At 60.4% G+C, this 56,871-nt stretch carries 56 protein-coding genes (2 of these 56 only partly in view); 29 read left to right on the top strand and 27 right to left on the bottom strand.

All coding sequences use genetic code 11. The features are described 5' to 3' along the window. Positions 1-1,246, bottom strand: partial view of a putative bifunctional diguanylate cyclase/phosphodiesterase gene (locus tag IB241_RS05420; protein ID WP_192297350.1) — the 5' portion only. It extends 629 nt beyond the left edge of the window; only the first 1,246 of its 1,875 coding nucleotides appear in the window; the start codon lies at positions 1,244-1,246; its stop codon lies beyond the left edge, outside the window. A 255-nt stretch (positions 1,247-1,501) separates the two neighbouring features. Between IB241_RS05420 and IB241_RS05415 the strand changes: the two genes are divergently transcribed. The 4 genes from IB241_RS05415 to IB241_RS05400 all read left to right on the top strand — a co-directional run bounded on the left by IB241_RS05415 (position 1,502) and on the right by IB241_RS05400 (position 4,508). Beyond that, complete coding sequence (locus IB241_RS05415) at positions 1,502-2,818, top strand: HD domain-containing phosphohydrolase (RefSeq protein ID WP_192297348.1); 1,317 nt, start codon at positions 1,502-1,504, stop codon at positions 2,816-2,818. Between the two features lie 110 nt (positions 2,819-2,928). Then, positions 2,929-3,342: an NUDIX hydrolase gene (locus tag IB241_RS05410; RefSeq protein WP_192297346.1), complete on the top strand. Its 414-nt coding sequence runs from the start codon at positions 2,929-2,931 to the stop codon at positions 3,340-3,342. A gap of 24 nt (positions 3,343-3,366) precedes the next feature. After that, positions 3,367-4,005, top strand: a complete 639-nt coding sequence (locus IB241_RS05405) for a LysE family translocator (RefSeq protein ID WP_192297344.1) — start codon at positions 3,367-3,369, stop codon at positions 4,003-4,005. Beyond that, entirely contained in the window at positions 4,002-4,508 is a 507-nt protein-coding gene (locus tag IB241_RS05400) for a GNAT family N-acetyltransferase (protein WP_192297342.1), read from the top strand. Before IB241_RS05405 ends, IB241_RS05400 begins: the two co-directional genes overlap by 4 nt. A gap of 139 nt (positions 4,509-4,647) precedes the next feature. Here IB241_RS05400 and metR read toward each other — a convergent pair whose 3' ends face one another. Then, positions 4,648-5,565, bottom strand: a complete 918-nt coding sequence (gene metR / locus IB241_RS05395; RefSeq protein ID WP_192297340.1) for a transcriptional regulator MetR — start codon at positions 5,563-5,565, stop codon at positions 4,648-4,650. 182 nt (positions 5,566-5,747) lie between these two features. Here metR and IB241_RS05390 point away from each other — a divergent pair, with 182 nt between their 5' ends. The 5 genes from IB241_RS05390 (at position 5,748) to IB241_RS05370 (ending at position 9,337) form a co-directional block, all read left to right on the top strand. Then, positions 5,748-6,767, top strand: a complete 1,020-nt coding sequence (locus IB241_RS05390; RefSeq protein WP_192297338.1) for an alpha/beta fold hydrolase — start codon at positions 5,748-5,750, stop codon at positions 6,765-6,767. A 55-nt stretch (positions 6,768-6,822) separates the two neighbouring features. Next, positions 6,823-7,476 carry a DsbA family oxidoreductase gene (locus IB241_RS05385; protein ID WP_192297337.1) on the top strand — a complete coding sequence of 218 codons (654 nt, stop codon included), beginning with the start codon at positions 6,823-6,825 and terminating at the stop codon, positions 7,474-7,476. Between the two features lie 174 nt (positions 7,477-7,650). Then, the gene (locus tag IB241_RS05380) at positions 7,651-8,571 is read left to right on the top strand and encodes an arginase family protein (protein WP_192297336.1); all 921 of its coding nucleotides are present in this window, start codon (positions 7,651-7,653) and stop codon (positions 8,569-8,571) included. Next, positions 8,568-8,948: a transporter gene (locus tag IB241_RS05375; protein WP_192297335.1), complete on the top strand. Its 381-nt coding sequence runs from the start codon at positions 8,568-8,570 to the stop codon at positions 8,946-8,948. Before IB241_RS05380 ends, IB241_RS05375 begins: the two co-directional genes overlap by 4 nt. Continuing rightward, entirely contained in the window at positions 8,945-9,337 is a 393-nt protein-coding gene (locus IB241_RS05370; RefSeq protein ID WP_192297334.1) for an EamA family transporter, read from the top strand. Before IB241_RS05375 ends, IB241_RS05370 begins: the two co-directional genes overlap by 4 nt. A gap of 70 nt (positions 9,338-9,407) precedes the next feature. Here the strand turns inward: IB241_RS05370 and IB241_RS05365 are convergent, their stop codons facing one another. Continuing rightward, positions 9,408-10,178, bottom strand: coding sequence for a MipA/OmpV family protein (locus IB241_RS05365; protein WP_192297333.1), 771 nt, complete (start codon positions 10,176-10,178; stop codon positions 9,408-9,410). 227 nt (positions 10,179-10,405) lie between these two features. Between IB241_RS05365 and IB241_RS05360 the strand changes: the two genes are divergently transcribed. The 6 genes from IB241_RS05360 (at position 10,406) to IB241_RS05335 (ending at position 17,812) form a co-directional block, all read left to right on the top strand. After that, positions 10,406-11,107, top strand: a complete 702-nt coding sequence (locus IB241_RS05360) for an MtnX-like HAD-IB family phosphatase (RefSeq protein ID WP_192297332.1) — start codon at positions 10,406-10,408, stop codon at positions 11,105-11,107. Continuing rightward, positions 11,100-12,494: an aspartate aminotransferase family protein gene (locus IB241_RS05355; protein WP_192297331.1), complete on the top strand. Its 1,395-nt coding sequence runs from the start codon at positions 11,100-11,102 to the stop codon at positions 12,492-12,494. Before IB241_RS05360 ends, IB241_RS05355 begins: the two co-directional genes overlap by 8 nt. Beyond that, positions 12,491-13,366 carry an alpha/beta hydrolase gene (locus IB241_RS05350; protein WP_192297329.1) on the top strand — a complete coding sequence of 292 codons (876 nt, stop codon included), beginning with the start codon at positions 12,491-12,493 and terminating at the stop codon, positions 13,364-13,366. The genes IB241_RS05355 and IB241_RS05350 overlap by 4 nt, the downstream gene beginning before the upstream one ends. A gap of 162 nt (positions 13,367-13,528) precedes the next feature. Beyond that, a complete protein-coding gene (locus IB241_RS05345) occupies positions 13,529-14,653 on the top strand; it encodes a GNAT family N-acetyltransferase (RefSeq protein ID WP_192297327.1) in 1,125 nt (374 codons plus the stop codon). Continuing rightward, positions 14,653-16,425: a sensor histidine kinase gene (locus IB241_RS05340; protein WP_192297325.1), complete on the top strand. Its 1,773-nt coding sequence runs from the start codon at positions 14,653-14,655 to the stop codon at positions 16,423-16,425. The genes IB241_RS05345 and IB241_RS05340 overlap by 1 nt, the downstream gene beginning before the upstream one ends. Continuing rightward, positions 16,415-17,812, top strand: coding sequence for a sigma-54-dependent transcriptional regulator (locus IB241_RS05335; RefSeq protein ID WP_192297323.1), 1,398 nt, complete (start codon positions 16,415-16,417; stop codon positions 17,810-17,812). Before IB241_RS05340 ends, IB241_RS05335 begins: the two co-directional genes overlap by 11 nt. A 131-nt stretch (positions 17,813-17,943) precedes the next feature. Here IB241_RS05335 and IB241_RS05330 read toward each other — a convergent pair whose 3' ends face one another. From IB241_RS05330 to IB241_RS05280, 11 genes are all read right to left on the bottom strand, one after another. After that, positions 17,944-18,282, bottom strand: a complete 339-nt coding sequence (locus IB241_RS05330) for a GlpM family protein (RefSeq protein WP_192297322.1) — start codon at positions 18,280-18,282, stop codon at positions 17,944-17,946. After that, positions 18,282-19,619: a sigma-54-dependent transcriptional regulator gene (locus IB241_RS05325; protein ID WP_192297321.1), complete on the bottom strand. Its 1,338-nt coding sequence runs from the start codon at positions 19,617-19,619 to the stop codon at positions 18,282-18,284. Before IB241_RS05325 ends, IB241_RS05330 begins: the two co-directional genes overlap by 1 nt. Continuing rightward, positions 19,616-21,517, bottom strand: a complete 1,902-nt coding sequence (locus IB241_RS05320; protein ID WP_192297320.1) for a sensor histidine kinase — start codon at positions 21,515-21,517, stop codon at positions 19,616-19,618. The genes IB241_RS05325 and IB241_RS05320 overlap by 4 nt, the downstream gene beginning before the upstream one ends. A gap of 200 nt (positions 21,518-21,717) precedes the next feature. Further along, positions 21,718-22,452: an amino acid ABC transporter ATP-binding protein gene (locus tag IB241_RS05315; RefSeq protein ID WP_192297319.1), complete on the bottom strand. Its 735-nt coding sequence runs from the start codon at positions 22,450-22,452 to the stop codon at positions 21,718-21,720. Then, positions 22,449-23,120, bottom strand: a complete 672-nt coding sequence (locus IB241_RS05310; protein ID WP_192297318.1) for an ABC transporter permease subunit — start codon at positions 23,118-23,120, stop codon at positions 22,449-22,451. Before IB241_RS05310 ends, IB241_RS05315 begins: the two co-directional genes overlap by 4 nt. Further along, a complete protein-coding gene (locus IB241_RS05305; protein WP_192297317.1) occupies positions 23,120-23,866 on the bottom strand; it encodes an amino acid ABC transporter permease in 747 nt (248 codons plus the stop codon). Before IB241_RS05305 ends, IB241_RS05310 begins: the two co-directional genes overlap by 1 nt. A 194-nt stretch (positions 23,867-24,060) precedes the next feature. Then, a complete protein-coding gene (locus IB241_RS05300) occupies positions 24,061-24,987 on the bottom strand; it encodes a glutamate/aspartate ABC transporter substrate-binding protein (protein ID WP_192297316.1) in 927 nt (308 codons plus the stop codon). 315 nt (positions 24,988-25,302) lie between these two features. Continuing rightward, positions 25,303-26,841 carry a glycerol-3-phosphate dehydrogenase gene (gene glpD, locus IB241_RS05295; RefSeq protein ID WP_192297315.1) on the bottom strand — a complete coding sequence of 513 codons (1,539 nt, stop codon included), beginning with the start codon at positions 26,839-26,841 and terminating at the stop codon, positions 25,303-25,305. A 302-nt stretch (positions 26,842-27,143) separates the two neighbouring features. Continuing rightward, positions 27,144-27,899, bottom strand: a complete 756-nt coding sequence (locus IB241_RS05290) for a DeoR/GlpR family transcriptional regulator (RefSeq protein WP_192297314.1) — start codon at positions 27,897-27,899, stop codon at positions 27,144-27,146. 83 nt (positions 27,900-27,982) lie between these two features. Then, on the bottom strand, positions 27,983-29,488 hold the full coding sequence (glpK, locus tag IB241_RS05285; RefSeq protein WP_192297313.1) for a glycerol kinase GlpK: 1,506 nt from the start codon (positions 29,486-29,488) through the stop codon (positions 27,983-27,985). Positions 29,489-29,566: 78 nt separating this feature from the next. Beyond that, positions 29,567-30,424, bottom strand: a complete 858-nt coding sequence (locus IB241_RS05280) for an MIP/aquaporin family protein (RefSeq protein WP_192297312.1) — start codon at positions 30,422-30,424, stop codon at positions 29,567-29,569. Between the two features lie 326 nt (positions 30,425-30,750). On the opposite strand from IB241_RS05280, the gene ybaK reads away from it, so the two are divergent. Next, positions 30,751-31,221 carry a Cys-tRNA(Pro) deacylase gene (gene ybaK / locus IB241_RS05275; RefSeq protein ID WP_192297311.1) on the top strand — a complete coding sequence of 157 codons (471 nt, stop codon included), beginning with the start codon at positions 30,751-30,753 and terminating at the stop codon, positions 31,219-31,221. Positions 31,222-31,357: 136 nt separating this feature from the next. Here the strand turns inward: ybaK and IB241_RS05270 are convergent, their stop codons facing one another. Together IB241_RS05270 and argF are read right to left on the bottom strand one after the other, a co-directional pair. After that, positions 31,358-32,467 (bottom strand): ABC transporter ATP-binding protein, encoded by a 1,110-nt coding sequence (locus IB241_RS05270; protein ID WP_192297310.1) that lies wholly within the window; start codon positions 32,465-32,467, stop codon positions 31,358-31,360. Next, positions 32,464-33,384, bottom strand: a complete 921-nt coding sequence (argF, locus tag IB241_RS05265; RefSeq protein WP_192297309.1) for an ornithine carbamoyltransferase — start codon at positions 33,382-33,384, stop codon at positions 32,464-32,466. The genes IB241_RS05270 and argF overlap by 4 nt, the downstream gene beginning before the upstream one ends. A gap of 433 nt (positions 33,385-33,817) precedes the next feature. On the opposite strand from argF, the gene IB241_RS05260 reads away from it, so the two are divergent. Both IB241_RS05260 and grxD read left to right on the top strand, forming a co-directional pair. Then, positions 33,818-35,926, top strand: coding sequence for a molybdopterin oxidoreductase family protein (locus IB241_RS05260; protein WP_192297308.1), 2,109 nt, complete (start codon positions 33,818-33,820; stop codon positions 35,924-35,926). 77 nt (positions 35,927-36,003) lie between these two features. After that, a complete protein-coding gene (gene grxD, locus IB241_RS05255) occupies positions 36,004-36,342 on the top strand; it encodes a Grx4 family monothiol glutaredoxin (protein WP_065906770.1) in 339 nt (112 codons plus the stop codon). A 69-nt stretch (positions 36,343-36,411) separates the two neighbouring features. On the opposite strand, the gene bfr is transcribed toward grxD, so the two are convergent. Next, a complete protein-coding gene (gene bfr, locus IB241_RS05250; RefSeq protein WP_192297307.1) occupies positions 36,412-36,882 on the bottom strand; it encodes a bacterioferritin in 471 nt (156 codons plus the stop codon). A gap of 201 nt (positions 36,883-37,083) precedes the next feature. Next, complete coding sequence (locus IB241_RS05245; protein ID WP_010564137.1) at positions 37,084-37,302, bottom strand: bacterioferritin-associated ferredoxin; 219 nt, start codon at positions 37,300-37,302, stop codon at positions 37,084-37,086. A gap of 242 nt (positions 37,303-37,544) precedes the next feature. Here IB241_RS05245 and IB241_RS05240 point away from each other — a divergent pair, with 242 nt between their 5' ends. After that, complete coding sequence (locus tag IB241_RS05240) at positions 37,545-38,147, top strand: peroxiredoxin (protein ID WP_003172097.1); 603 nt, start codon at positions 37,545-37,547, stop codon at positions 38,145-38,147. 206 nt (positions 38,148-38,353) lie between these two features. Here IB241_RS05240 and rnt read toward each other — a convergent pair whose 3' ends face one another. Continuing rightward, on the bottom strand, positions 38,354-39,025 hold the full coding sequence (gene rnt, locus IB241_RS05235) for a ribonuclease T (RefSeq protein ID WP_083359903.1): 672 nt from the start codon (positions 39,023-39,025) through the stop codon (positions 38,354-38,356). Next, a complete protein-coding gene (gene pyrC, locus IB241_RS05230; protein WP_192297306.1) occupies positions 39,022-40,068 on the bottom strand; it encodes a dihydroorotase in 1,047 nt (348 codons plus the stop codon). Before pyrC ends, rnt begins: the two co-directional genes overlap by 4 nt. A 156-nt stretch (positions 40,069-40,224) precedes the next feature. Here pyrC and IB241_RS05225 point away from each other — a divergent pair, with 156 nt between their 5' ends. The 3 genes from IB241_RS05225 (at position 40,225) to IB241_RS05215 (ending at position 43,744) form a co-directional block, all read left to right on the top strand. Continuing rightward, the gene (locus tag IB241_RS05225; RefSeq protein WP_192297305.1) at positions 40,225-41,133 is read left to right on the top strand and encodes a flagellar protein MotY; all 909 of its coding nucleotides are present in this window, start codon (positions 40,225-40,227) and stop codon (positions 41,131-41,133) included. Positions 41,134-41,262: 129 nt separating this feature from the next. Beyond that, on the top strand, positions 41,263-42,480 hold the full coding sequence (locus tag IB241_RS05220; RefSeq protein WP_029295244.1) for an argininosuccinate synthase: 1,218 nt from the start codon (positions 41,263-41,265) through the stop codon (positions 42,478-42,480). Positions 42,481-43,111: 631 nt separating this feature from the next. Next, the gene (locus IB241_RS05215; protein ID WP_122719714.1) at positions 43,112-43,744 is read left to right on the top strand and encodes a response regulator transcription factor; all 633 of its coding nucleotides are present in this window, start codon (positions 43,112-43,114) and stop codon (positions 43,742-43,744) included. A 94-nt stretch (positions 43,745-43,838) separates the two neighbouring features. Here the strand turns inward: IB241_RS05215 and IB241_RS05210 are convergent, their stop codons facing one another. From IB241_RS05210 to metG, 4 genes are all read right to left on the bottom strand, one after another. Next, on the bottom strand, positions 43,839-44,021 hold the full coding sequence (locus IB241_RS05210; RefSeq protein ID WP_192297304.1) for a PA3496 family putative envelope integrity protein: 183 nt from the start codon (positions 44,019-44,021) through the stop codon (positions 43,839-43,841). Positions 44,022-44,128: 107 nt separating this feature from the next. Beyond that, a complete protein-coding gene (nth, locus tag IB241_RS05205; RefSeq protein WP_192297303.1) occupies positions 44,129-44,767 on the bottom strand; it encodes an endonuclease III in 639 nt (212 codons plus the stop codon). Positions 44,768-44,952: 185 nt separating this feature from the next. Then, positions 44,953-45,915 (bottom strand): electron transport complex subunit RsxB, encoded by a 963-nt coding sequence (gene rsxB, locus IB241_RS05200; RefSeq protein ID WP_192297302.1) that lies wholly within the window; start codon positions 45,913-45,915, stop codon positions 44,953-44,955. A 117-nt stretch (positions 45,916-46,032) separates the two neighbouring features. Further along, positions 46,033-48,084, bottom strand: a complete 2,052-nt coding sequence (gene metG / locus IB241_RS05195; RefSeq protein ID WP_192297301.1) for a methionine--tRNA ligase — start codon at positions 48,082-48,084, stop codon at positions 46,033-46,035. A gap of 171 nt (positions 48,085-48,255) precedes the next feature. Here metG and apbC point away from each other — a divergent pair, with 171 nt between their 5' ends. Next, positions 48,256-49,350 carry an iron-sulfur cluster carrier protein ApbC gene (apbC, locus tag IB241_RS05190; protein WP_192297300.1) on the top strand — a complete coding sequence of 365 codons (1,095 nt, stop codon included), beginning with the start codon at positions 48,256-48,258 and terminating at the stop codon, positions 49,348-49,350. A 495-nt stretch (positions 49,351-49,845) separates the two neighbouring features. Here the strand turns inward: apbC and fdxA are convergent, their stop codons facing one another. The 3 genes from fdxA to IB241_RS05175 form a co-directional block, all read right to left on the bottom strand. After that, positions 49,846-50,169 carry a ferredoxin FdxA gene (gene fdxA, locus IB241_RS05185; RefSeq protein WP_192297299.1) on the bottom strand — a complete coding sequence of 108 codons (324 nt, stop codon included), beginning with the start codon at positions 50,167-50,169 and terminating at the stop codon, positions 49,846-49,848. Positions 50,170-50,311: 142 nt separating this feature from the next. Then, positions 50,312-52,903, bottom strand: coding sequence for a DNA mismatch repair protein MutS (gene mutS, locus IB241_RS05180; protein WP_192297298.1), 2,592 nt, complete (start codon positions 52,901-52,903; stop codon positions 50,312-50,314). Positions 52,904-53,089: 186 nt separating this feature from the next. After that, positions 53,090-53,278: a hypothetical protein gene (locus IB241_RS05175; protein ID WP_192297846.1), complete on the bottom strand. Its 189-nt coding sequence runs from the start codon at positions 53,276-53,278 to the stop codon at positions 53,090-53,092. Positions 53,279-53,464: 186 nt separating this feature from the next. Here IB241_RS05175 and IB241_RS05170 point away from each other — a divergent pair, with 186 nt between their 5' ends. The 6 genes from IB241_RS05170 to IB241_RS05145 all read left to right on the top strand — a co-directional run. Then, the gene (locus IB241_RS05170; RefSeq protein WP_192297297.1) at positions 53,465-54,199 is read left to right on the top strand and encodes a helix-turn-helix transcriptional regulator; all 735 of its coding nucleotides are present in this window, start codon (positions 53,465-53,467) and stop codon (positions 54,197-54,199) included. A 595-nt stretch (positions 54,200-54,794) separates the two neighbouring features. Continuing rightward, positions 54,795-55,139, top strand: coding sequence for a phage holin family protein (locus tag IB241_RS05165; protein ID WP_192297296.1), 345 nt, complete (start codon positions 54,795-54,797; stop codon positions 55,137-55,139). Between the two features lie 20 nt (positions 55,140-55,159). After that, a complete protein-coding gene (locus IB241_RS05160; protein WP_192297295.1) occupies positions 55,160-55,675 on the top strand; it encodes a hypothetical protein in 516 nt (171 codons plus the stop codon). A 3-nt stretch (positions 55,676-55,678) separates the two neighbouring features. Beyond that, complete coding sequence (locus IB241_RS05155) at positions 55,679-56,290, top strand: phage baseplate assembly protein V (RefSeq protein ID WP_192297294.1); 612 nt, start codon at positions 55,679-55,681, stop codon at positions 56,288-56,290. A gap of 9 nt (positions 56,291-56,299) precedes the next feature. Beyond that, on the top strand, positions 56,300-56,632 hold the full coding sequence (locus IB241_RS05150) for a phage baseplate protein (protein WP_192297293.1): 333 nt from the start codon (positions 56,300-56,302) through the stop codon (positions 56,630-56,632). Further along, a protein-coding gene (locus IB241_RS05145) for a baseplate J/gp47 family protein (RefSeq protein WP_192297292.1) crosses the window boundary here: on the top strand, positions 56,629-56,871 show its 5' end (the start). Its footprint extends 753 nt past the window's final position; only the first 243 of its 996 coding nucleotides appear in the window; the start codon lies at positions 56,629-56,631; the stop codon falls past the right edge of the window. The genes IB241_RS05150 and IB241_RS05145 overlap by 4 nt, the downstream gene beginning before the upstream one ends.

Genomic DNA, 56,871 nt, shown 5'->3' with positions numbered 1-56,871 from the left:
ACTCGGCCGGGTTGACCCAGCCCGAGCGCGGTTGATACCAGCGGATCAGCGCCTCCGCCCCGACGATCTGCCCGGACTTGAGGTCCAGCTTGGGCTGGTAATGCAGCACGAGCTCATCGCGGTCCAGCGCCTGGCGAATCGCGCTTTCCATGTTCTGCTGGCGCTGGGCGCGCAGGTTCATGTCCTCGGTATAGAAGCTGAAGTCGTTGGGGCCACGCTCCTTGCTGGTGTGCATGGCGGTTTCAGCGTGCTTGATCAACTCCACGGCATTGCCGCTGTCGTTGGGGTAAATGCTGATGCCCAGGCTGGCGGTGACGCTCAGGTCGTGCCCGGCGACATGGCGGGTGGCGCCGATGGCCTTGAGGATCTTATGTGCCACATGCTGGGTTTGCTGGGGGTGCTGGATGTCGTTGAGGACGATGACGAACTCGTCGGAGCCGTAGCGGAACACCGAGTCCGAATCGCGCACCGTCGCCACCAGTCCCTGGCTGACCTGCTGGAGTACCTCGTCGCCGACTGGGTAGCCCAACGCGTTATTGATGCGTTTGAAGCGGTCGAGCCCGACAAACATCACCGCCAACTGCTTGTCATGCCGCCGGCTCAGGGCAATGGACTGGGTCAGGCGGTCACCCAGCAGCGTGCTGTTGGGCAACTCGGTGAGCGCGTCGTATTGCAGCAGGTGCGAGACTTTCAGCAGTTCCTGCACACGTTCTTCAATGGTGCGTTCCAGGCCGATGACCTTGAGCGCGACATCTTGGGCGAGCTGCCATTTCCAGGTCAGGGCGCTGGCCATCTGGCGGATTTCCAGGTGGTCGAAGGGTTTTTTCAGGATCAGTAGCTGGTCGTTGTACTTCAACCGCGCCTCGATGGCTTCGAAGGAATAGTCGGAGTACGCGGTGCACAGTGCGATCTGCAAGTTGGGGTCGACATTCCACAGCTGTTCGATGGTTTGCAGGCCATCCCAGCCTGGCGGCATGCGCATGTCGATAAACACCATGGCATAAGGGGCGTTCGCCGCGAGGGCCTTGTTCACCAGGGCCAGGGCCTCTTGCCCCTGGTAGGCGGAGTCGAGCTCAAACGCCTGGCGCACCGGGGCGACCGTGCCGAACAGCGCCTCTTCGAGGCCGTCCAGGGTCGGTTCATCATCGGGATGGGCACAGAGGATCTTGCGAAAGTCCTGGTGGATCGATGCGGTGTCATCGACGATCAGAATGCGACGGTTGGCCCGTCCTGAGCCCGGATTCATGATGCGCTCCGCAACTGCGTAAGGTACGACAACATAACGATTCCTTCCCTGATTCCACTGCTGAGCGAAGCGCACACCGGCTCTGACAGCGTAGTCGAGTTCCCTTGAAATCGACGGCCAGTTGGCGTCAAATCAACCCCGGTTCTCACCCTGAGGCATCCGGCGTTTATAGGCCAGGCTTTTCTACGACGCAGTACCTCCGGGCTCAATGGTTCAATTTAGATCAATTCTGTTTAATTTGAAGGCGCAGTATCCATGGATGATCAACTCGCTGTGAACCCTACGATCTTGCTGGTCGACGACGAAGAGTCGATCCTCAATAGCCTGCGTCGCCTGTTGCGGGGCCAGCCCTATGACGTGGTGCTCGCCGGCAGCGGAGCCCAGGCGCTGGAGATCATGGCGGCGCAACCCATCGACCTGGTGATGAGCGATGCGCGCATGCCGAACATGGACGGCGCCACGCTGCTGGCCAAGGTACACGAGCTTTACCCGGCCACCAGCCGTATCCTGCTGACCGGCTACGCCGACCTGCCGACGATCATCAAGGCGATCAACGAAGGGCAGATCCACCGTTATATCGGCAAACCCTGGAATGACGACGAGCTCAAGCTGATCCTGCAGCAGGCCCTGGAGCATCAGCGCCTGGAGCGCCTGACCCTGGAGCAGAACGATCAGCTCAAGACGCTCAACGCCACCCTGGAAAAACGCGTGGCCGCGCGTACCAGCGAGTTGCAGCAAACCGCCGACATGCTCGACCTGGCCTACGACGAACTCAAGCGCAGCTATGTGACCGGCACCGAAGTGTTCTCGCTGCTGGCCAACCTGCGCCTGCCCAAGGACAAGCAGACCAACCGCCCGTTGATCGAACTGGTGCGCGTGTACTGCGCGTCCCAATGCATGGACGAAGCCAGCACCCGCGACCTGACCATGGCCGCCGCGCTCTACAACATCGGCAAGCTGAGCTGGAACGACAACATGCTGGTCGCCCCGTCCGACAAACTGCACAGCACCGACCGCGAACAGTACCGTGCCTATCCGACCCAGAGTGAATCGCTGTTGATGACCCTGGAACCGATGAAGGACGCGGCGCGGATCATTCGCCACCACCAGGAGCGCTGGGATGGCAGCGGGTTTCCCGACCACCTCAAGGGCGAGGCGATCCCGTTCGGCTCGCGCCTGTTGAAACTGGCGGTGGACTTCATCGAGTTGCAGAAGGGCCTGATCCTTGAACGGCAGATGAACAGTGGCGAGGCGCTGTTGTACATCCAGAAATACACCGGGCGACTCTATGACCCGGAGCTGGTGGAAGCGTTCTCCCAGGCCTGCGCCAAGTTCCTCAGCGATGTGACCCTCGGTGATCCGTCGATCAAAGTGCTGACCACCCGCGAACTGGCCGACGGCATGGTGCTGGCGCGCAACCTCAACGCCGACAACGGCATGCTGCTGCTCAACGCCGGCAAGGTGCTGAATCTGCCGCTGGTGGACAAGCTGATTGCGTTCGAGGCGATGGAAGGCGCCAAGTACAGCGTCTTCATCAAGGAAGATCCAGGCGCTTCAGGCGCACTCCAGTAAAAAATCCGCGAGGGGCCTGGTCGAGTCGTCGCACCGCCCCTCCCACATTGATTGCTGTGTTCCATGCGCACATGTGATTCTTGCACCCTTTGCCCCAAGGAAACCCTCCCATGCCGTCCACCATCCGCATCGCCGCCGCCCTCCTGATCGGCAGCGACGGCCAAACCCTGCTGGTGCGCAAGCGCGGTACTCAGGCGTTCATGCAACCGGGCGGCAAGATCGACGCCGGTGAGCAACCTGCCGAAGCCCTGGCCCGTGAACTGCACGAAGAACTCAACCTGCGTATCGACCCCAACGCCGCCGTGTACCTCGGGCACTTTTCGGCACCCGCCGCCAATGAGCCTGGTTATACCGTCGAGGCGCAGTTGTACAAGGTTTGCATCGACGTGCCGGTGAACCCCGCCGCCGAAATTGAAGAAGTGCGTTGGATCGACCCGGCCGGCGATGGCGGCCTGGTTTTGGCACCCTTGACACGTGACCTGATCCTGCCGTTTTATCGCGCATCGCTGACCACCACCGCCTGACACACAGGCTCAAAGGACTGAACCGTGATCCCACTCAACGAGTTGCTGATTTTCGCCGCTGCCTGCCTGCTGATGGTGTTGACCCCTGGTCCGAACATGATCTACCTGATCTCCCGTTCGATCTGCCAGGGGCGCAAGGCGGGCCTGGTGTCGTTGTTGGGTGTGGTCGCGGGTTTCTTTGTGCACCTGTTCGCCGCGGCGGCGGGTTTGACCGCGGTGTTTCTCGCCGTGCCAATGGCCTATGAAGTGCTCAAATGGGCCGGCGCGCTGTACCTGCTGTGGTTGGCCTGGCAGGCGGTCAAGCCCGGCGCGCGCTCGCCCTTCGAAGCCCAGCAACTGCCGGCGGACTCCCCGCGCAAGTTGGTGACCATGGGCTTTCTCACCAGCGCGTTGAACCCGAAGATCGCGGTGTTCTACCTTTCGGTGTTTCCGCAATTCATCACCCCGGAACACGGTTCGGTGTTCACCCAGAGCCTGATGCTCGGTTTCACCCAGATCAGCGTGAGTTTTATGGTCAATGCGCTGATCGCGATTTTTGCCGCGAGTATTGCCAGTTGGTTTATCAACAACCCGACCTGGCTGGCGGTGCAGCGCTACTTCATGGGCTTCGTGCTGGCGGCCCTGGCCGTGCGCCTGATGCTTGAGCAGCGCCGCAGCGCATGATCATCCGCACGCTGGCCGCCCGTGACGCGCAGGCGTATCGGGCATTGATGCTGGAGGCGTATGGCGTCTATCCCCAGGCCTTCACCTCCAGCGTGGCCGAGCGTGCGGCGATGCCGTTGAGCTGGTGGGAGAAGCGTCTGGACAGCCCGTTGGATCGATTGCTCGGTGCTTTTGAAGGGGATGAACTGGTCGGTATTGTCGGCCTGGCGTTCGAGCCTCGGGAGAAGGCGTGGCACAAGGTGACGTTGTTTGGCATGTATGTGAATGCCCGCCATCAGCACCAGGGTGTGGGCCGTCAACTGGTCGAGGCGGCACTGGATGAGGCGCGCAGGCAGCCGCGCCTGAAGGTGATCCAACTGACCGTAACCGCCGGCAATGCCGCGGCGTTTGCGCTGTACCAGCGTTGCGGTTTCATCCAATACGGCCTGGAACCGTTGGCGGTGAGGGTGGGCGTCGAATACTTCGACAAAATCCACATGTGGCGCGAACTGAAGACCGACTGAAATCCAACTGTGGAAACCCTATCCAATGTGGGAGCGGGCTTGCTCGCGAAAGCGGTGTGTCAGGTACAGATAATTCGACTGAACCACCGCATTCGCGAGCAAGCCCGCTCCCACATTTTGATCATCAGAGTTTTCAGTATCAGCGGACGGCGCTGACCCCATCCAATGTCGAAAACGACGTGTCCTTGGCCGTCAGCAGGAAATCGCGCATATACGGCGCATCCAACATGTCCGCACGAATCCCCGCATACAGCGTCGCAAACAAGCCTTTCTCGCCCAGGCGCTTGGCTTTCACATACCCGCGCGAGCTGTATTCATGCAGCGCCCAATGGGGCATGCCGCACACACCACGGCCGCTGGCCACCAGTTGCATCATCATCACCGTCAGCTCCGAGGTGCGCACCTGGGCCGGTTCGACGTCGGCGGGTTCGAGGAAGCGGGTGAAGATGTCCAGGCGGTCGCGCTCCACCGGATAGGTGATCAGGGTTTCGGTCAGCAGGTCTTCGGGGACGATATAGGATTTGCTTGCCAACGCATGCTGGTTCGCCACCGCCAGCATGGCTTCGTAGGTGAACAACGGTACATAGGTGATGCCTGGCAGTTCCAGCGGGTCGGACGTCACTACCAGATCCAGGTCGCCACGGGCCAAGGCCGGCAGTGGTGCGAAGGCAAAGCCGGAGGCCAGGTCCAGCTCGACCTCCGGCCACGCGTCGCGGAACTGGTCGATGGTCGGCATCAGCCACTGGAAGCAGCTGTGGCATTCGATCGCCATGTGCAAGCGTCCGGCGGTGCCACCGGCCAAACGTGCAATATCACGCTCGGCGCCGCGCAGCAGCGGCAGGGTGGCGTCGGCCAATTGCAGTAGGCGCAGGCCGGCGCTGGTGAAGCGCAGCGGCTTGGTCTTGCGCACGAACAGCGGCATGCCCAGACGTTCTTCCAGCTCCTTGAACTGATGGGACAGCGCCGATTGCGTCAGATGCAGACGTTCGGCGGCTTCCACCAGGCTGTCGGCTTCGCGCAGGGCGTGCAGGGTCTTGAGGTGGCGGATTTCGAGCACGGGCTCTCCATGAAGATAATTTGTGACGAATCGGAATGCCGTGAGTTTGTCTCATGTTGTAAGGCCTGTCGACTATGACCGCTGGGCACTCTTCATCAAACTGTCACGCAACTGTGGCAGCGCGCTTGAACAAACTTCATCAGACTCGCGCTCTACTGGGGTTCTGCGTTTCGGTGTTTTTCATGCGCGTGTTGCTTTTACTGGCCGCTTTCTTGTTCGGCCTGCCGTCTTTTGCGGCTTCTCGATGTGACGTCAATGTCCCGACCCAAACGGTCGACCTGGCTCAGGTAAGCATCGCCTACCAGAGCATCGGTCGTGCCTCCGACCCGGCCTTGTTGCTGGTGATGGGCCTGGGCGGGCAGTTGATCCACTGGCCGGATGAAGTGGTCGTCGCCCTGTGCCAACAGGGTTTTCGGGTGATCCGCTACGACAACCGTGACGTCGGCCTGTCCTCCTGGCGCCAGGCCCCGGCCAGCGCCAACCTGACCTTCGAAGTGCTGCGCTACAAACTCGGCCTGCCGGTGGCGGCGCCTTACACACTGACCGATATGGCCGATGACGCCATCGGCCTGATGGACGCGTTGCAGATCCAGCAATTCCACGTGCTGGGCGCGAGCATGGGCGGCATGATCGCCCAGCACCTGGCGGCCATGGCGCCGCAGCGAGTCGAAAGCCTCACGCTGATCATGACCAGCTCCGGCGCCGAAGGCCTGCCGGCGCCGAATGCGGCGTTGGTGCAATTGTTGTCGCGACGCAGCGCGCCCAACCGTGAGGTGGCGCTAGAGCAACAGGCCGACTTGCTCGCCGCACTGGGCAGCCCGAATGTGAAGGATGATCGCCAGGCGCTGTTGCACCAGGCGGCGCTGTCCTACGACCGCGCGTTCAACCCCGATGGCGTGAAGCGCCAGATCATGGCGATCCTGGCCGAACCGAGCCGCGTGCCGCTACTCAACCAACTGCGCGTGCCGACCCTGGTCGTCCACGGAACCGCCGACCCGCTGTTGCCGGTGATGCACGGCGTGCACTTGGCGGCGCATATCCAGGGCAGCGAATTGAGGTTGATTCCCGGCATGGCCCACCGTTTCCAGGAAGCGTTCAAGGCGCCGCTGCTGACGGCGGTGTTGCCGTACCTGCAAGCCCATCGCCAAGACGCGGCGCACCTGGCGCGGATTGACCTGGGCGAGCCTTCGAAGGTGTTGTGACATTGGTGTATCGTGCAACCTTTCTGGCGCGTTTTTGCCTACGAGGTTGCCCACCATGAGTACTCCCCTGAAAATCGATTTCGTCAGCGACGTGTCCTGCCCCTGGTGCATCATCGGCCTGCGCGGCCTGACCGAAGCCCTCGACCAGCTCGGCGCCGACGTGCAGGCCGAGATCCATTTCCAGCCGTTCGAACTGAACCCCAACATGCCCGCCGAAGGGCAAAACATCGTCGAGCACATCAGCGAAAAATACGGCTCCACTGCCGAGCAATCCCAGGCCAACCGCGAGCGCATCCGCGACATGGGTGCCGCGCTGGGCTTTGCCTTTCGCACCGACGGCCAGAGCCGCATCTACAACACCTTTGATGCTCACCGCCTGCTGCATTGGGCTGGCCTCGAAGGTTTGCAGTACAACCTCAAGGAAGCGCTGTTCAAGGCGTACTTCAGCGACGGCCAGGACCCTTCCGACCACGCGACCCTGGCGATCATCGCCGAAAGCGTCGGGCTGGACCTGAAGCGCGCGGCTGAGATTCTGGCGTCTGACGAATATGCCGCCGAGGTGCGTGAGCAAGAGGAACTGTGGGTGTCGCGTGGCGTGACGTCGGTGCCGACCATTGTGTTCAACGACCAGTACGCGGTGAGCGGTGGGCAACCGGCTGAAGCGTTTGTCGGCGCGATTCGCCAGATCATCAACGAATCCCGCAACTAAAAATGTGGGAGCGGGCTTGCTCGCGAAAGCGGAGTGCCAGTCACTAAACCTGTTGCTGATCCACCGCGTTCGCGAGCAAGCCCGCTCCCACATGGGTTACTCATTGTTCACAAAAGACCCGCTGGCCCGGCCCTTGCATTGACCCCCTGAAGCCATAAAGGGGGCACCTCTGCCTTGAATATTCTCGACCTCGATCACAGCCTCACCAGCCAACCGCCGATTGCCCGGCGCCTGGCCAGCGGTCAGGCCACGCGCATCGACCTGCTGGACCTGGGCCCCAAGCTGCGCCTGTGGTCCACCGAAAAAACCTGGAAGTCTTTCGCCCAACGCCTGGCCCAGCGGCCCCGGCCGGTGGATGCGCGGCCGGACATCCTGTTTGTCGGCTCCGGCGACTATCACCACCTCACACCGGCGTTTCTCGCCGACTTGAAAGAGCCCGTCAGCCTGATCCACTTCGACAACCACCCCGACTGGGTGCGCTTTGCGCCCAAGCGCCACTGTGGCTCGTGGGTCAATCGCGCGCTGAAAATGCCGGCGATCAAACGCATCGTCACCCTCGGCCCCTGCAGCGACGACCTGCATAACCCGCAACTGCGCGGTGGCAACCTCGGGGCGCTCAAGCGCGGGCAATTGCAGCTGTTTCCCTGGCAGCATCCACCCTCGAAAGTCTGGGGCCGGGTCGGCGATGGCGCCGGGCACCGGCAGCAGGAAAACCACCTGCACTGGCGCAATTTGGCCGAGCTGGACTGGGCTGAGTTTCTCGACCAGATGATCGACAGCCTGCCCACCGAGGCGATCTGGATCACCATCGACAAAGACGTGCTCGCCAGCGAAGACGCCGCCACCAATTGGGATCAGGGCGGCATGCGCCTGAGCCACTTGCTCCAGGCCCTGCGTGCCTTGGCGGCGCGCAAGCGGATCATTGGCATCGACGTGTGCGGCGAGTTCGCCCAGCCTGCATTCAGCAACGCGTTCAAGCGCTGGGAAGCCAAGTCCGACCAGCCGCCACCCGAGCGCTGGAGCCCCGAGGATCTGCAACGCAATGCGGCCACCAATGCGGTCCTGATCGATCTGTTTGAGGAGTTGTTCCCGTGACGTTGACCGTGGTGTTGCTGGTGGCGTTTTCCATCGTGCTGGATGTGATCGGCCAGTTGTGTTTCAAGCTCGGCCTGGACCGTTTGCCCGAGTTGGAAGGCGGCTTTCGCCTGAACGCGTTCTGGGGCCAGGTATTCAATGCGCCGTTGTTGTGGGCGGGGATCGGCGCCTATGCGATTGAGTTTTTTGTCTGGCTCGAAGCCTTGTCCCGTGCGCCCTTGAGCCTGCTGTTCCCCGCCGCCGCGCTGGCGTATTGCGGGGTGGTGCTGGTGGGCAAAGTGGTGCTGGGTGAGACCGTCAGCCGTCGCCGTTGGGCGGGGACATGGGTGATCACCTTGGGCGTGATGTTGGTGGCGATTGGAGGAGGGCAGGTATGAGTACGCACGCGTGGCTACACGGGCGCTTTGGCACGGTGGTGTTGTGGGCGTTGCTGATCTGCACCGAGAGCGCCGGACAGTTGTTTACCAAGGTGGCCGGCGACCAGCTGGGGCAGATGGACTTCAACTGGCTGTGGCTGGGCGAAGTGGCGCGCAACCCCGCAATCCTGGCGGCGATTGCCTGCTACATCGGCGCGTTTTTCGTGTGGATGCTGATCCTGCGGCGCAGCAGCCTGTCCCTGGCGTTTCCGCTGAGTTCACTGGTGTTTGTGGTGGTATTGCTCGGTTCGTGGCTGGGGCTGGGGGAGCATATCAGCGCGCTGCACTGGGTGGGCGTGGCGGTGATTATCGGCGGGATCGCCTTGTTGGCCGAAGGCGAAGAAAACTGAACAACCTGCTATGAAATGCAGGCCCATGTGGGAGCAGGCAAGCCAGCTCCCACAGGTTGTTCCAGTTGAATCAGTTGAATTTGTAGCTGATCGCCGTCTGCACCTGGCCTTGGTTCACATCCCCGGCTTCCTTGACGATGCTGCTGTCTGCCGCCGAACCCACCAGGTGCACCCAGCTGGCACTGGTCAGCAAGGACCAGTTGGGCGCCAGCGGAAACTCGAAGCTCTGGCTCAGCGTCACATTCTGGAAGCCGCCGCTGGCGTTGTACGGGCGAAAGCCCGAGGCCGCAGATTCATTGGCGTCGACGCCGAAAAAGGTCTGGGTCTGGCGCGCGTCGGCAAAGTGCGCCATCAGGCTGCTGCTGCCGATAATGCCGCCGCCCAGCGGGTAGCCCAGTTCGCCGCCGACTTTACCCAGCACGCCGCTTTGGTCGTGCCCGCCGCCAACGGCCCGGCCCAGTTGGGCGTATACGCGCCAGAAATCGGCCGGTGCGTATTGGATGAAACCGCCTGCTTCAGCCATGTCCGAGACGTTGCGCAAGCCTTGCAGCTCGCCGTTCGAGGTGCGCCCCTGCAAGTAATTGATGTACGGGCCGGCGGTGATCCCGTGGGTCTTCAGCGCGCTCCAGCTCAAGCCGTCTTCGGTGCTCAGGCTGACATTGCCCCAGTCCAGGTCCAGGTAGGGCACGGGACGGGTTTCGTAGCGGCTGCCGGTCGGGTCGTGGGGTTGATAGGTAAGACCCGCGCCGACTTCGCCGGTGATGGGCTCGGCCTGGGCCGCGTTGCAAAAGCCCCACAGCCCCAATAAACCGGCGACTACAGCAGAACTGACCTTGTGCATGAAAGCGTTTCCTTCTGGGGATATGCGCGCATGAACGCGCGAAGCGCCGCCCTGGCGCAAGCACTGATCTTGTTTGTAGCAAGCTACAAAAATTGTAGCTCGGCTGACACAAATGCCATCACGCAGTGAGCAAAGCCCCAGCCCCGCTGGGCTTTGTGCGGTTGGCACAGTCCCTGCTCTAGCCCTGGTGCAAGCGCATACAGCGCGCTCTTCCAAGGTAAACACAGATGATCGACTGGCATATCGTGTGCGACTTCGATGGGACCATCACCCCCACCGATGTTATCGACAACGTCCTCCAACGCTTCGCCGGGCCCGAGTGGGAAACCATCGAACAGCAATGGCTGGACGGGCATATCGGGTCACGCGAATGCCTGAGCCGCCAACTGGCGTTGATCAAGGCCACCCCGACGGAACTGCTGGCGTACTTCGACAGCGTTGAGATCGACCCGGACTTCCCCGACTTCGTCGATCAGGTCATCGGCCTGGGCGCGTCCATCGAAGTGGTCAGTGACGGCATCGAGCAAGGCATCGCGCGCATCCTGTCGCGCAACTACGTGACCTTGTTGCCGATCCTCGCCAACCGCCTGCGCCAGGTCGACCAGAACAGCTGGCGCATCGACTTCCCGTATTCCAGCGACGCCTGCCGCGCCGCCTCCGGCAACTGCAAGTGCAAATCCACGCCGCGCAACAAGCGCGTGCTGGTGATCGGCGACGGCAAGTCCGACATGTGCGTGGCCTCCACCGCCGACTTCGTCTTTGCCAAGGGCAGCCTCGCCGACTACTGCGTCACCCACAACATTCCCCACGCGCGCTTCGACACCTTCGCCGAAGTCAGCGCCTTGCTGGCTCGACTGCCCCAGGGCAACGCCGCCAACGCCACCTCCTTTACTGCTGCCGACAACCAGGAACTCTTCCACCATGTCTGATATCCGCATCGCTACCGCCGAAGACCAGATCCTTCTGGATAAAGAAGCCAAGTATTGCTCCTACGGCGACACCGTCCACTACATCGAGCCGCCGCGTATTTTCAGCCGTTGCGAAGGCTCCTACGTGTGGGACACCGAAGACCAGGCCTACCTCGACCTGCAAATGTGGTACTCGGCGGTCAACTTCGGCTACGCCAACCCGCGCCTGAACAACGCGCTGAAACAGCAGATCGACACCCTGCCGCAAATCGCCAGCCAGTACCTGCACAAGGGCAAGATCGAGCTGTCGGAAATGATCGCGGTCGACGCCAAGAAGAAATTCGGCCTCGACGGTCGTGTGCACTTCAACGTCGGCGGTTCGCAGTCCATCGAAGATTCGTTGAAAGTGGTGCGTAACGCCACCAACGGCAAGAGCCTGATGTTCGCCTTCGAAGGCGGCTACCACGGGCGTACCCTCGGCGCCTCGTCGATCACCTCCAGCTACCGCTACCGTCGCCGCTACGGCCACTTTGGCGAGCGTGCGCAGTTCATTCCGTTCCCGTATCACTTCCGTGGCCCTAAAGGCATGACCAAGGAAGAATACGGCAGCCATTGCGTGCAGCAATTCGCGCGCCTGTTCGAGACTGAATACAACGGCGTGTGGGACCCGAAAGTCGGTTCCAGCGAATACGCCGCGTTTTACGTCGAGCCGATCCAGGGCACCGGCGGCTACGTGATCCCGCCGATGAACTTCTACCGTGAGTTGAAGCACGTGCTGGACCAGCACGGCATCCTGATGGTCTCCGACGAGATTCAGATGGGCTTCTATCGCACCGGCAAACTGTGGTCGATCGAACACTTCGACGTGCAACCGGACGTGATCGTGTTCGGCAAGGCGCTGACCAACGGCCTCAACCCACTGGGCGGTATCTGGGCCCGTGAAGAGTTGATCAACCCGAAGATCTTCCCGCCAGGTTCGACCCACTCCACCTTCGCCTCCAACCCGTTGGGCACGGCGGTAGGCCTGGAAATGTTCAAGATGACCAACGAAGTCGACTACGGCGCGATGGTCATGGCCAAGGGCAAATACTTCCTCGAAGGCCTGCAGGACTTGCAGAAACGCTTCCCGATCATCGGCGACGTCGACGGCCTGGGCCTGGCCCTGCGCTGCGAAATCTGCGGCCCGGATGGTTTCACGCCGGACAAGGCAACCCTGGACTACATGGTCGAAGAAGGCATGAAAGGCGACATGATCGTGGACGGCCAGAAACTCGGGCTGATCCTCGATGTGGGCGGTTACTACAAAAACGTGATCACCCTGGCGCCGTCCCTGGAAATCAGCTACCCGGAAATCGACCTGGGCCTGAAGCTGCTGGAGCAACTGCTGGTGCGAGCGACCAAACGGTGAATACGCCTGAGATCGACCTCGGTGAAGGTACTGCCGGTTTCGTTCTCGGTGCAGGTCCGGTCGGGATCTTGTTGATCCACGGCCTGACCGGCACGCCGACGGAATTGCGCCAGGTCGCCAAGGGCCTGGCCAAGGCGGGCAATTGCACGGTGTACGTGCCCACCCTGGCCGGGCATTGCGGCGATAACAGCGACTTGCAGGCCACCGGCTGGCTGGACTGGTACGACGGCGTGCGCAAGACCTTCGCCCAGGTCAAGCAACGCCACGCCCAGGTGTTCGTCGGTGGCTTGTCCATGGGCGCGGTGATGTCGATGTACGTGGCCGCCGAGCATCCGGGGCAAGTGAGCGGGTTGCTGATGTATTCGACCACCTTGAAGTACGACGGCTGGAGCATCAACAAACTGGCGTTCCTTACCCCGTTGCTGATGAAAATCCCGTTCGGCGTGCACATCTGCCGCTTCGAAGAGAAGCCGCCATATGGCATCAAGAACGAACGCCTGCGGGCCATCGTTGAACGGCAGATGAAGGAGGGCGAGAGCAGCGAGGCGGGCTTGTTGACCATGGAGGGCATCACCGTGCGCGAGTTGCACCGGATGAACGCAGTGGTCAAGAAACGCATGCCCGAGGTCAACGTGCCGGCGCTGGTGTTGCATTCCATCGAGGACGACATCACCAGCCGCTGGAACGCGGATTATGTCGAGCGCCATCTGGGCGGGCCGGTGACCAAGATCCTGCTGGACAACTGCTACCACATGATCACCGTCGACCTGCAATACCGCCGGGTGATCGAGCTGAGTGCCGAGTTCGTTGACCAGCACACCGCCTTCAAACCAGCGCAGTTCGATGTTGGTTTGCATGCAATGGCGGTCTGACAGCCAACCGAAATTGTCCGCCGACCTCAGCTTGAATGTGGGAGCGGGCTTGCTCGCGAATGCGGTGGTTCAGCCAATAAATGTGTTGACTGATACACCGCATTCGCGAGCAAGCCCGCTCCCACATTTGAGCGGCGATCGTCATAGAAGGACGGGAAATACGTGATTACGACGCAAGCCTTCCCGAGCATCCGGGCCCTCCAGCGCAGTGCCTGGAATGACTGCTTTCCCGCTGCCCTGGAAGACTGGGACTATTACGTCGCCGTGGAAAGCGCCGCCATCGCGGATTTCCAATGGCGATACCTCGCGGTGTACGAAGATGGAACGCTGGTGGCCGTGGCCGCCGCGTTCATCACCCATTACCGCCTCGACACCACGGTGTCGGGCGCCGGCAAGCGTTTGACCGAACGCCTGGACCGACTGTGGCCGGGTCTTTTGCAGTTGGGCTTGTATGCCCTCGGTTCCCCGGTAGCCGAGCGCTGCGACGTCGGCTTCGCCAGCAGCGTGCCTGAATCGCGCCGCCCGCTGTTGCTCAAGCATCTGCTCGCTGCCGCACGCCAGGACGCCGATGAGTTCGGCATCGGCCTCGTAGCGGTCAAGGACGCGCCAAGCAAAGATCCGCACTGGTCCGACAGCTGCCGCGCCGCCGGCTTCCAAAGCATGCCGAGCTTGCCCACGGGCGTGTTGCCGCTGCCCTATGGCTCGGTGGACGCCTACCTCGGTTCCCTGGGTAAATCCACGCGCAAGGACCTGCGCCGCAAACTGCGTGCACCGGGGCCGCGGGTCGAGTGGCGGCGCAATATCGACGATGTGCTCCCCGAGATCATGCGCCTGTACGACGCTACGCTCACCCGCGCCGACTTGCAGTTCGAGCGCCTGCCCGCCGGCTACTTCACCGGTGTGCTGGAACGCCTCGGGGAGCGCGCGGTGTGTGTTCTTTACTGGGTGGATGACCACCTGGTGGCGTTCAACCTGATCCTGCTGGACGAGCACCGCCTGGTGGACAAGTTCTTCGGGCATGACGTTGAATTCAGCCGTGACTACAACCTGTACTTCCGCAGTTGGCTGACCAATGTCGACTACTGTATTGAACACAAGATTGCCGTCTACGAGTGCGGACAGGCCGGGTATGCCAGTAAGCTGCGCCTGGGCTGCGAGTTCCAGGGCAACAGCGTGTTTTTCCGGCACCGCAACCGGCTGGTCAACGGCCTGCTCAAGCTAGTAAAACTGTTTATTCGACCGGATCGTTCCGACCCTGCCATGGCTGCTGCGATAAGCGAAACCTGATGATCACCAAGACCCGCCAGAAAGCCCGCCCCTTTGCCATTTCACGCTGGAGCGTCCAGCGCAAGCTGGTGTTGGCGTTTTGGCTGGTCAGCGTGATCCCCACCATGATCGCGGCGGAGTTGGCCGCCACCACCTTGTCGCAGATTTTCGACAGCAACGTGCGGATCTGGCTGCAAGAGTCGACCCGTATCGTCAAGGACGAGATCGGCGACATCGTTCATGACAACGCGCGCATGGCCAAACTGTTCCTGCGCTACGCCAGTCCGCCGTCGGGCAAGCAAGCCGCCAAACACGACCGGCTGACCGCGGATATTGCCGACGCAACGGACATCGACGTGGTGGCGCTGATTCGCGTCAGCGACCACAAAATCATGTTCAGCACCGCGCCCGATGACATCGTCAAACAGATCAACCTGACCGGCAATGCGGTGCTGCAAACCGTGAGTGTGTCGGGCGTCGATACCGGCATCGTGGTCTCGACGTTCGAGACCAACAAGGACGGCGTCGATTACCTGCTGCTGGTGGCCACCTATCTGGACAGCAGTTTCCTCACCAGCGTGGCCGAAGTGCATTCCCTCGACCTGCGCTTGTACCTGGCCAACCCCAAGGGCTTTTCGGAGATTTTCTCGACCCAGCGTTTCCAGGATCATCCCTCGCGCATCCCCAGGGACGTCGAAGCGGCGATGCGCAGCACGCGCCAGCCCAGCGAGCAGTTCACCAACAACTACAGTGGTTTGTACTGGCCGATCTTCAATGATGCCGGTGAGCTGCAAGGCGTTATCTTCAGCGGCCTGCTGCGCCACACCAGCCTGGTGGGGCTGGTGAACCAGAGCAATCTGTTCGTGCTGATCTTCCTGGTCAGTTCGGCGTTGTCCCTGGGCGCCGGGGTGTTGGTGTCACGGCGCCTGACCCAGCCGTTGCGTGACCTGTCCGAGGGGGTGAGTGCGGTGATCTGCGGTAACTACCAACACCGCGTGGCGGTCAGCGGTGGCGACGAACTGGCCCAGTTGAGCAGCACCTTCAACCACATGACCGAGCGCCTGGGCGAGTTGCATCACCTGGAAGCGCAACTGCGCCGGCGTGATCGCCTGCATGCCCTGGGTGAAGTCGCCATGGGCCTGGCCCACGAAATCCGCAACCCGTTGGGCATTATCAAGACGGCGACCCAACTGCTGCACCGGCGCGCTGACCTGGCGGAAACGGACAAGCGTCATCTGGAATATGTGGTCAGCGAAGTCAGCCGGATCAACGAACTGATCACCGAGTTTCTCGACTTCGCCAAACCCAACCCGCCGCTGCGCGTGTTGCAGGCGGCCCGCCCGCTGGTGGATGAAATCCTCGGCTTTTGCGCGCCGGAACTGGCCAATCACAAGATCGATGTGCAGCTCGATGATCAGGCGCCGGGCGCGACGATTTATGCCGATGCCAAGCAGCTCAAGCAGGCCTGCCTCAACCTGATCCTCAATGCCATCGACGCGATGCCCGAAGGGGGGCGGTTGACCGTCGGTATTCGCACGCTTGGCGACGGCACCACTCAAATCAGCATCGCCGACAGCGGCCAAGGCATTGCGCCCGAGATGATCGAACGCATTTTCACGCCGTTCGTCACCACCAAGGCGTCGGGCACGGGCCTGGGGCTGGCCAAGGTCTACTCAATCATGGAAAGCCACGACGGCAGCATCGAATGCGTCAGCGAGGTCGATGCCGGCGCCACCTTCAGCCTGTATATTCCAGCGATTGACCAAGACGACGAGGACAACCATGACGCATAGCATTCTGGTGGTCGACGACGAACCCAAACTCTGCGATCTGCTGGCATCGGCCCTGGGCCAGAACGACATCCAGGTCTTCATTGCCGGTAACGGCCTGCACGCGCTCAAGGTGCTGGAGCAGGAAGACATCGACCTGGTGATCAGCGACTGGCGCATGCCCGGCATGGACGGCCCGGCGCTGCTGGCCGAGATCAAGGTGCGTTATCCCCAGGTGCCGGTGATCGTGATGACGGCCTACAGCACCGTGAAAAACGCCGTGCAATCGATGCGCAACGGCGCCTACGACTACATCGCCAAGCCCTTCGATATTGATGAGCTGGACATCACGGTGGCCAAGGCCTTGCAGTTTCGCGACATCCTGCGTGACAACGCGCGCCTGCGCGCCGAGCTGGATGAACACGCCCAGTTCGACAGCCTGGTCGGCGACAGCCCGGCGTTTCGTAGCGTGTTGCAGGCGGTGGACGCGGTGCGTGACAGCGCCGCGACGATCCTGCTCACCGGCGAGAGCGGCACCGGCAAGGAAATGGTCGCGCGGGCTATCCACAAGCATGGCAGTCGCGCCGACAAGCCGTTCGTGGCGGTCAACTGCGCGGCGATCCCCGAGGGGCTGCTGGAAAGCGAAATGTTCGGCCATCGCAAAGGCGCGTTTACCGGCGCGGTGTCGGACCGGATCGGACGCTTTCAGCAGGCCGACAAGGGCACGCTGTTTCTTGATGAAGTGGGCGACATGCCGCTGGCGTTGCAGGCCAAGATCCTGCGCGCGTTGCAGGAGCGGGTGATCGAGCCGGTAGGCGACCCCCGAGAGCGCAAGGTAGACGTGCGGGTAATCGCCGCCACCAACAAGAACCTGCTGGAGGCGGTGGCCAACAAGGAGTTTCGCGAAGACTTGTACTACCGCCTCAACGTGTTCCCGATTCCCCTGCCGGCCTTGCGCGAACGCGTGGAAGACATCGCGCCCCTGGCCCGGCACTTTGCCCACACCCTGAGTGCCACGGCCGGCAAGCGCATCACCGGCTTCAGCCCGGAGGCGTTGCAGGCGATGGCGGCGTATCACTGGCCGGGCAATATCCGTGAACTGCAAAACTGCGTGGAGCGCGCGACGATTGTGGCGGCCACGCCGGTGATCGAAGACATCGACCTGCCGGGGTATCTGTTTGCGTCGAAGCCAAGTGAAGCTGGCGTTGCTGCGATCCTCAGTGACGGGCCGGGGATTCCCCAGGACCTCGACGCTGCGCTGGCTGAGGTAGAGAAGGCGTACATTCTGGCGGCATTGCAGGAGAGCAATGGGGTGCAGGCGGCTGCGGCGGCGAAGATCGGGATTTCGGAGAGGAGCTTCTGGTATCGCCTGAAAAAGCTGGGCATCCAGGTAGACAAGATCGTGCGCTGATCTTTCTGTCAGTCACTGATCCAAATGTGGGAGCGGGCTTGCTCGCGAATGCGGTGGTTCAGTTGGAATATCTTTGACTGACACACCGCTTTCGCGAGCAAGCCCGCTCCCACATTTTTAACCGAGTTGTGTCAGGTGTGCAGGTGTACCCAGACAGTGACCAGCACAGTCGCGGCCATCAGCCAGGCAACTGCCGCGACGGCCAACGAGGCTTCAAGCCGCAACCGATCCACCACCACATACAACGTCGCCAAATACACAAAGTACGGAATGATCGACCACATCCCGAACAGGATCGTGGTCTTCAAATCTTCCACCGAGCGGCCTTTGCCGACGATGTAGTGGGCGATCAGCGCAAAGGTCGGGAACAGCGGCACCAGGCCGGCGATGTAGTAGTTCCTGGTCTTGGCCAGCGCGGCCAGGATCAACACGACTGCCGCGCCAAGGGCGGCTTTGAGGAACAGGTCCATCAGTGGCTCAACCCGTATTTTTTGACCTTGTCGAACAGGGTGGTCTTGGCCATCCCCAGTTCCTGGCTGGCTTGCGTCAGGTTGCCGCCACTGCGTTGCAGGGCGTCGCTGAGCAGGTTGCGTTCGAAGGCTTCCACCGCTTCGGTAAAGGCCAGGCCCTGGCCGCTGCCGGCCGCGCCGCTTTTCTTGAAGGCGGGCAGGCCGAGGGCAAAGCGTTCGGCGACGTTGCGCAGTTCGCGCACGTTGCCCGGCCAGTCGTGGCTCATCAGGCTCGACAGGGTCTGGTTGTCCAGTTCCGGCACCGCGCGATCGAAGCGCAGGGACGACTGCTGCAGGAAGTGTTCGAACAATTGCAGGATGTCTTCGCGACGTTCGCGCAGGGGCGGCAGTTCCAGGGTGACCACGTTGAGGCGGTAGTACAGGTCGCTGCGGAACTGGCTGGCGCGGCTCAGTTCATCGAGGTCGGACTTGGTCGCGGCGATCACCCGGCAATCCACTGCCACGCTCTGGTTTGAACCCAGGCGTTCGAGGGTGCGTTCCTGCAACACCCGCAGCAGTTTGATTTGCAGGTTGATCGGCATGCTTTCCACTTCATCGAGGAACAGCGTGCCCTGGTGGGCGTGTTCGATCTTGCCGATACGGCGCTTGCCGGCGCCGGTAAACGCGTTGGCCTCGTGGCCGAAAATCTCGCTTTCGAACAGGTTCTCCGGCAGGCCGCCGCAGTTGAGGGCGACGAACTGGTGATCGTGACGGCGGCTGAAATCATGCAGGCAGCGGGCGACCAGTTCCTTGCCGGTGCCGGTCTCGCCTTCGATCAGCACGTTGGCCGAGGTGTCGGCAACGTTGGCGATCAGCTCGCGCAGGTTCTGCATGGCCGGCGAGCGGCCGATGATGCGGCCTTCGAGGGAGTCGCGCTCGGCCAACTGGCGGCGCAGCGCCCAGACTTCCCGCGCCAGCCCGCGTTGCTCCAGGGCTCGGCGGGCGACGTCGACCAGGCGTTCCGGGGAGAAGGGTTTCTCCATGAAGTCGTAGGCACCGTTGCGCATCGCACCGACCGCCATGGAGATGTCGCCATGCCCGGTGATCAGCACCACCGGCAGGCTTTTATCCAGGGCCTTGAGGCGCGTGAGCAACTCCAGGCCGTCGATGCCCGGCAGGCGAATGTCGCTGATGACGATACCCGCAAAGTTCTCGTCGATGCGCTTGAGCGCTTCTTCGGCACTGCCCACGCCGATGCTGGGAATATCTTCCAGCGACAGGGCCTGCTGGCAGCCGAGCAGTACATGGGGATCGTCTTCGACAATCAGGACGGTGAGGTCTGCGGGGTTGGTATTCATGTCGACTCAGCTGTTTGAGCACCCACCAGCGGCAGGCACAGGACAAAGGCAGTACCACCACCCACCGGATGCTCCACGGCAAGATTGCCGCCGGTGGCCGCGGCGAGGCTGGCGGACAGGGTCAAGCCCAGGCCCAGGCCTTGCTCGCCGGGTTTGGTGGTGAAGAACGGTTCGAACAGATGCTTGCGGGCCTCGGGGTCGATGCCGTGGCCGTTGTCACGCACATGCAGGCGGTATTTGCCCTCGCTGCTGCTGCCTTCCAGCCACAGTTCGGGGGCCGGCTGGGCTTGCATGGCGTCGACGGCGTTACCGATCAGGTTGACCAGGATCTGCTCCAGGCGTGTCTGGTCGATCTGCAATTGGGCGTGGGCAAAATCGCGGTGCACGGTCAGCGGCAGGCTGTCCATGCGTGGGCCGAGCACCTGGAACGCGGCGTCCACCGCCTTGTTCAGGCTGGCTTCGCCCTGATCGTCGCCGCGTCGGGCAAACGAGCGCAGGCTGGCGGTGATGCGGCCCATGCGGTCGATCAGTTCGTTGATGGTTTGCAGGTTGGCGCTGGCGGTGTCCAGGGCGCCGCGTTCGAGGAAGCGCACGGTGTTGCCGGACAAGGTGCGCAGCGCGGCCAGCGGTTGGTTCAGTTCGTGGGCGATGCTGGTGGACATCTGGCCGATGGCCGCCAGTTTGCCGGCCTGCACCAGTTCATCCTGGGCGCGGCGCAAGGTCTCTTCGGCCTGGCGTCGTTCGCGGATCTGGCCTTTGAGGCGTTCGTTGCTGGCGCGCAGGTCGGCGGTGCGTTCGGCGATCCTTCGCTCCAGCTGGCTGTTGGCTTCCTGCAAGGCTTCGCGGGCGGCGAGGCGGGTGGCGATGACCTTGCGCCGCTCGTTCCAGGCAATCAGCAGGAATGCCACCAGGCCAAAGGCGACGGCCACCAGGATGCCCTGGTTGATCGCGGCGCGGCGCAGGTCGTTGAGCGGGGTGAGCAGGGTGAAGTTCCACGGGGTGTCGTTGAGCGGGCGGGTTTGCGCCAGGTAGCTGACTTCCTGCTCGTCGTTGACCACTTCACTGTTGGCCGGGAAGGTGAGCTTCTCGGCGCTTTCGTTCAGGCGCTCGCGGGCCAGGGGTTCCAGCTCGTTGAGCGTGGCCCAGTAATATTGCAGGCTGTGGGCCAGTCGGTCCTTGGTGTCATCGCTCAATGGACGCACGGCCTTGAGGCGGCGGGCCGGGTCGCTGGAGAGAATGATGATGCCGTTCTCGTCGCTCACGAAGGCTTCGAGCCGCGCGCGTTGCCAGCGTTCTTCGAGGGCTTCGAGGCGCACCTTGACCACGGCCACGCCGATGATCTTGCCGTGCTCTTCCAGGCCGTGGGCCAGGTAGTAGCCGGGTTCGCCGTTGGTGCTGCCGATGCCGTAGAAGCGCCCGGGCTGGCCACGCACGGCGTTCTGGAAATAGGCGCGGAAGGACAGGTCTTCACCCTGGTAGCTGTCGGCATCGCGCCAGTTACTGGTGGCCAGCACGCGGCCGGTGGTGTCCATCACGTAGATGGCCCGGCTGCGACTGCGTCGGTTCAGGCCTTCGAGGTAATCGTTGACGGTCTTGCGGGTTTCCTGGTTCGGGTCGGCCAGCAGCTTGGAGACGCTGGACTCCAGCTCCAGGAGGCTGGGCAGGTAGGTGTATTTGCTCAGTTCGCTTTCGACGGTACGGGCATGCAGCTCCAACTGGCGCTCGCCGGTGTCGCTGAGGGTGCGGATGCCGTAGTAGTCACTGACCCAGAAGCCGATATAACCCAGGCCGACCATCAGGATGATGATCAGTGGCGGCAGGAACAGTTGGCGAATCAGACGAGGCTTCACGGCAAGTGATGGCGGCGCGGCGCGATATTGATTGGGGTCGCATTTCATCACAGATGCCTTGGGTCAACCAGAGCTGGGTCCGGTGTTTGTGTGGGCGCCTGGGCTTGTGTGGGAGCTGGCTTGCCTGCGATCGGAGCGCCTCGGTGTCACTGCTGCACCGAGGTGTCTGCATCGCAGGCAAGCCAGCTCCCACACAAGAGCCAGTGCCTGCACACGCCCGGTTCCCGCAGGGAGAACGGGGCTGCTTTTTAGTGTTGCAGGATTTTCTCAAGGAAGTGCTGCGCGCGTTCGGAGCGGGCGCGGATGTCGCCGAAGAACTCTTCTTTCTGGCAGTCTTCGATGATCTTGCCGGCGTCCATGAAGATCACGCGGTCGGCCACCTTGCGGGCAAAGCCCATTTCGTGGGTCACGCACATCATGGTCATGCCTTCCTGGGCCAGTTGCACCATCACGTCGAGTACTTCGTTGACCATTTCCGGGTCGAGGGCCGAGGTCGGTTCGTCGAACAGCATGACGATCGGGTCCATGGCCAGCGCGCGGGCAATCGCCACACGTTGCTGCTGGCCGCCGGAGAGTTGGCCAGGGTGCTTGTGGGCGTGTGCCGACAGGCCGACGCGCTCAAGCAGCTGCAGGCCTTTCTTGGTGGCTTCTTCCTTGCTGCGGCCCAGCACCTTGATCTGCGCGATGGTCAGGTTTTCGGTGATGGTCAGGTGCGGGAACAGCTCGAAGTGCTGGAACACCATGCCCACCCGCGAACGCAGCTTCGGCAGGTTGGTCTTCGGGTCGGCGATGGAGGTGCCGTCCACGATGATGTCGCCCTTCTGGAACGGTTCCAGCGCGTTGACGCACTTGATCAGGGTGGATTTGCCCGAGCCGGATGGCCCGCACACCACGATCACTTCGCCTTTTTTAACCTCGGTGCTGCAATCGGTCAGCACCTGGAAGTCGCCATACCACTTGTTGATGTTCTTGATAGAGATCATACGGCAAACCTTTTTTGCAGACGCTTGACCAGCAGCGAGGCGGAAAAGCTGATGATGAAGTAGACGACACCGGCGAAGATCAGGAACTCATTGGAGCGGCCGATGATGTCGCCGTTGGAGCGGGCGGAGTTGAGGAAGTCCACCAGGCCCACGGTGTAGACCAGCGAAGTGTCCTGGAACAGGATGATCGACTGTTGCAGCAGCAACGGGGTCATCTTGCGGAACGCCTGGGGCAGGATGATCAGGCGCATGGTCTGACCATAGGTCATGCCCATCGCTTGCGCCGCACCCATCTGGCCCTTGGGGATCGACTGCACGCCGGCCCGCACGATTTCACAGAAGTACGCGGCTTCGAACATCATGAAGGCCACGACGCAGGAGGTGAACGCGCCGATCGGGGTGTCTTCGCCGGTGATCCAGCGCAGCACGAACGGCACCGCCAGGTAGAACCAGGTGATCACCAACAGCAACGGGATCGAACGGAAGTAGTTCACATAAGCGCCGGCCAGGCGCGACAGCAGCTTGCTGGACGACAGGCGCATCAACGCCAGGACCGTACCAAGGGCGATGCCGCCGACCACGCCCATGACCATCAACTTCAAGGTCATGACCATGCCGTTCCACAGGCCTGGGATGGCGGGGATGATGCCGCTGAAATCGAGTTCCATTATTTACCCCCCACGGAGATCAGGCCGGGCACCGCGACTTTCTTCTCGACCATGCGCATGAGCAACATCAGGCTCATGTTCAGGGTGAAGTAGATCAGCGTAGCCAGGGTGAAGGCTTCAAACAGGTTGGCCGAGAACTCGGCGGTCTGCTTGGTTTGCGCCAGCAGTTCCATCAGGCCGATCAAGGACGCCACGGAGGAGTTCTTGAAGACGTTGAGGAATTCCGAGGTGAGCGGCGGAATGATGATCCGGTAGGCCTGGGGCAGCAGCACGTTCCAGTAGATCTGCGGCAGCTTGAAGCCCATGGCGCGCGCGGCGGATTCCTGGCCGCGTGGCAGCGCCTGGATACCGGTCCGCACTTGCTCGCACACCCGCGCTGCGGTGAACAGGCCCAGGCACACCACGACGCTCAGGTAGGCCGAGGTGGTCGGGTTGAGGTCTTGCTTGTACCAGTCCTGCAGGTTTTGCGGCAGCAGGTCGGGGATCAGGAAGTACCAGATGAACAGCTGCACCAGCAGCGGCACGTTACGAAACAGTTCCACGTAGCAGGTCGCGATGCCCGATACGATGCGGTTTGGCACGGTGCGCATGACCCCCAGAATGGAGCCCAGCAGCAAGGCGATAATCCATGCCACGACAGCGATGGCGATGGTCCAGCCCAAGCCGGCGATGTACCAGTCGAGATAGGTCTCGCCGCCCACGCCGGTGGACTTGAAGAACACGCCCCAGTCCCAGTTGTAATTCATTAGGGTCTCCCCTCGAAGTCGATCGATGTACAAGCACCCGCTTGGGGAAAATCCATTCCCGCCCGGCGGTGAACGCCAGGCACACAAGATCGGCTCGAAAACCGCCAGGTCGAGTGTTCCAAATAAAAGCCAGCAGGTAGTAACAGACGCCTGAGGGAGGGTTGGCTCCCTCAGGAGATAAGGTTAGTCAGGTTTTAGATCTTTACTTCCGGAGCCGGCTTGTCGGTCGGGTTCTTGATCAGTTCCTTGACCTTGTCGCTCATCGGGAAGTTGAGGTTCAGGCCTTTTGGTGGGATCGGGCTTTCGAACCACTTGGCGTAGATCTTGTTGATTTCGCCGGACTTGTACAGGCCGACGATGGCGTCATCCACGGCCTTTTTGAAGGCTGGGTCGTCTTTACGCACCATGCACGCGTAGGCTTCGAAAGACTGCGGAGTACCGGTGATGACCCAGTCGTCCGGCTTCTTGGCCTTGGCTTCTTCACCGGCCAGCAGTGCGTCGTCCATCATGAACGCTACGGCACGGCCGCTTTCCAGCATCTGGAAGGATTCGCCGTGGTCTTTGGCGGAGATGATGTTCATGCCCATCTGCTTGTCGGCGTTCATCGCCTTGATGATGCGCTCGGACGTGGTGCCGGCGGTGGTCACGACGTTCTTGCCTTTCAGGTCGGCAAAGTCGCTGTAGGACGGTTTGCCGTCCTTGTCTTTCTTGACCAGCAGGCGGGTGCCGATTTCAAACATGTTGATGGTGAAGTCAACTTGCTGGGCGCGTTCGGCGTTGTTGGTGGTGGAACCGCACTCGATATCGACGGTGCCGTTCTGAACCAATGGAATACGGGTCTGCGATGTGACCAGGTTGTATTTGGCCTGCAGATCGGGTTTGTTGAGGTCTTTCTTCAGGGCTTCGACGATGGCCAACTGAATGTCGTGGGAGTAGCCCACTGGCTTGCCCGAACCATCCGCGATGTAGGAAAACGGAATGGAACTGTCGCGGTGCCCGAGGGTGATGGTGCCGGAGTCGTTGATTTTTTTCAGCGTGCCGGTGAGTTCGGCGGCGAATACTGGAGTGCTGATCAGAGCAGCAGCGATAGCTGCGCCCAGGATATGGGGAACGATGCGCATCAATACTTCCTCGACATTTGTTTTTTTTATGAAGCCGGCTAGACGGCTCTCTTGTACAGCGAATGCCCGTAACGGCTCCTGAGGCGTCTCAGGCAATCGTCATGGAGTGTAGAGCATGAGTCGTGCCAGACCAGTACTTAAAGGTTAAGCAGTTGATTTATATGGTGATTAAGTTTGGTTGGTAGCGAATTTTCTTAGGTTTGGTCCGGCAAACCGAATAGCCGTGGGGTTGGCGTTCGGAAAACCGAATGGCAAGGCAGGCATAAAAAAGCCCCTGGACCTCACGGCACAGGGGCTTTTTGCAAGACTGAGCGGTCAGGCCGCTTCGATCTTGCCGCGATTGTGCTCAACCTTGGACAGGTAACGCTGCACGTTGGCGTGTTCTTCCGGTGTGGTGAACAGGCCAAGCTTGGTGCGACGCCACAATACGTCCTGGGATTGGGTCGCCCATTCTTCGGTGCACAGGTAGTCGACTTCGCGGGTGTACAGGCCACCACCCAGGTGTTCGCCCAGGTCGGCCAGCGACTGTACGCCTTCCAGCAGGCGCCAGGTGCGGCTGCCGTAGGTGGTGGACCAGCGGCGTGCGATTTCGCTCGGTACCCATTCGAACTTCTGGCGAATCGCTTCGGCCAGCGCTTCTGGCGTGGTCATGTCTTCGCCGCCGGGCAGGCTGGCCTTGGCGGTCCAGCTCGGACGCATCTGGGTGAAGTACGGGGCCAGTTGCGCCATCGCCGATTCGGCGAGCTTGCGGTAGGTGGTCAGCTTGCCACCGAACACCGACAGGATCGGCGCCTCGCCCGTGCCGCCGGACAACGCCAGGGTGTAGTCGCGGGTGATGGCCGACGGGTTGTCCGACTCATCGTTGCACAGCGGGCGCACACCGGAGTAGGTGTGGACGATGTCATCGCGGCTCAGCTGTTGCTTGAAGTGGGCGTTGACCACCTTGAGCATGTAGTCGGTTTCACCTTCGGTGATCGCAACTGCAGCCGGGTCGCCGGTGTATTCGCGGTCGGTGGTGCCGATGATGGTCAGGTGGTTGAGGTACGGAATGGTGAAGACGATGCGCTGGTCTTCGTTCTGCAGGATGTGCGCGTGGGCGCCTTCGTAGAGTTTCGGCACGATCAGGTGGCTGCCCTGGATCAGGCGGATGCCGTAGGGCGAATCCAGCTTCAGGTCATCCTTGATGAACTTGGCGACCCATGGGCCGGCCGCGTTCACCAGTGCACGGGCACGGATCGAGAACAGGCTGCCATCGGCGCGTTCCATGTTCATTTCCCACATGCCGTTGCTGCGGTGTGCGCTGATGCAACGGGTCTGGGTGTGGATGTGCGCGCCTTTTTCGCGGGCGGCCATGGCGTTCAGGACTACGAGGCGGGCGTCATCGACCCAGCAGTCGGAGTATTCGAAGCCTTTGGTGATTTCGCTTTTCAGCGGGCTGTCCGGGCCGAACTTGAGGCTTTTCGAACCTGCCAGCTTTTCACGCTTGCCCAGGTGATCGTAGAGGAACAGGCCCGCGCGAATCATCCAGGCCGGACGCAGGTGTGGGCGGTGCGGTAGCACGAAGCGCATTTGCTTGACGATGTGCGGCGCCTTGGCCAGCAGCACTTCACGTTCGGCGAGGGCTTCGCGCACCAGACGGAATTCGTAATGTTCGAGGTAGCGCAGGCCGCCGTGGATCAGCTTGCTGCTGGCGGAAGAGGTGTGGCTGGCCAGGTCGTCCTTTTCGCAAAGGAATACCGACAAACCGCGCCCGGCTGCGTCTGCTGCAATACCGACGCCATTGATCCCGCCGCCGATAACGGCCACGTCATAGACTTCGGCAAGCGGTGGGGCAGGCAAGGTGGAAGGGTTCATCGGCTGGCCTCGCGATTTTTATCTTGGAATTCGAACATTAATGTTCATTTGCGAAAATGGTAGCTGATAAACGCGGGCACAGCCAGTCAACTTCGATTGAAAAAACTCATCGAAGGACAGGCAAAGGAAAATTTGTGAACATGTATGGGTGAGTGGAGATACTTGTGTAGTGAGCGGGCTTGCCCCGCGCTGGGGGGCGAAGCCGCCCTAAACCCAGGCACCTCGGTGTATCAGTAAGACCGCGGCGGTTGGATTTGGGGCGGCTTCGCCCCCCCAGCGCGGGGCAAGCCCGCTCACTACAGTCAGACGACTTCCAGGCGGACTTTGTGTTGATTCAAAAGCTGCACCAACGCTGGCACCGGCTGCTGATCGGTGACCAAACAATCCACCAGGCTGATCGGCCCCAGGCGAATCATGGCATTGCGCCCGAATTTGCTGGAGTCCGCCGCCAGGATCACCTGACGGGCATTGGCGATGATCGCCTGGGAAACCCGTACTTCCTGATAGTCAAAGTCCAGCAGGCTGCCGTCTTCATCGATGCCGCTGATGCCCACCAAGGCGAAATCCACCTTGAACTGGTTGATGAAATCCACACTGGCCTGACCCACCACGCCACCGTCACGCCGCACATTACCGCCGGTCAGCAGCACATCGAAGTCGTCCTTCGCGCTGAGCATGCTGGCGACGTTGAGGTTGTTGGTGATGATTTTCAGGTGGCTGTGGTTGAGCAGCGCACGGGCGATGGATTCGGTGGTGGTGCCGATATTGATGAACAACGAGGCGTGATCGGGGATCTGCGCGGCGATGGCTTCGCCGATGCGCTGTTTCTCGTCGCGCATCTGGTCGGCCCGCATGGCGTATGCGGTGTTTTCGACACTGGAGTCATAGGCCGCGCCGCCGTGGTAGCGGCGCAGCAGATTGGCGTCCGCCAGCTGGTTGATATCGCGGCGGATGGTTTGCGGGGTGACGACGAATAGCTGCGCCATTTCCTCGATGCTGACGTAGCCGCGTTCGCGGACCAGTTCGAGGATTTGTTGTTGGCGGGGAGGCAGATTCATTGGGCGTCCTTTGGGCTGCCATACAAAAGTGGCCCATGATGACGCAGGAATCTGCTCCCTGCCAGTTACAACCGGATGTTGGCTTATTCAGCGCCTTCGTGGGGCTCCCAGTCACGGGTGCGGCTGACCGCTTTTTGCCAGCCGGCGTAGAGCTTTTCTTTTTCCTTTTCTTCCAATTGCGGTTCGAATTCGCGCTCGATCACCGCCTTGCCGCGCAACTCGTCCAGGCTGCCCCAGAAACCACACGCCAAGCCAGCCAGGTAGGCCGCGCCGAGTGCGGTGGTCTCGCGCATTTGCGGGCGCTCGACCTGGGTGCCGAGGATGTCGGCCTGGAATTGCATCAGGAAGTTGTTGGCCACCGCGCCGCCGTCCACGCGCAGGGCCTTGAGGCGTTCGCCCGAGTCCTGTTGCATGGCGTCGAGCACGTCACGGGTCTGGTAGGCAATCGACTCCAGGGCCGCACGAATGATGTGATCCACGCGTACGCCACGGGTCAGGCCGAATAGCGCGCCACGGGCATAGGGGTCCCAGTAGGGCGCGCCCAGGCCGGTGAACGCAGGCACCAGATACACGCCGTTGCTGTCCTTGACCTTGCCGGCGAAGTATTCGGTGTCGTGGGCGTCATTGATGATTTTCAGCTCATCACGCAGCCACTGCACGGTGGAACCGCCGTTGAAGACTGCGCCTTCGAGGGCGTAGGCCACTTCGCCACGCGGACCGCAAGCGATGGTGGTGAGCATGCCGTGCTTGGATTTGACCGCCTTGTCGCCGGTGTTCATCAGCAGGAAGCAACCCGTGCCGTAGGTGTTCTTGGCCTGGCCGGCTTCGACGCACATCTGGCCGAACAGCGCGGCTTGCTGGTCACCGGCGATACCGCCGATGGCGATGCCGCTTTTGGTGCGGCCGTAGATTTCCGACGACGACTTAACTTCCGGCAGCATTTCCCGCGGAATGTCGAGGATCTCCAGCATCTTCGCATCCCACTCCAGGGTGTGGATGTTGAAGAGCATGGTGCGCGAGGCGTTGGTGTAGTCGGTGACGTGGGTCTTGCCGCCGGTAAATTTCCAGATCAGCCAGCTGTCGATGGTACCGAACAACAGTTCGCCGTTGCGCGCGCGCTCGCGGCTGCCTTCGACGTTGTCGAGGATCCACTTGAGCTTGGTGCCGGAGAAGTACGGGTCGGTGACCAGGCCGGTGGTGTCGCTGATGTACTGCTCGTGGCCGTCGCGCTTGAGTTGTTGGCAGATCTCGGTGCTGCGGCGGCATTGCCAGACGATCGCGTTGTAGATCGGGCGGCCGGTCACCTTGTCCCACACCACGGTGGTTTCACGCTGGTTGGTGATGCCGATCGCGGCGACCTGATCATGATGCAGGCCAGCCTGGGCCAGGGCTTCGACCATCACCGCGCTCTGGGTGGCGAAGATTTCCATCGGGTCATGCTCGACCCAGCCCGCTTGCGGGTAGTGCTGGGCGAATTCGCGCTGGGCGGTGCAGACCACGTTGGCGTCACGATCGAAGATGATCGCCCGCGAACTGGTGGTGCCTTGGTCAAGGGCGATGATGTAGTTCTTATTCTGAATGTCGGTCATGTCGAATGCCTTGGAAAATAAGAAGATCGGTAATCAGCCTGGGCCGCAAAAAGGGCAGGTGGGTCCAGGCTGGCGCTATCAGGAAATACGGGTCTTGCCGTTGACAGCCGTGTCAGGTGTTTCTTCAACTGCAGCAGGTGCGGCGCTCGGCAGATGGCGGGCAATCAGCCCGCGATAGGCCGCGGCGCCGAGGCATGCACCCACGATCGGGCCGAAAATCGGCACCAGGAAATAAGGAATGTCGCGGCCGCCGGTGAAGGCTATTTCACCCCAGCCAGCGAAAAAGGTCATCAGCTTGGGCCCCAGATCCCGCGCCGGGTTCATCGCGAAACCGGTCAGTGGGCCCATGGCGCTGCCGATCACCGCAATCAACAGGCCGATCAGCAGTGGGGCCAGCGGGCCGCGTGGCAGGCCGTTGTTGTCATCGGTCAAGGCCATGATCACGCCCATCAGGATCGCGGTGATGACCATTTCCACCAGGAACGCCTGGGCGGTGCTCAGCAGCGCATGGGGGTAGGTGGAGAACACCGAGGCCAATTCCAGGCTGGCTTGTGAGCCGCGCACCATATGGTGGGTTTGTTCGTAATCGAAAAACAGGTTGCTGTAGAGCGTGTACACCAAGGCCGCGGCGCAAAAGGCGCCGGCGATCTGGGCGAGGATGTAGAAGGGCAGTTTGCGCTTTTCGAAATCGGCGAAAATACACAGGGCGATACTTACCGCCGGGTTGAGGTGAGCCCCGGAAATACCGGCGCTCAGGTAGATCGCCATGCTGACGCCGATCCCCCAGATAATGCTGATTTCCCACAAACCAAAGCTGGCACCCGCGACCTTGAGCGCAGCGACACACCCTGTACCGAAGAAGATCAGAAGCGCAGTGCCCAGGAATTCGGCCATGCATTGGCTCGAAAGTGAAGGCTGTTGAAGAGCAGTTGTCATGGAAAACCTCAGTTGTTGTTCTTGTCTGGCGCACGACCTCAACGGGGCGTTGCGCGATTTTCACCGTGGCAAGGATCCCCATCCCGGACACGGCTTACTGCTCGAATGTTGCAGGTCTATTCCTACAGTATTCGGAAACGAAAAAATATAGACAAGAATCACTGCTGTCAAAGGTCGAAAGTGAACCATTGGTCACTTTCAAACTATTGACCTGATGAATGATCACGCTTGTAACGTTGTGTGTGTTTGCCAAAGTGCGCGCAGTAGAGCGTTTTACGTGGGGTTGGCCTAGAATTGGCGATCTGTTTGCCACGCTTGGAGCCAGCATGACCCCTGCATTGGACCTGTTGAAAAAAGTTCGCGCCGAACATCACATCCACAGTTATGAACATGACCCCAAGGCCGCTTCCTATGGCCTGGAAGCCGCGGAAAAGTTGGGACTTGATCCGGCGCAGGTGTTCAAGACCTTGCTGGCCAGCAGCGAGAAGGGTGAATTGTTGGTGGCGGTGGTGCCGGTCGTCGGAAGTCTGGACCTGAAGGCCCTGGCGCAGGCGGCGGGGGTGAAAAAAGTCGAAATGGCCGACCCGGCGGCAGCGCAGCGCTTTACCGGGTACCTGCTGGGGGGGATCAGTCCGTTGGGGCAGAAGAAGCGTTTACGCACGTTTATCGATGAAACGGCGCAGCCGTTTGCGACGATTTTTGTCAGTGCGGGGAGGCGGGGGCTTGAAGTGGAACTGTCGGCGGCGGTGCTGGCGGAGCACACCCAGGCCAAATTTGCGCCGATTGGCCGGGCGTAAACCTACGCTGGGGTGTACCTGGATCAAAATGTGGGAGCGGGCTTGCTCGCGAATGCAGAGTTTCAGTCGATACAGTCATCACTGATAAGCCGCATTCGCGAGCAAGCCCGCTCCCACTTTTTTTGAGCCGGTGTCTTCAGGTGGCCGGGCTGTAGCGTCTTACGCCTGATTCGGATTGGGGAATCTGCGCCGCAACGCTGCCCGAAGCCTGGAACAGCACCAGATGTTCCGCCGCCACCCGAATCCCTACATCCGCGCCGAGCTGATGGTCCGCATGGCTCGGGAAGATCGACTCCAGCTGCGCGCCCGTCGGCAGTTGCAGTCGGTACAAGGTCGACGCACCGAGGAACGTCTTGCCGACGATGCGCGCTTTCAACGCGCTGTCCGGCGCATACACGAGGTCATCCGGACGCAGCAGAACATCCACCGCGCCACCCGTTGGCCAGGTGTAGGCGCGATTGCCGCGCAGTTCACCCAGTTCGGTGCTGACCGACTCCGGTGTGCTCAATTGGCCGCGGATAAAATACCCCTGGCCGATAAAACTGGCGACGTACGGGGTCTGCGGCTCGTGATAGAGGTTGTAGGGCGTGTCCCATTGCTCCAGGCGGCCTTCCTTGAATACACCGACCTGGTCGCTCACGGCGAACGCTTCTTCCTGGTCGTGGGTGACCAGAATCGCACTGGTGCCCCGGACCTTGAGGATGTCACGCACCTCGTGGCTGAGCTTGCGCCGCAGTTCGCCGTCGAGGTTGGAGAAGGGTTCGTCGAGCAGCAGCAGTTGCGGCTCCGGCGCCAGTGCGCGGGCGAGGGCAACGCGTTGCTGCTGGCCGCCGGACAGCTCGTGGGGGAAGCGTTTGCCGAGGTTCTTCAGGTTGACCAGTTCCAGCAGTTCGGCGACCACGTGGTCTTTTTTCGGGTGCTTGCGGATGCCGAACGCGATGTTGTCCGCCACGCTGAGGTGGGGAAACAGTGCGTAGTCCTGGAACACCATGCCGATACGACGTTTCTCCGGCGCCAGGGTGAAACCGGCGCTGGAGATCACTTCGCCGGCCAGGCTGATTTCACCTTCGTGCACCGGCTCGAAACCGGCTATCGCCCGCAGGGTAGTGGTTTTGCCGCAGCCCGAGGAGCCCAGCAGGCAACCGATGTCACCGGCATTGAGGTGCAGGTTGAGGTTCTGCACCACCCGTTGATCTTGATAGCCGCATGCCAGATTGCGCAGGTTCAGCAGGAGTGGATGGCTCATGCGTGATGGTACGAAGGCGGGACGAGGAATTCGAGCAGGGCTTTCTGCGCGTGCAGGCGGTTTTCGGCCTGGTCCCAGGCGACGGAGCGCGAATCGTCAAGCAGGTCGAGGCTGATTTCTTCGCCACGGTGGGCTGGCAGGCAGTGCATGAACAACACGTCCGGCGCGGCCAGGTCGAGCAGGGCACGGGTGACCTGGAACGGCGCGAACAGCGCGAGGCGCTTGGCGGTTTCGTCTTCCTGGCCCATGGAGGTCCAGACGTCGGTGCTGACCAGGTGAGCGCCGATCACGGCATCCCGTGGGTCTCGAACGACGGTGACGCGCTCACCTGCCTGTGCGAGGAAACGTGCGTCAGGCTCGTAGCCTTCCGGGCAGGCAACGCGCAGTTGGAAGTCGAACTGGATCGCCGCTTCTATATAGCTGTTGCACATGTTGTTGCCGTCGCCGATCCAGGCCACGGTCTTGCCCTGGATCGAACCGCGATGCTCAAGGAAGGTTTGCATGTCGGCCAGCAACTGGCACGGGTGCAGGTCGTCGGACAGGCCGTTGATCACGGGCACGCGGGAGTTGGCGGCGAATTCGGTGAGGGTGCTATGGGCGAAGGTACGGATCATCACCGCATCAAGCATGCGCGACATGACGATCGCGCAATCGCTGATCGGCTCGCCACGGCCCAGTTGGGTGTCGCGCGGTGACAGGAAGATGGCCTGGCCACCCAGCTGGATCATGCCGGCTTCGAAGGACAGGCGGGTGCGGGTCGACGATTTCTCGAAGATCATCCCGAGGACGCGGTTTTTCAAAGGCTCGAACAGTACGCCGCGGTTACGCAGGTCTTTAAGCTCAATGCCTCGACGGATCACGCTGACCAGCTCTTCGGGCGTGCAATCCATCAGAGAGAGAAAGTGCCTTGCGCTCATCATTAACTACCTTTTTGCAACAGACCGCAGATACTCAAAGCCTTGTTTATTGTGACAACGGGCGAGACCTGCGGCGAAAGCCGCACGGGGCGACGAAATAGGGGAAGGCGCGATATTGACATTAAATGTCGCGTCTTACCAATAGGGCTACGTTTTTAGGGGTGTTCAAGAAGGGCGCGAGAGCGCTTTTGAAGACGAATTCCATACGGCAGCGGGCCATTTGTACACTGGCGTCGCAACCTTTTGCAATGCGCGGCGGCGGGCTTGGGCCCGGTTGCGTCGGTTTCAGCGATGCTTTGCGGGCTTCTGAAACATTTGCTCACTCTTAGCCATGGCCGGGCCTGATGCCCGTCGATTCACACCGCGAACGTTGGTGGCGCCACTGCAGGTGGCGGCTCATAGTTGAGTCAAAGCCCCTATAAAGAGACTGGCCATGACCAAGACTCTCCACCACCGTGCCTGCCATCTGTGTGAAGCCATCTGCGGCCTGACCCTGGAAACCACCGAGGCCGACGACGGCAGCCTGGCGATCACCTCGATCAAGGGTGATGCGCTGGATACGTTCAGCCGCGGGCATATCTGCCCCAAGGCGGTGGCACTGCAGGACATCCAGAATGACCCGGACCGCCTGCACCAGCCTATGTTGCGGGTGGGCAGCGAATGGCAGCCAATCCCGTGGGAAGACGCCTTCGCCCTTGTAGCCGAGCGCCTGGCGGGTATCCAGGCCCGGCACGGCCAGAATGCGGTGGCGGTGTACCAGGGCAACCCCAGCGTGCATAACTATGGGCTGATGACCCATAGCAACTACTTCCTGGGCCAGTTGAAGACGCGCAACCGCTTCTCGGCGACCTCGGTGGACCAGTTGCCTCACCACCTCACCAGTCACCTGATGTACGGTCATGGCCTGTTGCTGCCAATTCCGGACATCGATCACACCGATTTCATGCTGATCCTCGGCGGCAACCCATTGGCGTCCAACGGCAGCATCATGACCGTGCCCGATGTGGAGAAGCGCCTCAAGGCCATCCAGGCCCGTGGCGGCAAAGTGGTGGTGGTCGACCCACGGCGCAGTGAGACAGCGGCGATGGCCGATCAGCACCTGTTCGTGCGCCCCGGCGGGGATGCGGCGTTGTTGTTTGGGGTGCTCAACACCTTGTTCAGTGAAAACCTGACTCGCGACAGTCACCTGCCGGTCGCTGGCCTGGACGATGTGCGCCAGGCAATCGTCGGGTTTACCGCCGAGGCCATGAGTCGCCAATGTGCAGTGCCGGCCGCGCAGATTCGCCAGCTCGCGCGGGACTTTGCGGCGGCGGACAAGGCGGTGTGTTACGGGCGCATGGGCGTCTCCACCCAGGCGTTCGGCACCTTGTGTCATTGGCTGGTGCAACTGATCAACCTGGTCACTGGCAACCTAGACCGTGCCGGTGGCGCCGTGTGCACCACGCCGGCGGTGGATCTGGTGGCGTCGACAGGCGGTGGGCATTTCAATCGCTGGCAGAGCCGGGTGTCCGGGCGTCCGGAATATGGCGGCGAGTTGCCGGTGTCGGCCCTGGCTGAAGAAATGCTTACCGAGGGCGAAGGGCAAATCCGCGCATTGGTCACGGTGGCCGGCAATCCGGTGTTGTCGACACCCAACGGCCGCCAGTTGGAACAGGCGCTGGATGGGCTGGAGTTCATGGTCAGCATCGATCTCTATATCAACGAGACCACGCGATATGCCGACTTGATCCTGCCGTCTACATCGGCACTGGAGAACGATCACTACGACACCACCTTCAATATGTTCGCGGTGCGTAACGTCACCCGCTTCAACCGTGCGATCTTGCCCAAGCCGGCGGGGGCGCTGCATGACTGGGAGATCTTCGTAGGCCTGGCAGAGGCGTTTGCCGCGCAGACCGGTGCAGTGCTGAAGCCGACCATGGCGCCGGCGCAGATGATCGATTTCGGGTTGCGAGCCGGGGTTTACGGTGATGCGTCGAGCCACAAGTTGTCGGTGGCGATGCTGGCGGAACATCCCCATGGCGTCGACTTGGGGCCGCTCAAGGCCAATCTGGTTGCGCGCTTGAAAACGGCGGATGGCAAAGTGCAGGCGGCACCGGCGGTGATCCTTGCCGATCTGGCGCGCTTTGCCGCGCAGCCGCTGCCTGTGGCGGATGAGTTGTTGTTGATCGGTCGTCGCCACGTGCGCAGCAACAACTCCTGGATGCATAACTATCACCGCTTGGTGAAGGGCAAGCCCCGTCATCAGTTGTTGATGCACCCGGACGATCTGGCCAGTCGGCAATTGAGCGATGGCCAGCGCGTGCGAGTGAGTTCGCGCATCGGCATGATCGAAGTGGAAGTACTGGCCAGCCTGGATATGATGCCCGGTGTAGTCAGCCTGCCCCACGGTTGGGGCCATGGCCGTCCGGGTGTGCAGATGAGCATTGCCAGTGGGCAGCCGGGGGCGAGTGCGAACGACTTGACCGACGAGCGGCAATTGGACGAGTTGTCGGGCAACGCTGCGCTCAACGGCGTTCCGGTTCAGGTCGCAGCCGCCTGAGCACCGCGCTGGAATTTTGCGTTACAATGCGCCACCGTGCCGACCTGTGAGTCGCAAAGTTCCAGCCGAGGTGTTCCATGGATATCATCGAAACGATCAAAGAGCAGATTGCCAACAACACCATTCTGCTTTACATGAAGGGCGCGCCAAACGCTCCTCAGTGCGGTTTCTCCGCGAAGGCTTCCCAGGCGATCATGGCGTGCGGCGAGAAATTCGCTTACGTGGACATCCTGCAGAACCCTGAAATCCGTGCCAACCTGCCCAAGTACGCCAACTGGCCTACGTTCCCACAACTGTGGGTTGCCGGTGAATTGGTCGGCGGTAGCGACATCATCGTTGAGATGGCGGCTGATGGTTCGCTGCAAGCGCTGATCAAGGAAGCGGCGGCAAACGCGGCGGCCAAGACTGACGCTTGATTCGCTTGCAATGAAAAGCCCCGCTTCTCGTGAGAGAGCGGGGCTTTTTTATACCTGCGTACCGGGGGCTTATTCGCCCATCTGCGATTGCAGGTAGTTTTCCAGGCTGACTTTGTCGATCAGGCCCAGTTGGGTTTCCAGCCAGTCGATGTGTTCTTCCTGGTCTTCCAGAATATCTTCCAGCAGCTCACGGCTGCCGAAGTCGCCTTTGGTTTCGCAGTGAGCGATGGCGGCCTTGAGGTCGCTGTGGCTCTTTTGCTCGAATTTCAGGTCGCTGTTGATCATTTCCTGGGTGTGCTCGCCGATGCTCAGCTTGCCCAGGTCCTGCACGTTCGGCAGGCCTTCGAGGAACAGGATGCGCTTGATCAGCGCGTCGGCGTCCTTCATGGCTTTGATCGATTCTTTGTATTCACGCTTGCCCAGCTTTTCCAGGCCCCAATCGTCAAACATGCGTGCATGCAGGAAGTACTGATTGATCGCGACCAGTTCATTGGCAAGGATTTTGTTGAGTTGCTGGATGACTGAGATGTCGCCTTTCATGACTGGGGTCCTGCCCTGTAATAGCTGTATATAGGGCGGAGTTTGAGCGGCGAAAACCTTAGTGTCAAACCTAAGTTATTGAATAATAAATGAAAATTAATCGGAATAAGAATGTTTGTGTTCCGCGTCTTAGCGCTAACTTATTGAATTGCGGGCATAAAAAAACCGGACACTAAGTCCGGTTCTTTAAAACACGCCGATTTAAGCGTGTGTAAATTCTGCTGAATAGGGGAGCGCGGCCTGGGCTGTCTGCAGCTGCGTCAGGGTTTCCCGTACCACTTGCTTGGCCAGGCAAGCACATTTACCGCACTGGCTGGCAACGCCGGTGGTTTCACGCACTTCCTTGTAGCTGCAGCAACCTTCGTAGATTGCTTCGCGGATTTGTCCGTCGGTGACGCCAGTACAGAGGCACACATACATAAGGGAGAACCGTCGCGGGTTTAAGGCTTGAGTGCGATGGATCTTAATGTTAACGAGAATGATTGTCAAAGTAGATTCGTAGGGTATTTGCGCGTATTGCCCCTGCGCTGACGAACGGTTTTTTCAGTGTATGATGGTCGGTCTTCACGAAGCGTGACTGCGTCACAGGGTTGTCGCCTACAGGCGCCAGACTGGGCCGGTCCTTTTACTTCAATCGTCACCCTCACATCAGGAGATACCCAATGAGCGTACTCGTCGGCAAACAAGCCCCGGATTTCGATGTACCTGCCGTCCTCGGCAATGGCGAAATCGTAGACAGTTTCAAACTGTCTGAAGCCATCAAAGGCAAATACGGCCTGGTGTTCTTCTACCCGCTGGACTTCACCTTCGTCTGCCCGTCGGAGCTGATCGCTCTGGACCACCGCATGGACGATTTCAAGGCGCGTAACGTTGAAGTGGTTGCCGTTTCCATCGACTCCCATTTCACCCACAACGCCTGGCGCAACACTGCCATCAATGATGGCGGCATCGGCAAAGTCAAATACACCATGGCTGCCGACATGAAGCACGACATCGCCAAGGCCTACGACGTTGAGTCCGAAGGCGGCGTGGCTTTCCGTGGCGCGTTCCTGATCGATGACAAGGGCGTTGTGCGCTCCCAGATCATCAACGACCTGCCGCTGGGCCGTAACATGGAAGAGCTGATCCGCCTGGTCGACGCCCTGCAATTCCACGAAGAGCACGGCGAAGTCTGCCCTGCCAACTGGAAAAAAGGCGACAAAGGCATGAACGCTTCGCCAGAAGGCGTTGCGGCTTACCTGACCGAGAACGCTGGCAAGCTGTAAGCCAGATTTGAGGTACAAAAAAACGGCCTGAGAAGGCCGTTTTTTTATGGGCGGAAAATGCCTGTAGTGAGCGGGCTTGCCCCGCGCTGGGGGGCGAAGCCGCCCTAAACCCAGGCACCTCGGTGTATCAGTAAAATGGAGGCGGTTGGATTTGGGGCGGCTTCGCCCCCCAGCGCGGGGCAAGCCCGCTCACTACGACAGCGCTGTTAGTCGTTGAAGTCTTCCCAGCCGCCCATCTGCTTCCAGCGATTGACGATGCCGCAGAACAGGTCGGCGGTCTTCTCGGTGTCATAGCGCGCCGAGTGGGCTTCGCGACCGTCAAAGTCGATACCGGCTGCCTGACAGGCTTTGGCCAGTACGGTCTGGCCGTAAGCCAGGCCCGCGAGGGTAGCGGTGTCGAAGCTGGAGAACGGGTGGAACGGGTTGCGCTTCATGTCCAACCGCGCCACGGCGGCGTTCAGGAAACCCAGGTCGAAGCTGCTGTTGTGGCCGACCAGGATCGCGCGTTTGCAGCCATTGGCCTTCAACGCCTTGCGCACGCCACGGAAGATGTCGGTCAGTGCCGCTTCTTCACTCACGGCCATGCGCAGCGGGTGATCGAGCTTGATCCCGGTAAATTCCAGGGCCGCCGCCTCGATGTTGGCGCCTTCGAACGGCTCGACGCGGAAGAAGTGGGTGTGTTCCGGGAACACGAAACCCTGTTCATCCATGCCGATGGTGGTGGCTGCGATTTCCAGCAAGGCGTCGGTGGCGCAATTGAAACCACCGGTTTCTACGTCGATGACAACCGGCAGATAGCCGCGGAACCGCTCGGCCATCGGGTGGCGTGAACCGCCACCGCTGTGCTCGTGTTCGTCGTCGTAATGGTCTTCACTCACTTGCTTTCCTCCAGCAGGCGCCAGCGCAGTGTTTCACCGGCGCGCAGCGGGATAACAGTCAGCTCGCCAAACGGCAGGCTGGCAGGGGCGGTCCAGTCTTCACGGACCAGGGTGATGCGGTCGGTATTCGCCGGCAGGCCGTAGAAACGCGGGCCGTTGAGGCTGGCGAAACCTTCGAGCTTGTCCAGGGCATTGCGTTGTTCGAACGCTTCGGCGTACAGCTCGATCGCCGCATAGGCCGTGTAGCAACCGGCACAGCCGCACGCGGCTTCCTTGGCATGCTGGGCATGTGGAGCGGAGTCGGTGCCGAGGAAGAACTTCGGATTGCCACTGGTGGCGGCATCCAGCAGTGCCACTTGATGGGTGTTGCGCTTGAGGATCGGCAGGCAATAGAAATGCGGCCGAATCCCGCCCACCAGCATGTGGTTGCGGTTGTACAGCAGATGGTGCGCAGTGATGGTCGCGCCGACGTTGGCCGAGGCCTCGGTGACGAACTGCACGGCATCGGCGGTGGTGATGTGTTCGAACACTACCTTGAGGGTCGGGAACAGTTCGACCACGCGACGCATGTGCTCGTCGATGAAGATCTTCTCGCGATCGAACACGTCCACGTCGCCACGGGTGACTTCGCCGTGGATCAACAGCGGCATGCCGACTTCGGCCATGGCTTCGATGGCCGGCAGGATCTTGTCGATACTTGTCACACCGGAATCGGAGTTGGTGGTCGCGCCAGCCGGGTACAGCTTGGCGGCGTGCACGTAGCCGCTGGCCTTGGCCTCGCGAATCTCGTCGGGCTGGGTGCGGTCGGTGAGGTAGAGCACCATCAGCGGTTCGAAGCGGCTGCCGGCCGGGCGCGCAGCGAGGATACGCTGGCGATAGGCGTCGGCTTCAGCGGCGTTACGCACCGGAGGTACCAGGTTAGGCATGATGATGGCACGGCCAAACGTGCGCGCAACATCGGCCACGGTTTGGGGCAACGCAGCACCATCGCGAAGATGAATATGCCAGTCGTCGGGACGCAGCAGGGTCAGGCGGTCGGACATTGGGGATTCCAGGCGGGTCAATCTGGTGGGAATGCTACCGGAAAAGACTCTTGCAGGCACTCGCTATCAAGTTTTACAGGATGCATCCGATAGCCTTTCGTATGCCTTATCGATGTATGACGCTTTGAAGTGTTGTAGAAACCAGTGGAGCCTCCCGTGCGCCAGCATTATCTAGCCCTGCTCAGTGTGTTCGCCAGCCTGCCTGCGATGGCCCTCACGTTCCAGACACGTCTGGAGAATATTGAGTGGAAGGTAGAGGGCGACAAGTTTGAGTGCCGTCTGAGCCAACCGATCACCGATTTTGGTTCGGGTGAGTTCGTGCGCCGGGCCGGCGAGCAGGCGACGTTTCGTCTGAAAGCCTTTAATGGTTCGCTGGGCGCAGGTTCGGCCACCTTGCTGGCCGCTGCCGCACCTTGGCAGCCCGGACGCGGCGACATCAATCTGGGAGCCGTGCGTGCCGGCAGTGGCGAAGTGCTGTTCAACAGCTCCCAGGCCCAGGCCGGGCGCCTGTTCAATGGTTTGCTCGAGGGGCGTTCGCCGACCGTACGGCATTACGGGCGTGAGGGTGGCTACTCGGAAATCCGCCTGTTGCCGGTGAAGTTCAACAAGGCCTACAGCGACTATCAACTGTGCACCGCCAAGCTGCTGCCGATGAATTACGATCAGGTCAAGCAGACCGAAGTCGGCTTTCCGGGCGGTGGCATCGAGCTGGATGCGGCGGCCAAGCAGAAGCTGGCGGTGATTCTTGAATTCATGAAGGCAGACCCGACCGTCAACCACATCGAGTTGAACGGCCACTCGGACAACAGCGGCAACCGCCTGACCAATCGTGATGTTTCACGGCGTCGTGCATTGGCGGTGATGGACTACTTCAAGGCCAACGGCATCGAGGAGTCGCAGATTACCCTGCGCTTCCACGGCGAAAGCTACCCGCTGGCGCCCAACACCAATGCTGCCAACCGCGCACGCAACCGCCGCGTCAATATTCAGCTGGAGCGGGTCGCAACTCCCGAGAAACCGGCACCCCAGGCTGCGGTCCGGAGTAATCCCGCAGCCACCTCATAAGGTGCGACCACCGGTCGCCCTCTCGACATAATCTGTCGCTTTATCTTCATTTGCTGTCGCGCCCCTGTAATTTCACGGTTTTGATCGGTAGAATCGTCGCCTTTCCGTACAACCCCGTGGAGTGATGGCATGGCCGACGTAAACAAGGTCGTTCTCGCGTATTCCGGCGGCCTGGACACTTCGGTGATCCTCAAGTGGCTGCAGGATACTTATAACTGTGAAGTGGTGACCTTCACCGCTGACCTGGGTCAGGGCGAAGAGGTCGAACCTGCACGTGCCAAGGCGCAAGCCATGGGCGTGAAAGAGATCTACATTGACGACCTGCGCGAAGAATTCGTCCGCGATTTCGTTTTCCCGATGTTTCGCGCCAACACCGTCTATGAAGGCGAGTACCTGCTGGGTACTTCCATCGCACGTCCGCTGATCGCCAAACGCCTGATCGAAATCGCCAACGAAACCGGCGCCGACGCCATTTCCCATGGCGCGACCGGCAAGGGCAACGACCAAGTGCGTTTCGAACTGGGCGCCTACGCGCTCAAGCCGGGCGTCAAAGTGATTGCCCCTTGGCGTGAATGGGACCTGCTGTCCCGTGAAAAGCTGATGGATTACGCTGAAAAGCACGCAATCCCGATCGAGCGCCACGGCAAGAAGAAGTCCCCGTACTCGATGGACGCCAACTTGCTGCACATCTCCTATGAAGGCGGCGTGCTGGAAGACACCTGGACCGAGCACGAAGAAGACATGTGGAAATGGACCGTCTCCCCGGAGAACGCGCCAGACAAGCCACAGTACCTGGAACTGACCTACCGCAACGGCGACATCGTCGCGCTGGACGGCGTCGAAATGACTCCGGCTACCGTGCTGGCGACCCTGAACCGTATCGGTGGCGAACACGGTATCGGCCGCCTCGACATCGTCGAGAACCGTTACGTGGGCATGAAGTCCCGTGGCTGCTACGAAACTCCGGGCGGCACCATCATGCTGCGCGCTCACCGCGCCATCGAGTCCATCACCCTGGACCGTGAAGTGGCTCACCTCAAAGACGAGCTGATGCCTAAGTACGCCAGCCTGATCTACACCGGCTACTGGTGGAGCCCTGAGCGTCTGATGCTGCAACAGATGATCGACGCTTCCCAGGTCCACGTGAACGGCGTTGTGCGCCTGAAGCTGTACAAAGGTAACGTGATCGTCACCGGGCGTAAATCCGATGAGTCGCTGTTCGACGCCAACATCGCCACCTTCGAAGAAGACGGCGGCGCCTACAACCAGGCGGACGCAGCGGGCTTTATCAAGTTGAACGCACTGCGCATGCGCATTGCGGCCAACAAAGGTCGCAAGTTGTTCTGAGTGCTCAAGACACTCTAAGGAAAGCCCCTTGTTGAAGGGGCTTTTTTTTGCCCGATGAAAAGCCAGGCAGCCTTGATTCGATCTTTTGTTTATCGATGTTTAAACTTTGTTGAAGTTAAGGCGACAGGAAATTTGTCTGCCGGGCCAACTGCACTTGATGGCTTGTTTGCGAGGTGAAATGAATTAATTACACCTGGCAAGGAACTATGTCTTACAGATAAATCACACAAGTAAGCACAATTTAATTGTTGTGCGCTGAATGCTCTGTAGGAAATATGGGTGTAAATGAATATGTTTAATGGAACTAAAAAGGTGGTGGTTTTCTTGGCCTCTCAAGGGAGCGATGGCCACAAGCAAGGGATATTTCCTGAAAGTCGTGTGCGCTACTTTCGCCGTCCATCCCATATCCGAGGGATAATTTATTCAAAATATGTGTGGGACCGGAAAGATCTGAAAGGCCTCATACAACTCGCTACGGTCGACTTTGCGTTTTTTTGTAGGTCAATTCCTATTGCGCTGTGGGTTGGGTCTCTGCTTGCTGTTGCGCGGGGGGGAATACTATGCCAACTAGGAAACGACTAGGCTATTGTGCTTGCTCTGAATAATTCGAACAGCGAAATTGGACTTTCTTATGAATAAAGTGCTGATCGTGGATGATCATCCCGTCATTCGTCTTGCTGTGCGTATGCTAATGGAGCGTCATGGTTATGAGGTCGTTGCCGAGACCGATAACGGTGTCGATGCGTTGCAACTTGCACGGGAACATATGCCGGACATTGTCATACTGGATATTGGAATTCCCAAGCTCGATGGGTTGGAAGTTATTTGCCGGCTCTCTTCGGTCAAACAGCCTGCGCCGTTCAAGGTGTTGGTGCTGACGTCACAGGCTCCGGGGCATTTCTCCATGCGATGCATGCAGGCGGGGGCGGCGGGGTATGTATGCAAGCAACAGGACCTGACCGAGTTGCTGAGCGCTATCAAGGCGGTGCTTTCCGGCTACAGCTATTTCCCGAACCAGGCGCTGAATTCGGTGCGCTCTACCATGGGCAATGCCAGCGAGGCCGACATGGTTGAACGCCTTTCGGGCCGGGAGATGATGGTGTTGCAGCAGTTGGCCCGTGGTAAAACCAACAAGGAGATCGCCGATGGCATGTTCCTCAGTAACAAGACCGTCAGCACCTACAAGACGCGCTTGTTGCTCAAGCTCAATGCCCGCTCCCTGGTGGACCTGATTGAACTGGCCCAGCGCAATGGGTTGGTATAGGTGGGAAGGGGTCCATCAAAACGCTGATAGGTAACCAGAGTACTCGTTGGAAAAAAGCCTCCGTCAGGGAGGCTTCTGGTCGTCAACGGCCAGGTCAGAGGTCGAAGTCGTAATCGGCCAGTTGTTTTTGCAAGCGTCGCTCTTCCAGAAGATTGTCGATAGTGCGACGTTTGCTCAGATTGGTCTTGGCCACCTCCGCAACGGGGGCTTCGCCATCGTCATCCGGCTCTGCAACGAGGTCGTCTTCTACATCCAATTGTTCTTTGCCAGTGCTCATAAGGTTCACTCCGGGCTAAGACTGCCGTTGGCGCTCCTTATAACGATAATCCATGAATGGGTAAAAAAGATTTTTTCAATCGACAGATCAAAAAAACCAATGATTGCTCAATCGTCTGATGTCTTGTCCTTGTATTCGCACAGGTCCTCGATGCGACAGCTGCCGCAGCGCGGCTTGCGCGCCTGACAAACATAGCGCCCATGCAGGATCAGCCAATGATGGGAGTCGAGCAGATACGGCTTGGGCACGAACTTCATCAATTGATTTTCCACCTCGACCACATTCTTGCCGCGGGCGATACCAGTTCGGTTACTGACCCGGAAAATGTGCGTGTCCACCGCCATGGTCAACTGTCGGAACGCGGTGTTGAGCACGACATTGGCGGTTTTGCGCCCTACGCCGGGGAGGGCTTCCAGCGCTTCGCGAGTTTGTGGCACTTCACCGCCGTGCAGCTCAACGAGCATCCGGCAGGTCTCAATCACGTTCTTGGCCTTGCTGTTGTAGAGGCCGATCGTCTTGATGTACTCCGATAACCCATCGACACCCAAGGCATGGATTGCCGCTGGCGTGTTGGCTACCGGGTACAGTTTGGCCGTGGCCTTGTTGACGCCTACGTCGGTGGATTGTGCCGACAGGATCACCGCAATCAGCAGCTCGAACGGCGAGGAGTAGGCCAGTTCGGTTTTGGGTTCCGGATTGTCTTCGTGAAACCTGCGGAAAATTTCCAGGCGTTTTACGGCGTTCATGGGACGAGTGGTTCCTTGCCGGTGTTCAGCGTGAAGGTGAAAAGGGTCCAGGCCGGGCCCCTGCCAGCAGTAACCCCAGCAGGATAAACCCGGTAGGCATCAAAGTGGTGTCTGCCTCGCCGCGTAACAACCCTAGCGTGAGCGCAATGCAGCAAACAGTTGCTGACCGTTCTCAACGTTGCAGGTCACGTGCCCAGGGCATCGACTTGACGTTGCGCTTCATCGAGCCGGTTTTGTGCGTCGGCCAGTTCTTGCGGGGCGGCCAGCCGATCCTGCGCTTTCTTCAGCTCGGCGCGGCGCATCGCCAGCTGGATTTTGGCGCGTTTGAGTTCGGCAGTATTCACGGGCGACCGTGGCATTGCTGGCGTGCTGTCTGGTTCCAGTGCAGCCAATGCGCGTTCCGCGGCCTCAAACTGCTGTTGCAGGACGATCAACTGAGATTGCTGTTCAAAGGTCGGTGGATGACCAAAGGCTTTCAAGGACTTGTGCAGCTGTGCGCGGCTCATCGCCAGCTCAATCTTGGCCTTCTTCACCGCTGCGTCCGTAATCGCTTGCAGGGCATCTACCGGCGCGGTTTCCGTCGGTGCCGGTCGTTTGGTCCGTGCCTGGCGCTCGGCGAGCCGATGCTCCTCTTCCCGCTGCAAGCGCGCGTTGCGTTGTTCGTAGCGACGCCGTGCCCGGTCACGCTTGAGGCTGCGTTCGTGGCGCTCGTGATCATTGGCTGCCAGACCTCCCACGATCGGCAGCACGCTGACCAATGGGCGCATTTCAATGCAATCGACCGGGCACGGCGCCACACACAAATCACAACCCGTGCATTCGTCGACGATCACTGTGTGCATCAACTTGGCGGCGCCCACAATCGCATCCACCGGGCACGCCTGGATGCACTTGGTGCAGCCGATGCACTCGGCTTCGCGGATGTACGCAATCTGCGCCGGAGCTTCGCCACGGGAGGTATCCAGCGCCAGCACCGGCACGTTCAGCAAGTGCGCCAGGCCGGCGATGGTTTCCTGTCCACCAGGCGGACACTTGTTGATGGCTTCGCCGCTGGCGATGCCCTCTGCGTAAGGCTTGCATCCGGGGTGCCCGCATTTGCCGCATTGGGTCTGCGGTAGCAGCGCGTCGATACGTTGAATGAGGTTCATGCTGTGATCATTGGCGTGCCGGTAGGTTAGACAAACAGGGTCTGATTATCCGGCAAGCGAAAAGGGGGAACTAGCTGAAAAGCCCTGTCGCCGAAGCGACAGGGCCGTCTTGCAGGCTTACTTGATCCGTTGACCCGGCTTGGCGCCGCTGTCAGGGCTCAGCAGGTAGATCTCTTCACCGCCAGGACCGGCCGCCATCACCATGCCTTCGGAGATGCCGAACTTCATTTTCCGTGGCTTGAGGTTGGCGATCATCATGGTCAGACGACCATCGAGTTTGGACGGGTCCGGATAAGCGCTCTTGATCCCGGAGAACACGTTGCGTTGCTCGCCGCCAAGGTCCAGCGTCAGGCGCAGCAGCTTGTCGGCACCTTCCACGGCTTCGGCTTTTACGATCAGCGCGACACGCAGGTCGACTGCGGCGAAAGCGTCAAAGTCGATTTCCGCAGAGATCGGGTCTTTGGCCAATTCACCATTGCCTACTGGCGCAGCCGAGCCGGTATCGGTCTGGCTGGCGACCAGGTCTTCTTTCGAAGCGTCGGTCATGGCCTGGACCTTGAGCGGGTCGATGCGGGTCATCAGCGGCTTGAACTCGTTCAACTGATGGTTGCTGAGCAGGGTCGCGTGGTCCTTCCAGGTCAGCGGCGCAACGTTGAGGAACGCCTCGGCGTCGGCGGCCAGCAGCGGCAGCACCGGCTTGAGGAAGATCACCAACTGGCGGAACAGGTTGACGCCGGTGGCGCAGATCGCCTGGACTTGCGCCTGCTTGCCTTCCTGCTTGTTCAGCGACCACGGTGCCTTGTCGGCGATCCAGGCGTTGGCGCGGTCGGCCAGGCCCATGATTTCGCGCATGGCGCGGGCAAAGTCGCGGGCTTCATAGGCTTCGGCGATGCTCGGTGCGGCGGCCAGGAACGCGTCGGTCAGTTCCGGTGCGGCATTTTCGGCCACCAGCAGGCCAGCGTTGCCCTTGTGGATGAAACCGGCGCAACGGCTGGCGATGTTGACGACCTTGCCTACCAGGTCCGAGTTGACCTTCTGTACGAAGTCTTCCAGGTTCAGGTCGAGGTCGTCTACGCCACGGCCCAGCTTGGAGGCGTAGTAGTAGCGCAGGTATTCCGGCGACAGGTGGTCCAGGTAGGTGCGCGCCTTGATAAAGGTGCCACGGGACTTGGACATCTTCTGGCCGTTGACCGTCAGGTAGCCGTGCACGGCAATGCCGGTCGGCTTGCGGTAGCCCGAACCTTCAAGCATGGCCGGCCAGAACAGGGCGTGGAAGTTGACGATGTCCTTGCCGATGAAGTGGTACAGCTCGGCGGTGGAATCCTTGTTCCAGAACGCGTCGAAGTCCAGCTCCGGGGTGCGATCACACAGGTTCTTGAAGCTGGCCATGTAGCCGATTGGCGCGTCCAGCCACACATAGAAGTACTTGCCCGGCTCGCCCGGGATCTCGAAGCCGAAGTACGGCGCGTCGCGGGAGATGTCCCACTGTTGCAGGCCGCTGTCGAGCCACTCGGAGAGCTTGTTCGCCACGGCGTCCTGCAGGGTGCCGCTGCGGGTCCAGGTTTGCAGCATCTGCTGGAAGTCCGGGAGCTTGAAGAAGAAGTGTTGGGAATCCTTGAGCACCGGGGTGGCGCCGGAGATCGCCGACTTCGGATCCTTCAGCTCGGTCGGTGCGTAGGTCGCACCGCATTTTTCGCAGTTGTCGCCGTACTGGTCTTCGGTGCCGCATTTCGGGCAGGTGCCCTTGATGAAGCGGTCGGCCAGGAACATCTTCTTTTCCGGGTCGAAATACTGGGTGACCGAACGCTGGTCGATGTGCCCGGCATCCTTCAAGCGCAGGTAGATCTGGCTCGACAGCTCGCGGTTTTCTTCGGAGTGGGTCGAGTGGAAGTTGTCGAAATCCACCAGGAACTCGGCAAAGTCGGCGCTGTGTTCGGCCTGCACGTTGGCGATCAGTTGTTCCGGGGTGATGCCTTCCTTTTCGGCGCGCAACATGATGGCCGAACCGTGGGCGTCGTCCGCGCAGACATAGATGCATTGGTTGCCGCGATGCTTCTGGAAGCGCACCCACATATCGGTCTGGATGTACTCAAGCATATGGCCAAGATGGATGGAACCATTGGCATAGGGCAGGGCGCTGGTGACGAGGATCTTGCGTGGCTCGGACATGGGGCTCGGCTACTTGATGAAACGGAGGTCGGCCACTATAAAGCGCCGGGAAATATATTTCACCCCGTGACGCTGTTTCAGCATCTTCCAAACCTGCGAAAGCATGCCGTTGAGCCATAGGAACGGTTAGGATAGCCGCCTGTTTCAGTCAGTCTTTTTCGGGAGTAGCCCATGAGCGCCGTGAATCGCGCAGCGGTGGAAGCCGTTCTTCGCCAGTACACCGACCCCTATTTGAACCAGGACCCGATCAGTGCCGGTTGTGTGCGCGCCATCGAGATCGAGGGCGAGCGGGTGTCGGTCCAGTTGGAACTGGGTTATGCCGCCGGTCTGTTCAAGAACGGCTGGGCGCAGATGCTGCAGATGGCGATCGAAGGCCTGGACGGCGTGAGCTCGGCCAGGGTCGACATCCAGTGCGTGATTGCACCGCACAAGGCCCAGGCGCAGATTCCGGGCCTGGCCAATGTCAAGAACGTCGTTGCTGTCGCTTCCGGCAAGGGCGGCGTCGGCAAATCCACCACCGCCGCCAACCTGGCGTTGGCCCTGGCGCGTGAAGGCGCCCGCGTGGGTATTCTCGACGCCGACATCTACGGCCCGAGCCAAGGCGTGATGTTCGGCATCGCCGAAGGCACCCGACCGAAGGTCAAGGATCAGAAATGGTTTGTGCCGATTGAGTCCCTGGGCGTGGAAGTCATGTCCATGGCCTTCCTCACTGACGACAACACCCCGATGGTCTGGCGCGGCCCTATGGTTTCCGGCGCGCTGTTGCAACTGGTAACCCAGACTGCCTGGGGCGACCTGGATTACCTGGTGATCGACATGCCGCCAGGCACCGGCGACATCCAGCTGACCCTGGCGCAGAAAGTCCCGGTGGCCGGCTCTGTGATCGTCACCACGCCCCAGGACCTGGCGCTGCTGGACGCGAAAAAAGGTGTGGAGATGTTCCGCAAGGTCAACATCCCGGTGCTGGGCGTCGTGGAAAACATGGCGGTGCACATCTGCTCCAACTGCGGTCACGCCGAGCATCTGTTCGGCGAGGGCGGCGGCGAGAAGCTGGCCACCCAGTACGGGGTCGAACTGCTGGCCTCGTTGCCGTTGTCCATGCTGATTCGTGAGCAGGCCGACGGAGGCAAGCCTACCGTTGTCGCCGAGCCTGACAGCCAGATCGCCATGATTTATCAGGAACTGGCCCGCCACGTAGGCGCGCGGATCGTCCTGCAGGAAGCGGCTGCACCGGCAATGCCGACGATTACCGTCAGCGACGACTAAGCGACGTGAAGGAGAAAAGCCTCGACGGTGTCGGGGCTTTTTCATGTTTGCAGAACGCTCAAGGCCTGCCAGTTACGCTTTTACGCAATTGCTCGTGTAAGCAATTACTTACTTTCTCGTAAGTGTTTGGTTTTTTTAGCCGCCATGGGCGTCTCGAAACACTCGGGTTGTTTTCTATCCTATTGAATAATAACAATTATTTACTTTTGTTCTGAGGCGCAAATCTCTCGGCCGGCGGCTGGGTTGCCGTTGAACTTCCTTTGGAACTCTTTAAGATCGGCCCCGTGTCCACGGATTGACACAGCCATCAAGGAACGATGGTTTGAAGGAATGTCGCAGGATGCGATTCATCAGGATGATGAAAAGGAATACAGGGACTAGGGAAAAAATGTGGGCGGGTCATACCGCCCCTTTTTTTTGCCTGTAGAAAAGTGAACCCCAGCCTGCAAAACGCAAAAAAGGCCCTTGAGGGCCTTTTAAGTCGTAGCAAACCGATCAGCGAATCAGATCAGCGATCTTGCCGGGCTTGCCATCCCATTCAGCTGCATCTGGCAGCGAATCTTTCTTCTCGGTGATATTTGGCCAGATTTCCGCCAGCTCGACGTTGAGCTGAATGAACTGTTCCATACCTGCCGGGACTTCGTCCTCGGAGAAAATTGCGACGGCCGGGCATTCCGGTTCACACAGGGCGCAGTCAATGCACTCGTCCGGGTGGATGACCAGGAAGTTCGGGCCTTCGTAGAAGCAGTCCACCGGACATACTTCCACGCAGTCGGTGTACTTGCACTTGATGCAGTTGTCGGTGACGACGAAGGTCATTTCTAATTCTCTCCTCAGGCGGCGGCGGCGAAACCCTTTGTGGCAGGGCTCGCGAGGTTCGGGAGTGGTAGTCTGCGGACCAGGCTAAGAGCCCGCAGCATCCCAAACCGCGCGAGAGTCTACCAGCTTGCAAGCCTCAGCGTTATATCCGAGTCTTCAGTGCATATAACATTTCGAGCGCTTTTCGCGGCGTCAAGTCATCCAGGTCAAGCTTTGCCAATTCATCCAGCACCGGGTGAGGCAGGCTGGCGAACATATCGCTCTGGTGCGGCGCGGCGTTTTTGCTCGTGGCTTTGGCGGGGCTGGCGACCACGTTTTCATGAGGCAGCGCCGTGGTTTCCAAGCGACTGAGGTGCTCGCGGGCGCGGCTGATCACGATGTTCGGTACGCCGGCCAGTTGCGCCACAGCCAGGCCGTAGCTCTGGCTCGCCGGCCCTGGCAGCACGTGGTGCAGGAACACGATGCGCTCGTTGTGCTCGGTCGCGTTGAGGTGCACGTTGGCCACCAGCGGCTCGCTTTCCGGCAATACGGTCAGTTCGAAGTAATGGGTGGCGAACAATGTATAGGCGCGCAGATGCGCGAGGCGCTCGGCTGCCGCCCAGGCCAGGGACAGGCCGTCGAAGGTGCTGGTGCCACGGCCGACTTCGTCCATCAGAACCAGGCTGCGTTCGGTGGCGTTGTGCAGGATGTTGGCGGTTTCGCTCATTTCCACCATGAAGGTCGAACGGCCACCGGCCAGGTCATCGCTGGAGCCGATCCGGGTGAAGATGCGGTCCACCAGGGACAGCTCGCAACTGGCCGCCGGCACAAAGCTGCCGATATGCGCCAACAGCACGATCAAGGCGGTCTGACGCATGTAGGTGGATTTACCGCCCATGTTCGGACCGGTGATTACCAGCATGCGGGTGTCGTCGTCGAGCGACAGGTCGTTGGCGACGAACGGTGTCGTCAGCACTTGCTCTACCACCGGGTGACGGCCCTGTACGATGCGCATGCACGGCTCGCTGACAAAACGCGGGCAGTTCAGGTCAAGGTTCAGTGCACGTTCGGCGAGGTTGCTCAACACATCCAGCTCGGCCAGGGCGGCGGCGGTGTCTTGCAGCGGTGCCAATTGGCTGATCAAGTCCTCAAGCAAGGCTTCATACAGCATCTTTTCCCGGGCCAGCGCACGGCTCTTGGCCGACAGCGCCTTGTCTTCGAACTCTTTGAGCTCCGGAGTGATAAAGCGCTCGGCGCCCTTGAGGGTCTGGCGACGTTGATAGTCGATAGGCGCCGACTCGGCCTGCTTGCTCGGCAACTCAATAAAGTAGCCGTGCACACGGTTGTAGCCGACTTTCAAGTTGGCCAGGCCGGTACGCGCTTTTTCGCGGGCTTCCAGGTCAATCAGGAACTGCCCGGCGTTTTCACTCAGGGCTTGCAGCTCGTCCAGCTCGCTGTCGTAACCGGTCTTTAGCACACCGCCGTCACGAATGATCGCTGGCGGGTTGTCGATGATGGCTTTTTCCAGCAGCGCCGCCAGTTCCGGGTAGGTGCTGGTGGTCACGGCCAGCTGTTGCAGGTGCGGCGTGTCCAGATCGGTCATCGCGGCCTGCAATTGCGGCAGTGCACCCAGGGCATCGCGCAGGCGCGCCAAATCACGGGGGCGCGCATTGCGCAGGCCGATCCGCGCCAGGATGCGTTCGATGTCGCCGATTTCCTTGAGCTGCGGCTGCAGCTTTTCAAAGCGATAGCCGTCCAGCAGGCAAGTAATGGACGACTGACGCGCCTGCAGCACGCTCAAATCCCGCAGCGGGCGGTTCAACCAGCGGGTCAGCAAGCGGCTGCCCATGGCGGTCTGGCAACGGTCGACCACCGATTGCAGGGTGTTATCGCGCCCGCCGGCCAGGTTGGTGTCCAACTCCAGGTTGCGACGGCTGGCGCCATCGAGCACCACGGTATCGTCCAGGCGCTCATGGCGCAGGCTGCGCAAGTGCGGCAGGGCGGTGCGCTGGGTTTCCTTGGCATAGCTGAGCAGGCAACCGGCAGCGCCGATGGCCAGGGTCAGGGTTTCGCAGCCAAATCCCTTCAAGTCTTGCACGGAGAACTGCTGGCACAGACTTTTCAGCGCCGAATCACGCTCGAAATCCCACGGTGCACGACGCTTGGCCCCACGACGCTTTTCCGCCGGCAAGTCCTTCGGCCAGTCATCCGGGATCAACAACTCCACCGGATTGATACGCTCCAGTTCTGCCAGCAGGTTCTCCCAGCCCTTGATTTCCAGCACGCTGAAGTTACCGCTGGTGATGTCCAGCACCGACAGGCCGAACAAACGCTCATCGCCCAACACCGCCGCAATCAGGTTGTCGCGACGCTCATCCAGCAGCGCCTCATCACTCACCGTCCCCGGCGTAATAATGCGCACCACCTGACGCTCCACCGGCCCTTTGCTGGTGGCTGGGTCGCCGATCTGCTCACAGATCACCACCGATTCGCCCAACTTCACCAGCTTGACCAGATAACCTTCCAACGAATGGTAAGGAATCCCACACATCGGAATCGACTGCCCAGCCGATTGCCCACGGGCAGTCAGGGTGATGTCCAACAGCTTGGCGGCCTTCTTCGCATCTTCGTAGAAGATCTCGTAGAAGTCGCCCATGCGGTAGAACATGAGCTGATCAGGGTGCTGGTTTTTGAGTCGCCAGTACTGCTGCATCATCGGGGTGTGGGAGGACAGGTCGGAAGTGTTTTTACTCATTGGATAGTAGGCAAATTCGTTGAAATGAGTGGGGCAAAGGGGGCGCTCGGCCCTGCTGATTTTGCAATGGCGGCAAGGTTAACACGCGAGGTCGGGGCTTCGTAGCGGTACGTCCGGGGTAACCGTTGACTCAATAAAAAGCCCGGCGCAGGGCCGGGCTTCGGGAAGTCGTTTGCATCTAGGTAGTCAGGCTCGTTTCGTCTCAGCCTTCATTATCACGAGGTTCTGTTGCTTGGTCGCCTCGGTGAGCACTTCACGGTAAACACGCTTTTTCTGATCGGGTTTTGCATCACGAATAAAGTCGGCAAAAGAGCTTTTCACCCCTTGGGACAGGCCTAGCTTGATCGAAAGAATCTCAGTCTCAGCAGGAGTCATGCTGCCGTCCACGGGATACGCCGCCTGTTCCAGCCACCGGCCCTCATCTTCAGCGATATGCGCAAGGCTATTACACGATTTATACCGCCCTACTGGTCGCAACTTCACCTAATACATATCTATCGACGCACACAATATGCAAATTTGCATTTGCCAACCCCCCAAACCCCCTTCATTATTCGCGTTATGCAAAAACGCAACGTTTCTATCGTCTTACGAGAACTGCTGGACCGCGACCGGATCTCCCCCACGGAGCTTCACCGGCGTACTGGCGTACCCCAATCCACGCTGTCGCGGATCCTCAACGGCAAGATCGTTGATCCGTCGGACAAACACATCTCGCGCATCGCCGAGTACTTCCGCATCAGCACCGACCAACTGCGCGGGCGCGTGGCGGTGGGTGTCTTGCGCGAAGACACGCGCGGCCCGACGCATTCGGAACTCAAGGACATAAGCCTTTGGGACGACGACACTCCCGTGAATGACGACGAGGTGTCGATCCCCTTTCTACGCGAGGTTGAGTTGGCTGCTGGATCAGGAAGATTCGTCATCGAAGAAAGCGAAAAGGCCAGCCTGCGGTTCGGCAAGCGTAGCCTGCGGCATAACGGGGTGCAGTTTGACCAGGCCAAGTGTGTGACCGTGCGCGGCAACAGCATGTTGCCGGTGCTGCGGGATGGGGCGACGGTCGGGGTAAATGCGGGCAAGAGTGGGATTGGTGACATCGTTGATGGCGACTTGTATGCCATCAATCACAATGGCCAACTTCGCGTCAAACAGCTCTATCGCCTGCCTTCCGGGATTCGCCTGCGCAGTTTCAACCGTGATGAGCATCCGGATGAGGACTACAGCTTCCAGGACATCCAGGATGAACAGATCAGCATCCTTGGTCATGTGTTCTGGTGGGGCATGTACGCCCGCTGACCTCCTTGCGTAAGACAAAACCCGCCGTCGTGCGGGTTTTTTTTCGCCTGGCAAAAGTCACCTAACCCTTTGCCTGCAAGGTCTCTAATGCGTCAGTGCATGTCGTTGCTGAAAATAAATGCATTAGTGCATTGACTGTATATGCATACATGCATACTCTTCATCTCAAGCCAGCCAACAAGGCTTGGTGGAGGCGGCAAGGATGCTGCCAGTCAAGACAAGGAAGGCACGCAACATCGGCAAGGACGCCATCCGAGCGATGGCAAGGACGCCAGGTAACACCGGCAAGGATGCCGACGCTCTTTAGTTCCAAGGCAATACAAGAACAGGCAGCGATGAACCGGCCTTGACGGTTCAAAGGGTTGGCAACTGACCCGGGTGTGCAGCGTAAAGCACCAGAAGCAGTTATCCGGCGGACAGGGATCGTGGTCGGAAAAACATTCAGGAAAGAACCGTATTGCGCCAGTAGCGCCGAAGGTTCGTGGAAATCATTACTGAAAAGCCTGGGCGACCGGGCTTTTTGGAATGCCTGCCCACACACGGAAGTACCCACACACCGGCACGTTGCCGGCATTGCTCAGCCAGGAGGCGTGACATGACAAACGAGCAGCAAGCGTTAGCGGAAATGCCGATCTGGCTGGTGATCGTACTGGCCTTGATCGGCGGAGTCAGCGGCGAAATGTGGCGCGCTGACAAGGACGGCGCCCGCGGCTGGTCGCTGGTGCGGCGCCTGGCCCTGCGATCCGGGGCGTGCATGGTCTGCGGGGTTTCGGCATTGATGCTGTCGTACGCCGCCGGCCTGTCGGTCTGGACCGCCGGCGCCATTGGTTGCCTGACCGCCATGGCCGGTGCGGACGTCGCCATCGGTCTTTATGAACGTTGGGCGGCCAAGCGTATCGGGGTCGACGAAACCCCGTCCTCCCGCCCGGATCAGCAATAACCGCCGCAAGGACGCAAAAAATGACTCTCATCGAAAAAGTCTCCCAACTGCCTATGGCGATTGAGGCGGCGCTGAAGAGCGCTTTCCCACAATTGCATGTAGGTAATCACCACGACTTCACGGGGCCCGGCGACACGACTGGTGTACTGATCAGCATGGAACGCAACGGGCCTGGCGTTCGCTCTCTTGAAGGGCGCAAGGCTCATGCGTTGTCGGTTTCACTCAAAGCCATGGTCGCCAGCGAGTCGGCTCCTTTTGAAGCGTGTGACCTGGCCAGCCAACTGATGGACCTGGCCCTGGATAACCGCTGGGGTTTGCCACCGGACCAGTGCGACTTGCCTACCGCTATCGTCGCGGCGCCTGCCGCGCCGAGCGGTGGGGATACGGACTACGACACCTGGACCGTGTCCTTCAGCCAAACCCTCTATCTTGGCCCATCCCTCGTCGAAGATCCCACAGGCAAACCGTTGTTTGCCCGCACTTGGGAAGTATTCGACATCAACGATCCGGACCAATATCGCCCACTCCAGGAGTAATCCATGTTTGACGCATTACTGCGCATGCAACTCGGGCCGATTGTCGAGCGCCTGGTGGAAATGGAAGCCCAGCTCGAAGACCTGTATCGGCGTGCGGAAAGTTACTGCCGGATTGGCGTGTGCCAGGAGGTCGACGCGGCGAGCAACACCTGCAAGGTCAGTCATGGGGACCTGCTCAGCCCGGCCATCCGCTTTTTCAACCCCAGCGCCGGTACACAGAGCGAGACCCGCATTCCCTCGGTCGGTGAGCAATGCCTGTTGCTTAACTACGGCGGTGGGGAAGGAGGGGCGCAGTCTGTGGCCTTGTTCGGACTCAACAGTAGTCTGTTTCCGCCAGTCTCCAGCGTGGCCTCGCTGACCCGGCGTCGTTATCAGGATGGCACTCAAAGTGACTATGACGATGCCAGCCACACGTTCACCTGGAGCAACGGGCCGACCAGCGTCAGCGGTTCCCGCGAGCAGCTGAACGTCACCCTCGGCGCCGCCATGCTGGCGCTGACAAAGGACAGCATCACCCTGCAACTCGGCGCCACCGGCTTGTTGCTGGATGCCGCCGGCGTGCACTTGAGCGGCCCGTTGGTGGATCACCAAGGCCGCGTGATCAGCAGCGCATAAGGACTTGCCATGATCGGAATCGATAGGAACACCGGGGCAGCGGTCGATGACTGGCTGCAATTCGTACAGCGTGCCACCCGAGCGCTGACCACCCCCGTGGGCACTCGTCAGAAGCGCCCGCTGTACGGCTCGAAGATCCCGCAACTGCTCGGCCAGAACCTGGGCGATGACCTGTTGATCCTCGCCCAGAGCCACGCCGCCGACGCGTTCTACAACGCCCAGAACGGCATCGCCGACTTTCAACCCCAGGTCATCGTCGCCACCCGTCAGGGAGCGGGTTTGTTGCTGCGTTTTGCCGGCACCTGGAAAAACCGTCAACAATCTTTCGAGGTCGTCACATGAGCATGCTGATCCCTGGCCAGAACCAACTGGCGGAACCGGCGATTATCGCGGTCGACGCCTTCGAGCCTTTGCTGGCGCAATTCAAGGCGTTCGTTGTTGATTACGTGGCCGCCCGTGCGCCGCAAAGTGCGGCCAAGCTCAAAGTCAGCCTCGACAATGAAAGCGAGCTGTTGACCTTGGCCCTGGAAGCGTTTTGCGTGCGCCTGCAAACCCACGAGCGCAAGTACAACGCGCGTATC

The sequence above is a fragment of the Pseudomonas sp. PDM05 genome, assembly GCF_014851685.1.
Lineage (GTDB): Bacteria > Pseudomonadota > Gammaproteobacteria > Pseudomonadales > Pseudomonadaceae > Aquipseudomonas.
Note: the sequence above shows the minus strand (reverse complement) of the source record. Positions and strands in the feature narration are given on the sequence as shown.

Coding starts and splice junctions, on each gene's coding strand:
- IB241_RS05340 (WP_192297325.1), top strand. CDS start 14,653: ATGATCACCAAGACCCGCCAGAAAGCCCGCCCCTTTGCCATTTCACGC.
- nth (WP_192297303.1), bottom strand. CDS start 44,767: ATGAACGCCGTAAAACGCCTGGAAATTTTCCGCAGGTTTCACGAAGAC.
- glpK (WP_192297313.1), bottom strand. CDS start 29,488: ATGACCGACATTCAGAATAAGAACTACATCATCGCCCTTGACCAAGGC.
- IB241_RS05260 (WP_192297308.1), top strand. CDS start 33,818: ATGACCAAGACTCTCCACCACCGTGCCTGCCATCTGTGTGAAGCCATC.
- IB241_RS05160 (WP_192297295.1), top strand. CDS start 55,160: ATGACTCTCATCGAAAAAGTCTCCCAACTGCCTATGGCGATTGAGGCG.
- IB241_RS05220 (WP_029295244.1), top strand. CDS start 41,263: ATGGCCGACGTAAACAAGGTCGTTCTCGCGTATTCCGGCGGCCTGGAC.
- IB241_RS05325 (WP_192297321.1), bottom strand. CDS start 19,619: ATGAATACCAACCCCGCAGACCTCACCGTCCTGATTGTCGAAGACGAT.
- argF (WP_192297309.1), bottom strand. CDS start 33,384: ATGAGCGCAAGGCACTTTCTCTCTCTGATGGATTGCACGCCCGAAGAG.
- IB241_RS05300 (WP_192297316.1), bottom strand. CDS start 24,987: ATGCGCATCGTTCCCCATATCCTGGGCGCAGCTATCGCTGCTGCTCTG.
- mutS (WP_192297298.1), bottom strand. CDS start 52,903: ATGAGTAAAAACACTTCCGACCTGTCCTCCCACACCCCGATGATGCAG.
- rsxB (WP_192297302.1), bottom strand. CDS start 45,915: ATGAACCTCATTCAACGTATCGACGCGCTGCTACCGCAGACCCAATGC.
- IB241_RS05330 (WP_192297322.1), bottom strand. CDS start 18,282: ATGGACCTGTTCCTCAAAGCCGCCCTTGGCGCGGCAGTCGTGTTGATC.
- IB241_RS05355 (WP_192297331.1), top strand. CDS start 11,100: ATGTCTGATATCCGCATCGCTACCGCCGAAGACCAGATCCTTCTGGAT.
- IB241_RS05290 (WP_192297314.1), bottom strand. CDS start 27,899: ATGAATCTGCCTCCCCGCCAACAACAAATCCTCGAACTGGTCCGCGAA.
- IB241_RS05385 (WP_192297337.1), top strand. CDS start 6,823: ATGAGTACTCCCCTGAAAATCGATTTCGTCAGCGACGTGTCCTGCCCC.
- IB241_RS05315 (WP_192297319.1), bottom strand. CDS start 22,452: ATGATCTCTATCAAGAACATCAACAAGTGGTATGGCGACTTCCAGGTG.
- IB241_RS05390 (WP_192297338.1), top strand. CDS start 5,748: ATGCGCGTGTTGCTTTTACTGGCCGCTTTCTTGTTCGGCCTGCCGTCT.
- apbC (WP_192297300.1), top strand. CDS start 48,256: ATGAGCGCCGTGAATCGCGCAGCGGTGGAAGCCGTTCTTCGCCAGTAC.
- fdxA (WP_192297299.1), bottom strand. CDS start 50,169: ATGACCTTCGTCGTCACCGACAACTGCATCAAGTGCAAGTACACCGAC.
- IB241_RS05210 (WP_192297304.1), bottom strand. CDS start 44,021: ATGAGCACTGGCAAAGAACAATTGGATGTAGAAGACGACCTCGTTGCA.
- IB241_RS05360 (WP_192297332.1), top strand. CDS start 10,406: ATGATCGACTGGCATATCGTGTGCGACTTCGATGGGACCATCACCCCC.
- metG (WP_192297301.1), bottom strand. CDS start 48,084: ATGTCCGAGCCACGCAAGATCCTCGTCACCAGCGCCCTGCCCTATGCC.
- pyrC (WP_192297306.1), bottom strand. CDS start 40,068: ATGTCCGACCGCCTGACCCTGCTGCGTCCCGACGACTGGCATATTCAT.
- IB241_RS05240 (WP_003172097.1), top strand. CDS start 37,545: ATGAGCGTACTCGTCGGCAAACAAGCCCCGGATTTCGATGTACCTGCC.
- ybaK (WP_192297311.1), top strand. CDS start 30,751: ATGACCCCTGCATTGGACCTGTTGAAAAAAGTTCGCGCCGAACATCAC.
- IB241_RS05415 (WP_192297348.1), top strand. CDS start 1,502: ATGGATGATCAACTCGCTGTGAACCCTACGATCTTGCTGGTCGACGAC.
- IB241_RS05305 (WP_192297317.1), bottom strand. CDS start 23,866: ATGAATTACAACTGGGACTGGGGCGTGTTCTTCAAGTCCACCGGCGTG.
- IB241_RS05270 (WP_192297310.1), bottom strand. CDS start 32,467: ATGAGCCATCCACTCCTGCTGAACCTGCGCAATCTGGCATGCGGCTAT.
- IB241_RS05175 (WP_192297846.1), bottom strand. CDS start 53,278: ATGACTCCTGCTGAGACTGAGATTCTTTCGATCAAGCTAGGCCTGTCC.
- grxD (WP_065906770.1), top strand. CDS start 36,004: ATGGATATCATCGAAACGATCAAAGAGCAGATTGCCAACAACACCATT.
- IB241_RS05155 (WP_192297294.1), top strand. CDS start 55,679: ATGTTTGACGCATTACTGCGCATGCAACTCGGGCCGATTGTCGAGCGC.
- IB241_RS05280 (WP_192297312.1), bottom strand. CDS start 30,424: ATGACAACTGCTCTTCAACAGCCTTCACTTTCGAGCCAATGCATGGCC.
- IB241_RS05215 (WP_122719714.1), top strand. CDS start 43,112: ATGAATAAAGTGCTGATCGTGGATGATCATCCCGTCATTCGTCTTGCT.
- glpD (WP_192297315.1), bottom strand. CDS start 26,841: ATGAACCCTTCCACCTTGCCTGCCCCACCGCTTGCCGAAGTCTATGAC.
- IB241_RS05400 (WP_192297342.1), top strand. CDS start 4,002: ATGATCATCCGCACGCTGGCCGCCCGTGACGCGCAGGCGTATCGGGCA.
- IB241_RS05410 (WP_192297346.1), top strand. CDS start 2,929: ATGCCGTCCACCATCCGCATCGCCGCCGCCCTCCTGATCGGCAGCGAC.
- IB241_RS05165 (WP_192297296.1), top strand. CDS start 54,795: ATGACAAACGAGCAGCAAGCGTTAGCGGAAATGCCGATCTGGCTGGTG.
- IB241_RS05320 (WP_192297320.1), bottom strand. CDS start 21,517: ATGAAATGCGACCCCAATCAATATCGCGCCGCGCCGCCATCACTTGCC.
- IB241_RS05170 (WP_192297297.1), top strand. CDS start 53,465: ATGCAAAAACGCAACGTTTCTATCGTCTTACGAGAACTGCTGGACCGC.
- IB241_RS05370 (WP_192297334.1), top strand. CDS start 8,945: ATGAGTACGCACGCGTGGCTACACGGGCGCTTTGGCACGGTGGTGTTG.
- IB241_RS05335 (WP_192297323.1), top strand. CDS start 16,415: ATGACGCATAGCATTCTGGTGGTCGACGACGAACCCAAACTCTGCGAT.
- IB241_RS05150 (WP_192297293.1), top strand. CDS start 56,300: ATGATCGGAATCGATAGGAACACCGGGGCAGCGGTCGATGACTGGCTG.
- IB241_RS05245 (WP_010564137.1), bottom strand. CDS start 37,302: ATGTATGTGTGCCTCTGTACTGGCGTCACCGACGGACAAATCCGCGAA.
- IB241_RS05310 (WP_192297318.1), bottom strand. CDS start 23,120: ATGGAACTCGATTTCAGCGGCATCATCCCCGCCATCCCAGGCCTGTGG.
- bfr (WP_192297307.1), bottom strand. CDS start 36,882: ATGAAAGGCGACATCTCAGTCATCCAGCAACTCAACAAAATCCTTGCC.
- IB241_RS05365 (WP_192297333.1), bottom strand. CDS start 10,178: ATGCACAAGGTCAGTTCTGCTGTAGTCGCCGGTTTATTGGGGCTGTGG.